The organism is Bradyrhizobium manausense (genome assembly GCF_001440035.1).
GTDB classification, from domain to species: domain Bacteria; phylum Pseudomonadota; class Alphaproteobacteria; order Rhizobiales; family Xanthobacteraceae; genus Bradyrhizobium; species Bradyrhizobium manausense.
Genome location: NZ_LJYG01000099.1, coordinates 74,575 through 130,352, shown reverse-complemented (window position 1 = coordinate 130,352; position 55,778 = coordinate 74,575). Strand labels below are relative to the sequence as shown.

General features: G+C 64.6%; 53 protein-coding genes, 2 tRNA genes and 3 pseudogenes (1 of these 58 running past the window's edge). 30 read left to right on the top strand and 28 right to left on the bottom strand.

The genetic code is table 11. From position 1 onward, the window contains the following. The 4 genes from sppA to aroA form a co-directional block, all read right to left on the bottom strand. Positions 1–181, bottom strand: partial view of a signal peptide peptidase SppA gene (gene sppA, locus AOQ71_RS24625; RefSeq protein ID WP_057752279.1) — the beginning only. Its footprint begins 800 nt before the window's first position; 181 of the gene's 981 nt are visible here — the first part of the coding sequence; its start codon is at positions 179–181; its stop codon lies off the left edge, out of view. A gap of 259 nt (positions 182–440) precedes the next feature. Next, positions 441–2,147 (bottom strand): 30S ribosomal protein S1, encoded by a 1,707-nt coding sequence (rpsA, locus tag AOQ71_RS24620; RefSeq protein ID WP_057752276.1) that lies wholly within the window; start codon positions 2,145–2,147, stop codon positions 441–443. Positions 2,148–2,415: 268 nt separating this feature from the next. Next, on the bottom strand, positions 2,416–3,054 hold the full coding sequence (cmk, locus tag AOQ71_RS24615) for a (d)CMP kinase (RefSeq protein ID WP_057752273.1): 639 nt from the start codon (positions 3,052–3,054) through the stop codon (positions 2,416–2,418). After that, a complete protein-coding gene (gene aroA, locus AOQ71_RS24610) occupies positions 3,051–4,388 on the bottom strand; it encodes a 3-phosphoshikimate 1-carboxyvinyltransferase (RefSeq protein WP_057752375.1) in 1,338 nt (445 codons plus the stop codon). The genes cmk and aroA overlap by 4 nt, the downstream gene beginning before the upstream one ends. Before the next feature lie 159 nt (positions 4,389–4,547). On the opposite strand from aroA, the gene AOQ71_RS24605 reads away from it, so the two are divergent. The 3 genes and pseudogenes from AOQ71_RS24605 (at position 4,548) to AOQ71_RS43830 (ending at position 5,558) form a co-directional block, all read left to right on the top strand. Next, a complete protein-coding gene (locus AOQ71_RS24605; protein WP_057752270.1) occupies positions 4,548–4,958 on the top strand; it encodes a TIGR02300 family protein in 411 nt (136 codons plus the stop codon). 91 nt (positions 4,959–5,049) lie between these two features. After that, positions 5,050–5,125 (top strand) — tRNA-Ala (locus AOQ71_RS24600). A gap of 195 nt (positions 5,126–5,320) precedes the next feature. Further along, a pseudogene (locus tag AOQ71_RS43830) lies at positions 5,321–5,558 on the top strand (GIY-YIG nuclease family protein). An 18-nt stretch (positions 5,559–5,576) separates the two neighbouring features. Here AOQ71_RS43830 and AOQ71_RS24595 read toward each other — a convergent pair. After that, a complete protein-coding gene (locus AOQ71_RS24595; protein WP_057752267.1) occupies positions 5,577–6,035 on the bottom strand; it encodes a MarR family winged helix-turn-helix transcriptional regulator in 459 nt (152 codons plus the stop codon). Between the two features lie 156 nt (positions 6,036–6,191). Here AOQ71_RS24595 and AOQ71_RS24590 point away from each other — a divergent pair, with 156 nt between their 5' ends. The 12 genes and pseudogenes from AOQ71_RS24590 to AOQ71_RS24540 all read left to right on the top strand — a co-directional run bounded on the left by AOQ71_RS24590 (position 6,192) and on the right by AOQ71_RS24540 (position 17,972). After that, a complete protein-coding gene (locus tag AOQ71_RS24590) occupies positions 6,192–6,617 on the top strand; it encodes an organic hydroperoxide resistance protein (RefSeq protein ID WP_057752264.1) in 426 nt (141 codons plus the stop codon). 188 nt (positions 6,618–6,805) lie between these two features. Next, positions 6,806–7,849: pseudogene (locus AOQ71_RS24585) on the top strand (CaiB/BaiF CoA transferase family protein); the annotation flags it as partial. Between the two features lies 1 nt (position 7,850). Further along, a pseudogene (locus AOQ71_RS48385) lies at positions 7,851–7,985 on the top strand (CoA transferase); the annotation flags it as partial. A 216-nt stretch (positions 7,986–8,201) separates the two neighbouring features. After that, positions 8,202–9,518: a sn-glycerol-3-phosphate ABC transporter substrate-binding protein UgpB gene (ugpB, locus tag AOQ71_RS24580; RefSeq protein ID WP_057752261.1), complete on the top strand. Its 1,317-nt coding sequence runs from the start codon at positions 8,202–8,204 to the stop codon at positions 9,516–9,518. A 54-nt stretch (positions 9,519–9,572) separates the two neighbouring features. After that, positions 9,573–10,454: a sn-glycerol-3-phosphate ABC transporter permease UgpA gene (gene ugpA / locus AOQ71_RS24575; protein ID WP_057752260.1), complete on the top strand. Its 882-nt coding sequence runs from the start codon at positions 9,573–9,575 to the stop codon at positions 10,452–10,454. Further along, positions 10,454–11,302, top strand: coding sequence for a sn-glycerol-3-phosphate ABC transporter permease UgpE (gene ugpE, locus AOQ71_RS24570; protein WP_057752257.1), 849 nt, complete (start codon positions 10,454–10,456; stop codon positions 11,300–11,302). Before ugpA ends, ugpE begins: the two co-directional genes overlap by 1 nt. Before the next feature lie 6 nt (positions 11,303–11,308). Continuing rightward, positions 11,309–12,394, top strand: coding sequence for a sn-glycerol-3-phosphate import ATP-binding protein UgpC (locus AOQ71_RS24565; RefSeq protein WP_057752254.1), 1,086 nt, complete (start codon positions 11,309–11,311; stop codon positions 12,392–12,394). 235 nt (positions 12,395–12,629) lie between these two features. Beyond that, positions 12,630–13,055: an Hsp20 family protein gene (locus tag AOQ71_RS24560; RefSeq protein WP_011083554.1), complete on the top strand. Its 426-nt coding sequence runs from the start codon at positions 12,630–12,632 to the stop codon at positions 13,053–13,055. 50 nt (positions 13,056–13,105) lie between these two features. Then, positions 13,106–13,378, top strand: a complete 273-nt coding sequence (locus tag AOQ71_RS24555; RefSeq protein WP_057752251.1) for a BQ00720 family protein — start codon at positions 13,106–13,108, stop codon at positions 13,376–13,378. A gap of 339 nt (positions 13,379–13,717) precedes the next feature. Further along, positions 13,718–14,359 (top strand): TetR/AcrR family transcriptional regulator, encoded by a 642-nt coding sequence (locus tag AOQ71_RS24550; RefSeq protein WP_057752248.1) that lies wholly within the window; start codon positions 13,718–13,720, stop codon positions 14,357–14,359. After that, positions 14,356–17,043, top strand: a complete 2,688-nt coding sequence (locus tag AOQ71_RS24545; RefSeq protein ID WP_057752245.1) for a molybdopterin-dependent oxidoreductase — start codon at positions 14,356–14,358, stop codon at positions 17,041–17,043. The genes AOQ71_RS24550 and AOQ71_RS24545 overlap by 4 nt, the downstream gene beginning before the upstream one ends. Next, the gene (locus tag AOQ71_RS24540; protein ID WP_057752242.1) at positions 17,040–17,972 is read left to right on the top strand and encodes an FAD binding domain-containing protein; all 933 of its coding nucleotides are present in this window, start codon (positions 17,040–17,042) and stop codon (positions 17,970–17,972) included. The genes AOQ71_RS24545 and AOQ71_RS24540 overlap by 4 nt, the downstream gene beginning before the upstream one ends. Positions 17,973–18,054: 82 nt before the next feature. Here the strand turns inward: AOQ71_RS24540 and AOQ71_RS24535 are convergent, their stop codons facing one another. The 3 genes from AOQ71_RS24535 to AOQ71_RS24525 form a co-directional block, all read right to left on the bottom strand. After that, the gene (locus tag AOQ71_RS24535) at positions 18,055–19,593 is read right to left on the bottom strand and encodes an AMP-binding protein (RefSeq protein ID WP_057752238.1); all 1,539 of its coding nucleotides are present in this window, start codon (positions 19,591–19,593) and stop codon (positions 18,055–18,057) included. A 201-nt stretch (positions 19,594–19,794) separates the two neighbouring features. After that, positions 19,795–20,925 (bottom strand): DUF5938 domain-containing protein, encoded by a 1,131-nt coding sequence (locus AOQ71_RS24530; RefSeq protein ID WP_057752236.1) that lies wholly within the window; start codon positions 20,923–20,925, stop codon positions 19,795–19,797. A gap of 36 nt (positions 20,926–20,961) precedes the next feature. Further along, on the bottom strand, positions 20,962–21,765 hold the full coding sequence (locus tag AOQ71_RS24525) for an SDR family NAD(P)-dependent oxidoreductase (protein ID WP_057752233.1): 804 nt from the start codon (positions 21,763–21,765) through the stop codon (positions 20,962–20,964). A gap of 319 nt (positions 21,766–22,084) precedes the next feature. On the opposite strand from AOQ71_RS24525, the gene AOQ71_RS24520 reads away from it, so the two are divergent. Then, positions 22,085–22,720, top strand: a complete 636-nt coding sequence (locus AOQ71_RS24520) for a TetR/AcrR family transcriptional regulator (RefSeq protein WP_057752230.1) — start codon at positions 22,085–22,087, stop codon at positions 22,718–22,720. A 60-nt stretch (positions 22,721–22,780) separates the two neighbouring features. Here the strand turns inward: AOQ71_RS24520 and ptsN are convergent, their stop codons facing one another. The 8 genes from ptsN to AOQ71_RS24480 form a co-directional block, all read right to left on the bottom strand. After that, a complete protein-coding gene (gene ptsN / locus AOQ71_RS24515; RefSeq protein ID WP_027528272.1) occupies positions 22,781–23,242 on the bottom strand; it encodes a PTS IIA-like nitrogen regulatory protein PtsN in 462 nt (153 codons plus the stop codon). Between the two features lie 283 nt (positions 23,243–23,525). Further along, positions 23,526–24,125, bottom strand: coding sequence for a ribosome hibernation-promoting factor, HPF/YfiA family (hpf, locus tag AOQ71_RS24510; RefSeq protein WP_057752227.1), 600 nt, complete (start codon positions 24,123–24,125; stop codon positions 23,526–23,528). Between the two features lie 174 nt (positions 24,126–24,299). Next, entirely contained in the window at positions 24,300–25,943 is a 1,644-nt protein-coding gene (gene rpoN, locus AOQ71_RS24505) for an RNA polymerase factor sigma-54 (RefSeq protein ID WP_057752224.1), read from the bottom strand. A 91-nt stretch (positions 25,944–26,034) separates the two neighbouring features. Further along, positions 26,035–27,033 carry an LPS export ABC transporter ATP-binding protein gene (gene lptB, locus AOQ71_RS24500; RefSeq protein WP_057752221.1) on the bottom strand — a complete coding sequence of 333 codons (999 nt, stop codon included), beginning with the start codon at positions 27,031–27,033 and terminating at the stop codon, positions 26,035–26,037. A gap of 233 nt (positions 27,034–27,266) precedes the next feature. Then, positions 27,267–27,998, bottom strand: coding sequence for an LptA/OstA family protein (locus tag AOQ71_RS24495; protein WP_057752218.1), 732 nt, complete (start codon positions 27,996–27,998; stop codon positions 27,267–27,269). Between the two features lie 5 nt (positions 27,999–28,003). Further along, positions 28,004–28,729 carry an LPS export ABC transporter periplasmic protein LptC gene (lptC, locus tag AOQ71_RS24490; protein ID WP_057752215.1) on the bottom strand — a complete coding sequence of 242 codons (726 nt, stop codon included), beginning with the start codon at positions 28,727–28,729 and terminating at the stop codon, positions 28,004–28,006. Positions 28,730–28,975: 246 nt separating this feature from the next. Beyond that, the gene (locus tag AOQ71_RS24485) at positions 28,976–29,590 is read right to left on the bottom strand and encodes a ribonuclease D (RefSeq protein ID WP_057752212.1); all 615 of its coding nucleotides are present in this window, start codon (positions 29,588–29,590) and stop codon (positions 28,976–28,978) included. Between the two features lie 103 nt (positions 29,591–29,693). Next, the gene (locus AOQ71_RS24480) at positions 29,694–31,019 is read right to left on the bottom strand and encodes a UbiA family prenyltransferase (RefSeq protein ID WP_057752210.1); all 1,326 of its coding nucleotides are present in this window, start codon (positions 31,017–31,019) and stop codon (positions 29,694–29,696) included. 258 nt (positions 31,020–31,277) lie between these two features. Between AOQ71_RS24480 and AOQ71_RS24475 the strand changes: the two genes are divergently transcribed. Next, positions 31,278–32,549, top strand: a complete 1,272-nt coding sequence (locus tag AOQ71_RS24475) for an MFS transporter (protein ID WP_057752207.1) — start codon at positions 31,278–31,280, stop codon at positions 32,547–32,549. 57 nt (positions 32,550–32,606) lie between these two features. On the opposite strand, the gene AOQ71_RS24470 is transcribed toward AOQ71_RS24475, so the two are convergent. Then, positions 32,607–32,933 (bottom strand): NIPSNAP family protein, encoded by a 327-nt coding sequence (locus tag AOQ71_RS24470; protein ID WP_057752204.1) that lies wholly within the window; start codon positions 32,931–32,933, stop codon positions 32,607–32,609. Between the two features lie 85 nt (positions 32,934–33,018). Between AOQ71_RS24470 and AOQ71_RS24465 the strand changes: the two genes are divergently transcribed. Beyond that, complete coding sequence (locus tag AOQ71_RS24465) at positions 33,019–34,008, top strand: GlxA family transcriptional regulator (protein ID WP_057752201.1); 990 nt, start codon at positions 33,019–33,021, stop codon at positions 34,006–34,008. An 87-nt stretch (positions 34,009–34,095) separates the two neighbouring features. Here the strand turns inward: AOQ71_RS24465 and AOQ71_RS24460 are convergent, their stop codons facing one another. Beyond that, complete coding sequence (locus AOQ71_RS24460) at positions 34,096–34,299, bottom strand: hypothetical protein (RefSeq protein WP_057752198.1); 204 nt, start codon at positions 34,297–34,299, stop codon at positions 34,096–34,098. A gap of 431 nt (positions 34,300–34,730) precedes the next feature. Beyond that, positions 34,731–34,817: transfer RNA gene (locus AOQ71_RS24455), tRNA-Leu, on the bottom strand. A gap of 141 nt (positions 34,818–34,958) precedes the next feature. On the opposite strand from AOQ71_RS24455, the gene AOQ71_RS24450 reads away from it, so the two are divergent. After that, positions 34,959–35,924, top strand: a complete 966-nt coding sequence (locus AOQ71_RS24450) for a complex I NDUFA9 subunit family protein (RefSeq protein ID WP_057752195.1) — start codon at positions 34,959–34,961, stop codon at positions 35,922–35,924. Between the two features lie 65 nt (positions 35,925–35,989). On the opposite strand, the gene AOQ71_RS24445 is transcribed toward AOQ71_RS24450, so the two are convergent. From AOQ71_RS24445 to AOQ71_RS24435, 3 genes are all read right to left on the bottom strand, one after another. Then, complete coding sequence (locus AOQ71_RS24445) at positions 35,990–36,730, bottom strand: SDR family oxidoreductase (RefSeq protein WP_057752193.1); 741 nt, start codon at positions 36,728–36,730, stop codon at positions 35,990–35,992. Positions 36,731–36,733: 3 nt separating this feature from the next. Further along, positions 36,734–38,059 (bottom strand): FAD-binding oxidoreductase, encoded by a 1,326-nt coding sequence (locus tag AOQ71_RS24440; protein WP_057752373.1) that lies wholly within the window; start codon positions 38,057–38,059, stop codon positions 36,734–36,736. Positions 38,060–38,312: 253 nt separating this feature from the next. Continuing rightward, the gene (locus AOQ71_RS24435) at positions 38,313–39,119 is read right to left on the bottom strand and encodes an undecaprenyl-diphosphate phosphatase (RefSeq protein WP_057752190.1); all 807 of its coding nucleotides are present in this window, start codon (positions 39,117–39,119) and stop codon (positions 38,313–38,315) included. Positions 39,120–39,286: 167 nt separating this feature from the next. Here AOQ71_RS24435 and AOQ71_RS24430 point away from each other — a divergent pair, with 167 nt between their 5' ends. Both AOQ71_RS24430 and queG read left to right on the top strand, forming a co-directional pair. After that, entirely contained in the window at positions 39,287–39,979 is a 693-nt protein-coding gene (locus tag AOQ71_RS24430; protein WP_057752187.1) for a glutathione S-transferase family protein, read from the top strand. Further along, complete coding sequence (gene queG / locus AOQ71_RS24425) at positions 39,928–41,103, top strand: tRNA epoxyqueuosine(34) reductase QueG (RefSeq protein WP_057752184.1); 1,176 nt, start codon at positions 39,928–39,930, stop codon at positions 41,101–41,103. Before AOQ71_RS24430 ends, queG begins: the two co-directional genes overlap by 52 nt. On the opposite strand, the gene AOQ71_RS45355 is transcribed toward queG, so the two are convergent. Beyond that, positions 41,100–41,279 (bottom strand): hypothetical protein, encoded by a 180-nt coding sequence (locus tag AOQ71_RS45355; RefSeq protein ID WP_057752182.1) that lies wholly within the window; start codon positions 41,277–41,279, stop codon positions 41,100–41,102. The genes queG and AOQ71_RS45355 overlap by 4 nt on opposite strands. On the opposite strand from AOQ71_RS45355, the gene AOQ71_RS24415 reads away from it, so the two are divergent. Next, positions 41,278–42,075 carry an acyl-CoA thioesterase domain-containing protein gene (locus tag AOQ71_RS24415; RefSeq protein ID WP_057752179.1) on the top strand — a complete coding sequence of 266 codons (798 nt, stop codon included), beginning with the start codon at positions 41,278–41,280 and terminating at the stop codon, positions 42,073–42,075. The two genes, AOQ71_RS45355 and AOQ71_RS24415, sit on opposite strands and share 2 nt — an antisense overlap. Before the next feature lie 123 nt (positions 42,076–42,198). On the opposite strand, the gene AOQ71_RS24410 is transcribed toward AOQ71_RS24415, so the two are convergent. Further along, positions 42,199–43,041, bottom strand: a complete 843-nt coding sequence (locus AOQ71_RS24410) for an alpha/beta hydrolase (RefSeq protein WP_057752176.1) — start codon at positions 43,039–43,041, stop codon at positions 42,199–42,201. 252 nt (positions 43,042–43,293) lie between these two features. Between AOQ71_RS24410 and infC the strand changes: the two genes are divergently transcribed. Beyond that, positions 43,294–43,833, top strand: coding sequence for a translation initiation factor IF-3 (infC, locus tag AOQ71_RS24405; protein WP_083514473.1), 540 nt, complete (start codon positions 43,294–43,296; stop codon positions 43,831–43,833). A 157-nt stretch (positions 43,834–43,990) separates the two neighbouring features. Here the strand turns inward: infC and AOQ71_RS48380 are convergent. Then, positions 43,991–44,298: hypothetical protein (locus AOQ71_RS48380; RefSeq protein ID WP_245317096.1), on the bottom strand; the 308-nt coding region annotated here is incomplete at its 3' end. A 274-nt stretch (positions 44,299–44,572) separates the two neighbouring features. Here AOQ71_RS48380 and rpmI point away from each other — a divergent pair. Beyond that, complete coding sequence (gene rpmI / locus AOQ71_RS24395) at positions 44,573–44,773, top strand: 50S ribosomal protein L35 (RefSeq protein WP_008143958.1); 201 nt, start codon at positions 44,573–44,575, stop codon at positions 44,771–44,773. A 90-nt stretch (positions 44,774–44,863) separates the two neighbouring features. Then, positions 44,864–45,223 carry a 50S ribosomal protein L20 gene (rplT, locus tag AOQ71_RS24390; RefSeq protein WP_014490867.1) on the top strand — a complete coding sequence of 120 codons (360 nt, stop codon included), beginning with the start codon at positions 44,864–44,866 and terminating at the stop codon, positions 45,221–45,223. 8 nt (positions 45,224–45,231) lie between these two features. On the opposite strand, the gene AOQ71_RS24385 is transcribed toward rplT, so the two are convergent. Then, positions 45,232–45,765 carry a hypothetical protein gene (locus tag AOQ71_RS24385; protein ID WP_430648647.1) on the bottom strand — a complete coding sequence of 178 codons (534 nt, stop codon included), beginning with the start codon at positions 45,763–45,765 and terminating at the stop codon, positions 45,232–45,234. A gap of 31 nt (positions 45,766–45,796) precedes the next feature. Between AOQ71_RS24385 and pheS the strand changes: the two genes are divergently transcribed. The 3 genes from pheS to AOQ71_RS24370 are packed head-to-tail and all read left to right on the top strand — an operon-like array spanning position 45,797 to position 50,074. Then, complete coding sequence (gene pheS, locus AOQ71_RS24380; RefSeq protein ID WP_057752162.1) at positions 45,797–46,879, top strand: phenylalanine--tRNA ligase subunit alpha; 1,083 nt, start codon at positions 45,797–45,799, stop codon at positions 46,877–46,879. Continuing rightward, the gene (gene pheT / locus AOQ71_RS24375) at positions 46,876–49,284 is read left to right on the top strand and encodes a phenylalanine--tRNA ligase subunit beta (RefSeq protein WP_057752159.1); all 2,409 of its coding nucleotides are present in this window, start codon (positions 46,876–46,878) and stop codon (positions 49,282–49,284) included. Before pheS ends, pheT begins: the two co-directional genes overlap by 4 nt. Before the next feature lie 19 nt (positions 49,285–49,303). Beyond that, positions 49,304–50,074, top strand: a complete 771-nt coding sequence (locus AOQ71_RS24370; RefSeq protein ID WP_057752156.1) for a sulfite exporter TauE/SafE family protein — start codon at positions 49,304–49,306, stop codon at positions 50,072–50,074. A gap of 161 nt (positions 50,075–50,235) precedes the next feature. Here the strand turns inward: AOQ71_RS24370 and AOQ71_RS24365 are convergent, their stop codons facing one another. After that, positions 50,236–51,624, bottom strand: coding sequence for a flavin monoamine oxidase family protein (locus tag AOQ71_RS24365; RefSeq protein ID WP_057752153.1), 1,389 nt, complete (start codon positions 51,622–51,624; stop codon positions 50,236–50,238). A gap of 190 nt (positions 51,625–51,814) precedes the next feature. On the opposite strand from AOQ71_RS24365, the gene AOQ71_RS24360 reads away from it, so the two are divergent. Continuing rightward, the gene (locus tag AOQ71_RS24360; RefSeq protein ID WP_057752150.1) at positions 51,815–52,762 is read left to right on the top strand and encodes a YiiX/YebB-like N1pC/P60 family cysteine hydrolase; all 948 of its coding nucleotides are present in this window, start codon (positions 51,815–51,817) and stop codon (positions 52,760–52,762) included. Between the two features lie 169 nt (positions 52,763–52,931). Here AOQ71_RS24360 and AOQ71_RS24355 read toward each other — a convergent pair whose 3' ends face one another. Next, on the bottom strand, positions 52,932–53,207 hold the full coding sequence (locus AOQ71_RS24355; protein ID WP_007598521.1) for a metal-sensitive transcriptional regulator: 276 nt from the start codon (positions 53,205–53,207) through the stop codon (positions 52,932–52,934). A 50-nt stretch (positions 53,208–53,257) separates the two neighbouring features. On the opposite strand from AOQ71_RS24355, the gene AOQ71_RS24350 reads away from it, so the two are divergent. Continuing rightward, complete coding sequence (locus AOQ71_RS24350; RefSeq protein ID WP_057752146.1) at positions 53,258–55,726, top strand: heavy metal translocating P-type ATPase; 2,469 nt, start codon at positions 53,258–53,260, stop codon at positions 55,724–55,726. Positions 55,727–55,778: the final 52 nt, after the last annotated feature.

The window sequence follows — 55,778 nt, the reverse complement described above, 5'->3', positions numbered from 1 at the left end:
CCTCGATCTGCACACGCGCGATGGAGCCGGCGGAGACGAAGCTGCCGCGCGCACCGGGCGTTGCGATCAGCGCAAAGCCCGCGATCGCGGCGATCGCGATCAGCGCGGCCACCACGCGCCAGAACGTCAGCTTGCGGCGGATCTTGCGGCGATCGACGATGATGTCCGAATCGAGCGACATCGAGATATCTCCAAATGAAAGGCCGCTGGCATTGTACGGTCACATTGTGACCCTCAGCTCGCCTGGATACATCAATTGCGGCGCAATTTGAAGAAAACAAGGCTGTGGCTGCGTAGCCCGGATGCAGCGCAGCGTAATCCGGGTTCTGCCGCACGGAAGACTGTCCCGGATTTCGCTGTGCTCCATCCGGGCTACGGGCACCAACAAAAAAGCCCCGGCCAGAGCCGGGGCTTCGATGTCAGCGAAACCAGCGTTTCGCTTACTTGCTGTCGCGGTTCTTGAGCGCGGTGCCCAGGATGTCGCCGAGCGTCGCACCCGAATCCGACGAGCCGTACTGCGCGATGGCTTCCTTCTCTTCGGCGACCTCGAGCGCCTTGATCGACACCTGGACCTTGCGGGCCTTCTTGTCGAACTGGATCACGCGGGCATCGACCTTCTCGCCGACCGCGAAGCGTTCGGCGCGCTGGTCGTTGCGGTCACGCGCGAGCTCCGAGCGCTTGATGAAGGTCGAGAAGTCGGTCCCGGCGATCTTCACCTCGATACCGCTCTCCTTCACTTCGAGCACTTCGCAGGTCACGACCGCGCCCTTCTTGACATCGCCCGGCTCGGCGAAGGGGTCGCCTTCGAGCTGCTTGATGCCGAGCGAGATGCGCTCCTTCTCGACGTCCACATCGAGCACCACGGCCTTCACCATGTCGCCCTTCTTGTAGTTGTCGATCACCTGCTCGCCCGGAAGCTTCCAGTCGAGGTCGGAGAGGTGGACCATGCCGTCGACGTCGCCCTCGAGGCCCAGGAACAGACCGAACTCGGTCTTGTTCTTGACCTCGCCCTCGACCACCGAACCGGTCGGGTGACCTTCGACGAAGACCTCCCACGGGTTGCGCATGGTCTGCTTGAGGCCGAGCGAGATACGGCGCTTGACGGAATCCACTTCCAGCACCTGCACGTCGACTTCCTGCGAGGTCGACACGATCTTGCCCGGGTGCATGTTCTTCTTGGTCCACGACATCTCGGAGACGTGGATCAGGCCTTCGATGCCCGGCTCGAGCTCGACGAACGCACCGTAGTCGGTGATGTTGGTGACGCGGCCGGTGAAGCGGGCACCCAGCGGGTACTTGGCTTCGATGCCCTGCCACGGATCGTCCAGCAGCTGCTTCATGCCCAGCGAGATGCGGTGCGTCTCGTGGTTGATCTTGATGATCTTGACCTTCACGGTCTGGCCGATCGAGAGCACCTCGGTCGGGTGGTTGACGCGGCGCCACGCGATGTCGGTGACGTGCAGCAGGCCGTCGATGCCGCCGAGATCAACGAACGCACCGTAATCGGTGATGTTCTTGACTACGCCGTCGATGACCTGACCCTCTTCGAGGTTCTGCACCAGCTCCTGACGCTGCTCGGCGCGGGTCTCTTCGAGCACCGTGCGGCGGGAGACGACGATGTTGCCGCGGCGGCGGTCCATCTTGAGGATCTGGAACGGCTGCGCGTTGTTCATCAGCGGCGCAACGTCGCGGATCGGACGGATGTCGACCTGCGAACGCGGCAGGAAGGCAACGGCACCGTCGAGGTCGACGGTGAAGCCGCCCTTGACCTGGTTGAAGATGACGCCCGTGACCTTCTCGTTGTTCTGGAACGCCTTCTCCAGCTTGCCCCAGCTCTCTTCGCGGCGCGCCTTGTCGCGCGACAGCACGGCCTCGCCGAGGGCGTTCTCGATGCGATCGAGGAACACTTCCACCTCGTCGCCAACCTTGATTTCGCTGTCACGGCCGGGGCCGGAAAATTCGCGCAGCGCAACGCGGCCTTCGGTCTTCAGGCCGACGTCGATGACGGCCATGTCCTTTTCAATTGCAACCACCTTGCCCTTGACGACCGAGCTCTCCTGCAGGTTGCCACCCGCGAAGGACTCGTCGAGCATCGCGGCGAAATCGTCACGCGACGGGCTATAGGTATCAGCGGAAGTCGAAGCCATTTGTTCTCCAGTTGCGGATGTCTTGCCGGCCGTTGGGTTCATGGGCGTATCGCGCGCGCAGTGTCGGAAGGCCCGCAAGACCTTCGAGCGACCGCTCGCTGCTCCGGCCTGAAACCGAAACAGCGGAAGCGGGCCGGCAGAGGCCCGCGCGTTCGATACGTGGAAATCGTTGTGTCCGGAGCCTGGATCGCGTCGATCCCCAAACAGGGACCGAGAGTATCGACCTCAAAGAGCGGGAGCGGGCACTTCCTCCAATGACGGCTGCGGCTTAACCCCGCGACCGGCCCGCTCGGACAGCCTCGATAATGTCGATGGCGGCCCGGACGCCGCCTTCTATATCCAGTTGGGAGTTATCTAGCAAGTAAGCATCCGGGGCCGGTTTTAAAGGCGCAATCGGCCGGTTCTTGTCCCGTTCGTCGCGCCGGATGATGTCGGCGAGCACGGCCGCCTCGTCCGCGTCCTCGCCCCGCGCCCTGGCCTCCATGGTGCGCCGGCGAGCGCGGACCCTGGGGTCGGCCACGACGAAGATTTTCACGTCGGCATGGGGGCAGATCACGGTTCCAATGTCCCTTCCGTCCAGCACCGCCCCGGGCGGGTCGGCGGCGAATTGCCGCTGGAAATTGACCAGGACCTCACGGACTTTGGGGATCGCCGAGACGATCGAGGCGCCCTCACCGGCCTCCTGGGTCTTCAGGGCGGGATTGCCGAACTTTTCGGGATCGAGTTCCAAAGCGGCCTGCACCGCCGCGGCCTCGTCGTGGAGATCGGTGCCGGACTGCATCAGGGCATAGGCCACCGCGCGGTAGATCACGCCGGTATCGAGGTGACGATAGCCATAATGATGGGCGAGGCGCTTGCCGAGCGTGCCTTTGCCCGAGGCCGCGGGACCATCGATGGCGATAATCATGAAAACTCGGCCCCAAGGGAACGCATCATCGGAATGAAGTCAGGGAAACTCGTGGCGATGAAGGCGGTGTCGTCGACGATCACCGGCTGGTCGGAGGCGCAGCCCATCACCAGCGCAGACATCGCGATGCGGTGATCCATATGGGTGGCGACAGTCCCGCCGCCGGGCACATGGCCGCGCCCCTCGACGATCAGGTCGTCGCCGGAGACCTCGACCTTGACGCCGTTGACGCGGAGCATCGCGGCGGTGGCCTCGAGCCGGTCGGATTCCTTGACGCGCAGCTCCTGCAGGCCCCGCATGATGGTGGTGCCTTCGGCAAACGACGCCGCCACGGCCAGCACCAGATACTCGTCGATCATCGAGGGCGCGCGCCCCGGCGGCACCTCGACGCCGCGCAGCTTTGAGGCGCGCACGCGCAGGCGTGCCATCGGCTCGCCGGCATCACCGCGCATTTCGCTTTCCTCGATCGACGCGCCCATTTCACGCAGCGTCGTGAACAGGCCGGTGCGCAGCGGATTGGTCATCACGTCGGACAGAACGATGTCGGAGCCTTCGACGATCAGTGCCGCGACGACAGGAAAAGCTGCAGACGAGGGATCGGCGGGCACGATGACGGTCGCGCCATGCAGCTCGGGCTGGCCGACCAGCGTGATGCGGCGGCCGTGAGCTCCCTCGGCGACCGAGGTGATGTCGGCGCCGAAATGCTTCAGCATCAGCTCGGTGTGGTCGCGGCTGGCCTCGCTCTCGATCACGGTGGTGGTGCCCGGCGCGGCGAGTCCGGCCAGCAGCACCGCCGACTTGATCTGAGCGGAGGCGACCGGGGTCTTGTAGGTGATCGGCAGCGGATCGCGCGCGCCCTGGATGGTCAAGGGCAGGCGGCCGCCCTCGCCGCCAGAGACGACCTTGGCGCCCATCTTTTCGAGCGGATCGAGGATCCGGCGCATCGGGCGGCTGCGCAGCGAGGCATCGCCGTCGAAGTCAGCCGAGATCGGGCAGCCGGCAACGGCGCCCATGACCAGCCGGCAACCGGTGCCGGAGTTGCCGAAATCCAGCGCCGCCTTGGGCTGGGCAAAGCCGCCGACACCCACGCCATTCACTTTCCAGGCGAAGTCGCCGGTGCGCTCGACCTTCGCGCCGAGGGCCTGCATGGACTTGGCGGTGTTGAGGACGTCCTCGCCCTCGAGCAGGCCCGTAATGCGGGTCTCTCCAACTGCCAGCGCGCCCAGGATGAGGGCACGGTGGGAGATCGACTTGTCTCCGGGTACCCGTACTTTTCCGGTCAGGGGACCGCTTGGGCTCGACTTCAGGGGTGTCGGCTTGTCGGAATGGGTCAAGATTGTGTCCTTGGCTGCGCCTCGGAGGCTGGCGGGCACCTACCACATGGCCCCCCCGCCGTCACGAGCATGTCTTTCTCCCGTAATGCGCTATTGACAGCGGGCCGCCAACTAGCCAAGTGAAACACCGCTTTTCAGACATCCCAGGATTCCTCTGCCGTGGCCAAGTCCGAACTCGGAACCAAACGTATTTGCCCGACCACGGGCAAGAAGTTCTATGACCTCAACAAGAATCCGGTGATCTCGCCCTATACCGGCGAGGTTGTGCCGATCGCGCCTGTGGCGCCCGCCCGCGGCACCCGCGGGGCCGAGGCCCGCCACGCTGCAGCTGCGGACACCGCGCCGGAGCCGGCCGAGAACGAAGAGTTGGTCTCGCTCGAGGAGGCCGATGCCGAGGAGAACACCGGCAAGGTCAAGGCCGTCGTGCCCGAATCCGAGGACGATATCGAGGTCGACGAGACCCTCGACGACGACGATGACGATGATTCGACCTTCATTGCCGACGAAGAAGAGGGCGATGAGGACGTGACCGACATCATTGGTGATGTCGGGGGCGATGAAGAGACTTGAGATCAGTCCTGATCTGTGAAAAAGGGTGCACCGCGCGAGTCGGAAGGCTCGCCGGTCGGGAGTGATCCCCCAGGATCATCCCAAGGGTTAAGGGGCCATAGCTCAGCTGGGAGAGCGCTTGCATGGCATGCAAGAGGTCGGCGGTTCGATCCCGCCTGGCTCCACCAGCCTTCGCTCGCTTCGCGAGCTTCGGCTGGGCAAGCCTGAGGAAGTCCCTCGTAGCGAAGCGAGCGAAGGCTGTCCCGCCATAGCCCGAAGGGCGACGGCGGACTGGGGCTGATATCCACGCTGTCTGCCCTATCGCCAACAACATCCTAAACGTGTCTCAGATCTGCTATCCTACCCTGTGGGGAGGAAGCAGATTGAAATACGTCTATATCCTCGAAAAGTCTCGATTCCGAGCACTTCTATGTCGGCATCACGGATGATCTGCGGGCGCGCCTGGCAAAACACAATGCCGGCGAGGTGCCGCACACGTCAAAATACGGCCCTTGGCGAATTCGCACGTATTTCGCTTTCGACGACGCTGCACGAGCTGCCGCATTCGAGCGATATCTGAAATCTGGCTCTGGTCGCGCGTTCGCCAAGAAGCATTTCTGACCGTGCGCGTTCGCGGGCCTACTCCCCAATCACCGCATTCAACCGATCCCTCAGCGCGACAATCTCGTCTTTCATCGCGACCAGCTCCGACACCGTGCAATCCGACGCCGCGAGGATCGATTGCGGCACGCTGCGCGCTTTCTCCTTCAGCGCATGGCCCTGCGGGGTCAGGGCGATCAGGACCTGGCGCTCGTCCTCGCTCGAGCGCGTGCGCTTGACGAGGTGCGCGGCCTCGAGCCGCTTCAGGAGCGGCGTCAGCGTGCCTGAATCCAGAAACAGCTTTTCGCCGATATCCTTCACCGGCACGTCATCGCGCTCCCACAGCACCAGCATGACAAGATATTGCGGATAGGTCAGGCCGAGCCGGTCCAGCAGCGGCTTGTAGACGCGGTTGAAGGCGTGCGCGGCCGAATAGACCGCGAAGCAGATCTGGTTGTCGAGGCGTTGCGGATCGAGGGTCGCTGATTTCCGGGCCATAGAGAATCTCTTGAGACTGGCCCGCATTGTGGGACCGGGCGGGCCTACATTCAATTGCGAACAATTAAATGTGAGGCATGCGGATTTCAATTGCGCACAATCTAATTGTTTGCAATACAGACCGCACCCCAACCGAAGCCCCTTAGGGAGACGAAAATGTCCGTGAACGTCCTTTACAAGACCAGCGCGAAAGCCACCGGCGGCCGTGACGGCCATGCTGCGACCCTCGACGGCGCGCTCGACGTCAAGCTGACCACGCCGAAGGAACTCGGCGGCGGCGGCGGCGCCGGCAACAATCCCGAGCAGCTGTTTGCGGCCGGCTATGCCGCCTGCTTTATCGGCGCCATGAAGTTCGTGGCCTCGCAGGGCGGCCCGAAGGTTCCCGCCGACGCCTCCGTGACCTCGACGGTCGGCATCGGCCCGCGCTCGGCCGGCGGCTTCGGCCTCGACATTGATCTCGCCGTCTCGCTGCCGGGCCTGTCCCGTGCGGACGCCGAAGCGCTGGTCGAGAAGGCGCACCAGGTGTGCCCTTACTCCAACGCGACGCGCGGTAATGTCGACGTTCGCTTGGCCGTCGTCTGATCCCGACGGTGAATGGCTGGCCCGGGATCCCTCTCGGGCCGGCCGCTTCCGCGAGATTTCCCACGCTGCGGGATTGCGCGGCGACGCATACGCCCCCACGCGACAGGCCATTGCTGGCGCGTTCGAACCTCGCTAGGCCTGTGATCAATATCGACACAGGGAAGCAAGGCATGACTGACACAGGCGCAATGAGCGGACTGCGCGTCATCGATCTCACGCGCGTGCTTGGTGGCCCCTATTGCACCCAGATCCTCGCCGACCACGGCGCCGACGTGATCAAGGTCGAGCCGCCCGCGGGCGACGAGGTGCGCGACTGGGGTCCTCCCTTCCACGACGACGACGCGGCCTATTTCATCGGCATCAACAGAAACAAGCGCTCGATCGGTCTCGACCTCGCCTCCGAAGGCGGCCGCCTCGTGCTGCTCAAGATGCTGGAGACGGCCGACGTCCTGATCGAGAATTTCAAGCCGGGCACGCTGGAGAAATGGGGCATCGGCAACGATGTGCTCGCCCAGAAATTTCCGCGCCTCGTGCATTGCCGGATCTGCGGCTTCGGCGCCGACGGCCCGCGCGGTGGCAATCCCGGCTATGACGCCATCATCCAGGCCATGACCGGAATGATCGCGGCGACCGGATCGCCCGAGAGCGGCCCGATGCGGATCGGCGTGCCCCTGGTCGACATCACCACAGGCCTCTACGCGGCGATCGGCATCCTGATGGCGCTGTCCGAGCGGCAACGCTCCGGCAAGGGCCAGTTCCTGGAGACGACGCTGTACGAGACCGGCCTTGCCATCATGCATCCCCACACCGCGAATTATTTCATGCATGGCAAGCCGCCTGGCCTCACCGGCAACGAGCACCCGAACCTCGTGCCGTACGCGATCTTCCCGACCAAGACCGACAACATCTTCATCGGCGTCGGCAATGACGGCACCTTCCGCAAGCTCGCCAAGGAGATCGGCAAGCCCGAGCTCGGCACCGACCCGCGCTTTGCCCGCAACAAGGACCGCATCGCCAATCGCGAGGCGCTGCGCGCCGAGCTCGCCGCGGTGTTCAGCCAGCACGAGGCCGAGCCGCTATGCAATCGCCTGCTCGCCGCGGGCCTGCCCGCAGGTCCCGTGCAGAAGATCGACCAGGCGCTGACCAATCCGCACACCGTCGCCCGCGGCGATGTCATCGAGAAGGACTGGTACAAGGGAGTGGCTTCGCCGATCCGGCTCGATCGCAGCAAGNCCGAGCCTGCGCCGGCTGCCGCCGAAGTTCAGCCAGCACTCCCAGGAGGTGCTGGGCGAGTTCGGCTACTCAAGGTCGGAGATCGACGCGATGGTCGAGAGCGGCGTGGTCTGCGGGCCCGAGCGCAAGCGCTAGGCCCAACTGCCGCATCCGACGCGTGATGCCGCAGTGCGGCGCGGGCATTGGTGTGCACCGCGAACGCCCGCCGTTGCGCGGCGCGTTCGCCTATTTGACGACTTCCCTTTTCCGGCGCTTGCCGCTTTCGTTTCGGCCGCTTACACAGTCATGTGAACGTCATCTGGCGCTGCTAGCGCAAGCGCTTCTTTATTGACGGCTGAGGGAGGTTTCTTGATGGCTCTTCGATTTTTTGGGGCGGCTGCCGCTGTCGCAATCGCGGTCGGCATGACGGCTTCGCCGGCGCTGGCCGTGACTGAAATCCAGTGGTGGCACGCGATGACCGGTGCGAACAACGACGTCATCGTCAAGCTCGCCAACGACTTCAACGCGGCGCAGAGCGACTACAAGGTCATCCCGACCTACAAGGGCAGCTATCCCGACACCATGAACGCCGGCATCGCCGCGTTCCGCGCCGGCAATGCGCCGCATATCATGCAGGTGTTCGAGGTCGGCACCGCGACCATGATGGCCGCGACCGGCGCCGTGAAGCCGGTCTACAAGCTGATGGCCGACGCCGGCGAGAAGTTCGATCCGAAGGCCTATCTGTCCGCGATCACCGGCTACTACTCGACCTCGAAGGGCGAGATGCTGTCCTTCCCGTTCAACTCGTCGTCGACAGTCATGTGGGTCAATCTCGACGAGCTGAAGAAGGTCAATGCCGAGATCCCGAAGACCTGGCCCGAAGTGTTCGAGGTCGCCAAGAAGCTGCACGACAACGGCCATCCGACCTGCGGCTTCTCCAACTCCTGGGTCACCTGGGTCAATCTCGAGCAGCTCTCCGCCTGGCACAACGTGCCGCTCGCCAGCAAGGCGAACGGCCTTGACGGCTTCGACACCAAGCTCGAGTTCAACGCACCGCTGCAGGAGAAGCATCTCGAGAAACTGGTCGAGCTGCAGAAGGACAAGACCTACGACTACGCCGGCCGCACCAACCAGGGCGAAGGCCGCTTCACCTCGGGCGAGTGCGCGATCTACCTGACCTCGTCGGCCTTCTTCGGCAACGTCAAGGCGCAGGCCAAGTTCAACTTCACCGCCGTTCCGATGCCTTACTATCCCGACGTCAAGGGCGCGCCGCAGAACTCGATCATCGGCGGTGCCTCGCTCTGGGTGATGGGCGGCAAGTCGGCCGACGAGTACAAGGGCGTCGCGAAATTCCTGACCTTCCTGTCGGACACCGATCGCCAAGTCTACATCCACAAGGCCTCGGGCTATCTGCCGATCACCAAGGCCGCCTACGAGAAGGCCAAGGCCGAGGGCTTCTACAAGGATCAGCCCTATCTCGAGACCCCGCTGCTCGAGCTGACCAACAAGGAGCCGACCGAGAATTCGCGCGGCTTGCGCCTCGGCAACATGGTCCAGCTGCGCGACGTCTGGGCGGAAGAGATCGAGCAGGCGCTCGCCGGCAAGAAGACCGCCAAGCAGGCGCTCGACGCCTCGGTCGAGCGCGGCAACACCATGCTGCGCCAGTTCGAGAAGACCGCCGTAAAATAAGGCGAAGGCGCCGGCGGGCCGCATCGACCAGCGGCCCGCCCGCGCTACCCCATCATGCAAAAGCAAGCGATTTTCCAATCAAAGCTGCTGCCTTACGCGCTGGTTGCCCCGCAACTCGCGATCGTCCTGATTTTCTTCTACTGGCCGGCCTTGCAGGCCGTGATCCAGTCGTTCCTGCTCCAGGACGCGTTCGGGCTCTCGACGAGCTTCGTCTGGTTCGAGAATTATCTCGAGCTGTTCAGCGAGCCCGCCTATTTCGAGACCGTCGTCCGCACCTTCTTCTTCTCGTTCGCGATCGCGACGTCCTCGCTCTCGGTCGCGCTGCTGCTCGCGGTGATGGCGGACAAGCCCTTGCGCGGCGGCGCGGTGTATCGCACGCTGCTGATCTGGCCCTATGCGGTGGCGCCGCCGGTGGTCGGCGTGCTCTGGGTGTTCATGCTGCATCCCTCGCTCGGCGTGCTCTCGCGCTATTTGCGCGCCGCCGGCATCGAATGGAATCCGCTGCTCGACGGCAACCAGGCCGCGACACTCGTCATCCTCGCCGCCGCCTGGAAGCAGATCTCCTATAATTTCCTGTTCTTCCTCGCAGGGCTCGCGGCCATTCCGAAAAGCGTGCTCGAGGCCGCCGCGATCGACGGCGCGCGCCCGATGCGGCGGTTCTGGACCGTGACCTTCCCGCTGCTGTCGCCCACCATCTTCTTCCTGCTGGTCGTCAACATCGTCTACGCCTTCTTCGACACCTTCGGCATCATTGACACCATGACCCGCGGTGGCCCCGGCACCTCGACCGTCACGCTGGTCTACAAGGTCTATAATGACGGTCTGATCGGCGGAAATCTCGGCAGCTCGGCGGCGCAATCGGTGATCCTGATGATCATGGTGATCGTGCTCACCGGAATCCAGTTCCGCTTCGTCGAACGCAAGGTGACCTACTGATGGTCGAGCAAGAGGGCTTCAGGCGTTACGTCGCCCACATCATCCTCTGGATCGGGATCGCGATCGTCGCCTTTCCGGTCTACGTGGCCTTTGTCGCGTCGACCCAGGACAACGCGTTGATCGCCAACGGCCAGATGTCGCTGCTCCCGGGCGGCCATTTCTTCGAGGTCTATTACCAGACGATTTTCGTCGGCACGAGCGGCTCGACCCGCGAGCCCGTCGGCAACATGATGTTCAATTCGCTGGTGATGGCGCTGGCGATCGCGATCGGCAAGATCGCGATCTCGATCATCTCGGCCTATGCGATCGTGTATTTCCGCTTTCCGTTCCGGATGGCGATCTTCTGGATCATCTTCATCACCCTGATGCTGCCGGTCGAGGTGCGCATCTATCCGACCTACAAGATCGTCGCCGATTTGCACATGCTCGACAGCTATGCGGGCCTGGCGCTGCCGCTGATCGCGTCGGCGACGGCGACGCTGCTGTTCCGCCAATTCTTCATGACCGTGCCGGATGAATTGCTGGAGGCCTCGCGCATCGACGGCGCCGGTCCCTTGCGCTTCTTCTGGGATACGCTGCTGCCGCTGTCGCGCACCAACATGGCGGCGCTGTTCGTGATCCTCTTCATTCTCGGCTGGAATCAATATCTCTGGCCGCTGCTCATCACCACGCGCGACGACATGCAGACCATCCAGATCGGCATCCGCAAGATGATGACCACCAACGATGCACTGACCGAATGGCCGATCGTGATGGCGACCGCCGTGCTGGCCATGCTGCCGCCGGTGTTCGTCGTCGTCGCCATGCAGAAATTGTTCGTGCGCGGCCTGGTCGAGACGGAGAAGTAAAGAGAGATGGCCAACGTCACCCTGCGCAACGTCCGCAAGACCTACAGCGGCGGCTTCGAGGCCATCAAGGGCGTCAACGTCGATGTCGGCGACGGCCAGTTCTGCGTGCTGGTCGGACCAAGCGGTTGCGGCAAGTCCACGCTGCTCCGCATGGTCGCCGGCCTCGAGACCGTCACCGGCGGCGAGATCGACATCGGCGGCAAGGTCGTCAACGGCATCGAGCCCGCCGATCGCGACATCGCGATGGTGTTCCAGAACTACGCGCTCTATCCGCATATGAGCGTGTTCAACAACATGGCCTACGGCCTGCGCAATCGCGGCATGCCGGAAGCCGAGATCAAGACCCGCGTCGAGGAAGCCGCGCGGGTGCTCGAGCTCTCCGCCATGCTGGAGCGCAAGCCGCGCCAGCTCTCCGGCGGCCAGCGCCAGCGCGTCGCGATGGGCCGCGCCATCGTGCGCCAGCCCAAGGTGTTCCTGTTCGACGAGCCGCTGTCGAACCTCGATGCCAAGCTGCGCATCTCGATGCGCGTCGAGATCCGCAAATTGCAGCGCCGGCTCAACGTCACTTCGATCTACGTCACCCACGACCAGCTCGAGGCGATGACGCTCGCCGACATTCTGGTGGTGATGAACGGCGGCCAGGTCGAGCAGGTCGGCAATCCCTTGGCGATCTACGAGAAGCCGGCGACGACCTTCGTCGCCTCCTTCATCGGCGCGCCGCCGATGAACCTGATGTCGACACGCCAGGACGAGATCAAGTCGCAGCTCGGCGGCGCCGCAGGCGAGGCCGGCATCCTCGGCATCCGCCCCGAGGATCTCGTCATCACCGACCAGACGCCGTCAGGCGGCGTTGCGCTGTCGCTGACCGTCGACGCGATCGAGCGCGTCGGCGCCGAGACTTTCGTCTACGGCTCGCGCGCCCAGGACGAGCAGCGTGTCGCCGCCACGCCGGGCGAGTTGCCGCCGGGCGAGGTCATCGTCCGCATTCCCGGAACCGAGGCGCCCGCGATCGGCGCGAGGATCCGTGTCGCCGCAGTCCGCAACAAGCTCCATCTCTTCAGTGGCGATGGACGGACGCGGATCGAGGTCTGATCGGTTCCGGCCTAACCTGTCGAAAACAACCCCATGCACAGTAGAAGGGGCTCTGTTTTCATTGGGAGAATCGTCCGGAAAACCGGCACCGCCGCGCGGCAGCGCAAGCAGTGAATCCACACCCCCCTGCTACGTGCTTGAACCCGCACGGGGATATGCCCATATTGCTGACCAAGGGGTGCCTTGATGGGGCCCCGAAACACCAAAGTCGCTTTCCGCGAGGACTTTGTAAACTATGTCTCGTGTTCCCACGCTTTCCAGTCCGTTCCTTCTGGGCTTCGACGAAATCGAGCGCGTGCTCGATCGCGTCGTCAAAGGCGCCGACGGCTATCCTCCCTACAATATCGAGAGGTGCGACCGATCGGACGGCCAGCCCGAGCGTTTGCGCATCACGCTGGCGGTCGCCGGCTTCACCCGCGACCAACTCGATGTAACCATTGAGGAAAACCAGCTCGTCATTCGCGGGCGGCAGCAGGACGACAAGACCCGGCAATACATCCATCGCGGCATCGCCGCGCGCCACTTCCAGCGCACCTTCGTGCTGGCAGAGGGGATGCTGGTGCTGGGTGCGGATCTGAAGAACGGGTTGTTGTCGATCGACCTGGCCCGGCCAGAACCGGAGAGGATCGTTAAGACAATCGCTATCAATGAGCACGAATAATGGAACGAGTAGCGGACTCGACCGCTTAGTTCTGTGAAGGAGTCGAGACCATGAGTGAAGGTCACGTTGCGTTCGAATACGAAGCCAGGAACGTCTCACCCGAGACGCTGGCAAACCTCGGCGAAGGTCACATCGCCTATGTGAAGCAGATCCGCTCCGAGGATGTGCCCGGCCTGTTCCCCGAAGCCCCGAAGATTGCGCCCGGCCTCAAGCTGTTCGCGCTCCACGCCGCCGACGGCACGCCGATCATGCTGACCGACAGCCGCGAAGCCGCAATCGCCAACGCCTGGAGCAACGAGCTGCAAGCGATGAGCGTGCACTGAGCGCGACAAGCGTCGCACGAATAGATTTTTGACGGGCATGCCTTCGCAGGAAGGCGTGCCCGTTTTCATTTTGGGTGATGAAGCTTCCGCGTCGTCATTGCGAAGAGCACTTGCGACGAAGCAATCCAGAATCTCTGCGTGGAAAGATCCTGGATTGCTTCGCTACGCTGGCAATGACAGAGTTTGAGGCGGCGACGCGCCGAAATCTCCTGTCCCGGACGCGCTGCAGCGCGAAGCGGTGCGGCGCAGAACCGGGACCCAGGCCTCGGCTCTCGCGCGCATGCAACCGTCATCAATCCGTGATTTGACAGTTCCTTCACATTTGTCAAATCTGACAAAATGCAGGCCAAGGCCCCTCCCCAGGATCGCATCCTCGACGCCGCCATGCGCGTGTTCCGTCGCCACGGCTTCCGCCGCTCCTCGATCGAGCAGGCGGCGGAGGAAGCCGGGCTGACGCGGCAGGCGCTCTATCATCACTTCGCCTCCAAGGAATCGCTGTTTCGCGCCGTGCTCGAGCGGCTCTACGAGCAGGGGCTCGCTGCCGAAATCGCGGCCGCGAAGGCGGCGGAAGAAGCGGGCCTCGGGCTCGCCGACATCCTGGTCGCCCAGATCGGCGCGCGGATGCAGTCGCTGCTCGCTTCGCTCAAGGACTCGCCCCACACCGAGGAGCTGTTTTCCGAGCATCTCGCGCAGGCGCGCGACCTCTACCAGAGCTATTCCAGCCGTTTCGCCGACGAGATCGCGACCACGATCGCGCGGGTCTGCCGCAAGCGAAAGCTCACCCTCGCAAGCGGCGTCAGCGTGCGCGAGCTGGCGCGCTGCGTCGAGATGGCGATCCACGGCACCAAATCCGCTTTCCCTGCCATGCAGCCGCTCGAGGCGTTCCTGAAACAGCTCGAGACCATGCTGCGCATGCTGATCGCTGGCGCGATGGCGCCGTCAGCGAAGAAGTCCCTGCGCAAAACGGGAGTTCGAAGATGACCGCCACGACCATCAATGGAAGGCCTCTGGTGCTGCCAGACGATCCGGATGCGCTCTTGATCGACGTGATCCGCGATGGCGGCCTCACCGGCACCAAGCTCGTCTGCGGCTCCGGCGTCTGCGGCGCCTGCACCGTGCTGCTCGACGGCGTGCCCGTCGTGAGCTGCCTGTTGCCGGCGCAGGCGGCCGCCGGCAAAGCGCTGACCACCATCGAGGGCATAGGCAGCACCGGATTGCATCCGGTGCAGAAGGCGTTCATGGCGCACGACGCCCTGCAATGCGGCTTCTGCACGCCGGGCTTTGTCGTCGAAGCCACCGCCTTCCATGACAGCTGGCGCGCCACCAAGGGCACGGCGACGCCCTCGCGCGAGGAGATCGCCGCCGCGCTGTCAGGACATCTCTGCCGCTGCGGCGCCTATGAAGGCATTTTTCGCGCGGTGGCGGAGGCTTGTTCAGGCCGCTTCGACGGCAACGATCCCGTCGCGCCGCGGCTGGAAGCCCGCGACAAGGTGACGGGACTGGCCCGCTACACCGTCGACATCCACCATGACGGCCAGCTCGAAGGCGTCATCCTGCGGGTGCACGTCGCGCATGCGAGGATCACCTCCCTTGACCTGGCGCCGGCACGCACTATTCCCGGTGTTGCCGCGGTCGTTCCGCTGCTCGACGATGACAACATGGTCCGCTTCGTCGGCGCGCCGATTGCGGCCGTCGCGGCCAGGGATCGCCGCACCGCATTGCAGGCCATCGCCGCGATCAGCTTCAAGCCCGAGCCTTTCCCCGCGGTGATCGGGCTCGATGCAGCGCGACGCGACGATGCGCCAATCGTGTTCGACAAGAAGGACCGCAAGCGTGCCGGCAACGTGTCCGAGGGCGCCGGCGGCGCTCCGGTGTCGTGGAAGGGCAATGTGCGCGGACCTTCGGCGCCATTCTCGCAGAAAGCCAAGCAGGCCAAAAGCTGGCTTGACGAAGCGCGGGCGCAACGCAATCCGCTGCTGGTCGAGGAAACCTTCCGCGTCTCGACGCAACAGCACGCAAGCCTCGAACCACATGCCGCCGTGGCCAGGTTCGACGGCGATCAGCTCACCGTGCACATCTCGACCCAGGCCATTCACGAGAGCATGGAGAAGATCGCCAAGCGCTATGGCCTTCCGCACGACAAGGTGCGTGTGATCGCCGATCATGTCGGCGGCGGCTTCGGCTCCAAGGGCAGCCTTGGCCTCGAGACCATCGCCGCGATCGAGCTCGCGCGCGCCGCGAAGGCGCCGGTACGTGTCGCCTTCGATCGCGAAGAGGAGCTTTCCGTCGCCGGCTATCGTCCTGCCGCCGAGCTGAAACTGTCCTTGCTGCCTTCGACGGAAGGCCGCCTCAAGGCGCTGTCGCTCACCGCGCATGCCGATACCGGCGCCGCCGTGAACTCGCTGATCGCGGGCTTGGCGCGGCTGATCTATCCGGCCGACGCGAAAGAGCTCGTCGACTACGACGTGCTGAGCAATTTGCCGCCCGGCGCGCCGTTCCGCGGCCCCGGCGGTCCGCCGATGTCGTTTGCGCTGGAGCAGGCGGTTGATGAAGCCGCGCTGCGCATGAAGATCGACCCGATCCGCTTGCGCAAGCTTTGGGACCCCGATCCCAATCGCCAGCGATTGTACGACTGGGCCGCCGGCCTCGACGTCTGGAAGAACCGCAAGCCGGCCGCCGCGCAAGAAGGGCGCTACCGGCGCGGCGTCGGCGTCGCCACCGGCTACTGGCTTTATCTCTGGCAGACCGGCTCCTCGGTCGAGCTCGCGGTCAAGGGCGGCCGCATCGTCGCAAGCTGCGCGGTCCAGGATATCGGCACGGGCACGCGCAGCGTGATCGCGAACACTGTCGCGAAAGCGTTCGATCTCGAGCCACAGGACGTGGAGGTTCGCATCGGCCGCTCCAACCTGCCGCGAGGGCCGGGCTCCGGCGGCAGCCGCGTCACCGCCTCGGTGGTGCCGCCGACCCTGCTCGCCATCGACAAGCTGAAGGCGGAAATCAAGCGCACCGCGTCGCGCACACCCGCTCCGGGCTCGAACGCGCCGTGGCGCGAGATGATCGCGGCTTCCCCTGATATCGCCGTGTCGGCAAGACGCCAGGAGGACGGCACGCCGCCGCCCGGCATCCGGCCCGCGCTGCACGAGGCGGGCATCATGGGCCGGGTGTTCGGTTGGGTGCTGCGCCTGATGAACCACATGGTGGTCGGCGCCGGCGTGCCGAGCTCGGTGCAGGTGATGGAAGTCGAGGTCGACACCTGGCTCGGCCATGTGCGCGTGCTCAACGCCTATACCGGCCTTTCGATCGGCAAGCTCGCCGCGCCGATGCTGGCGCGAAGCCAGGCCGCCGGCGCGGTGATCCAGGGCATCGGCTACGCACTCTATGAGGCGCGGGAGACTGATCCATTGAGCGGCCACATCCTGAGCGGCAGCATGGAGGATTACCGCATTCCGGGGATTGCCGACATGCCGAAACTGGAGGTGCATTTCGACGAGGCCGGTTTCGAGCATGTGCCCGGTGGCAGCGTCGGCATCGGCGAAGTCGCCACCGTGCCGACCTCGCCCGCGATCGCCAACGCCATCCGCGATGCGCTCGGCGTGAGACTGACCGAAATTCCGTTCCGGCCCGATCGCCTGGTGGCCGCGCTGAAGGGGAGGGATGCAGCATGAGTGTCGCCGTCATGACCGCCAGGCCGACTGCCAGGCCCACGCCTGAATTCCGCGCCGGAGGCACCGATTTCAGCGAACGCCGCCGCAGCGGCGTGTCGCAGGGATTGGTGGTCGATATCTCGGCCAGCGGCGACAAGGCGATCACCTGGGACGCCAACGGAGCAGCCCGGATCGGCGCGCTGACCACCATCGCCACGATCGCAACGGACGCGCGCATCGCCGCTGCCTATCCCGGCATCGCGGCGAGCGCGCAAGGTCTCGCCACGCCCCAGGTGCGCCAGGTCGCAACGCTTGGCGGCAATCTCGCGCAGCGGTCGCGCTGCTGGTACTTCCGCCGGGCCGACATCGATTGCCTGAAGAAAGGCGGCACCACCTGCCCTGCCCGGTCGGGCAATCATCTCTATGGCGTTGCCTTCGATCTCGGCCCGTGCGTCGCGCCGCATCCCTCCACCATGGCCGCGGCCCTGCTCGCCTTTGATGCGACCATCGCCACGGACCGGCGCAGCGGACTCTCGATCGCGGATCTGCTCGGCGATGGCTCGGTCGCGCACGCCGATCACACGCTCGCAGCAGGCGAGATGATCAGGAGCATTGCGCTTCCGGCTCCGCTCGAGGGTGAGCGCGCGTCCTACAAGCGCGCGATCAGCCGGACCTATGCGGAATGGCCGCTGGTGGAGCTCTGCGCCCGCGTCGTGATAACAGGCGGCAAGTTCCAGCTGGTGCGTCTCGCTGCCGGCGGAGTCGCGCCCGTGCCGCTTCGCCTCACCGCCGCAGAAGTCGCGCTTCATGGCCAGATTGCCGATGCGGCATCGATCGCAGCGGCGGCGAAAGCGGCGACCTCGGGAGCCAAATCATTGCCGATGACGGCCTACAAGCTCGATCTGCTGCAAGGGCTGATACGCGACGTGCTGGAGCGGCTTTCGGATTAGCCGGCTGCGGCACGCTGCCTCGCGTGCGGAGAGGCAGCCGCATCGTGCGGCCGAACTCGCTTGAACTTGCACCCATCGGGCTTTAGCCGCCTGAACGACCTGCAAGCCGTGCGCGAATATCCGGCTTCAGCACCTTGCCGACCTTGGAACGCGGCAGATCGTCCCAGACCTCGATCTGCTTCGGTGTCTTGACGCTGCCGATCCGTTGCTTGACGAAGGCTGCCAGCGCCGTCGCATCGATGCTCTGGCCGGCGCGGGGCTGCACCACGGCGACGATCCGCTCACCCCATTTCTCGTCGGCCAGCCCGATCACGGCGCAATCCTGCACCGCCTCATGCGCCCGCAGCGCGTTCTCGACCTCGATCGAGTAGACATTGAACCCGCCTGTTATGATCATGTCCTTGGCGCGGTCGACGATATAGAGGTAACCGTCCTCGTCGATGTAGCCGATGTCGCCGGTGTGGTGCCAGCCATGCGCCGACGCCTCCGCCGTGGCTTCAGGATTTTTGTAATAGCCTTGCATCACCAGCGAACCGCGAACCACGATCTCGCCGCGTGCGCCTGATGGCAGCAGATTGCCGTCACCATCCATGATGCCGGCCTGCACCAGCGGACTGATCCGCCCGGCCGAAGCGAGCCGCTCCATCGCGATGGTGCCGTCGGCATTGTAATGCTCGTCCGGTGCCATCATCGAGATCATCATCGGCGCTTCGGTCTGACCGAACAGCTGCGCCATCGGCCCGATGCGCCGGAGCGCCTCCGCAAGCCGCGTGGCCGAGATCGGCGCCGCGCCGTACCAGAAACATTGCAACGATTCGAGCTTGGCGGAGTCGAGCCTGGGATGATCGAGCAGCATGTAGATCACGGTCGGCGGCAGGAAGGTGTGCGTGACATGGTAGCGCTCGATCGAATCGAGGAATTCGGCGATGTCGGGGTGATGCATGATCACGATGCGGCCACCGAGCGCCATGATCGGAAAGCACAGCACGCCTGCCGCGTGGGTCAGCGGGGCGAGCGCGAGATAGACCGGACGGCCCTTGAACGGATAACCCATCAGCGTCAGCGCCGTCATGGTCTCGATGTTGCGGCCCGACAGCATGACGCCCTTCGGCTTGCCGGTGGTGCCGCCGGTGCCGGGAATCATCGCGAGATCGTCGACGGTCTCGCGCTGGTAGGGATCGTTGGGGAGGCCGGCGAGCCAGCTGTCGAACGAGGGCGCGAAGGGCAATTCGGCATCGAGACAGACGAGCTTGCGCAGCTTCGGCAGCTCTGCACGCATGGCCGCCACCATCGGCGCAAAGCTTGAATGAAACAGCAGCAGGCTGCAGTCGAATTGGTCGAGGATGCCACGGTTTTCGGCCGCCTCGTTGCGCGGATTGATCGGACACCAGACCGCGCCCGCGCGGGAAATGCCGAACACGCAGGCAAACGCGACCGGATCGTTGCCGGAGAGGATCGCAACCTTCTCGCCGGGCGCGATACCCGACCGGTCGAGCCCGCGCGCGACGCGATAGCTGAGCTGCTGCACCTCGCGATAGCTGAGATCTCGCCCGTCCATGGTCAGGCACGGCGCATTGGCGCCGAGCGATGCGCCTTTGTCGAGATAGTCGATGAAGCGCATGGTCGCCCCCGAAGCATCGTGAGGTTGGTTAGCTACGAGCTGCGGCGAAGGTCACCTCTCCCTTGGGCGAGGTCGGCGCGGAGCGGCGGGTGAGGGGTTACGGTCTCTCGTTGAGCCGCGCCCCCTCACCCGATTTGCTGCGCAAATCGACCTCTCCCCGATGGGGAGAGGTAAAGAAACATCGCCGTCGCCGCCGCGCTCCTAATCGTGCACCGTCAGAACAGGCTTGCTGACCAGACCAAAACTGCGCAATTGCCCGAGCAGCTCGTGATGGCCGAAGGCCTGGCAGCCGGAGGCGAAGCCCACGCGCTTGGGCGGCTGCTGCAGCAGGTGCGCCGCCGCATAGGCCTGCAGCATGCCGGTCTGCTTGTAGTTGCTGTTGCCGTTGATGACGCAGTGCGCGCGGCCCAGCGGGCCGGAGGCATGCACCGAATCCAGCGACTTGTTGACGCGCGGGTTCTCACGCGGCGGCATTTTGTTCATCACGCCGGCGGCGGTCTGCGCCAACGCGGCGTAGCGGTCGTCGGGGTTCATGTCTTTGGTCGCATCCAGCGCGGCGGCGACGATCTGCGGCACGCCCAGCATCAGTGCGCGGTTGAACACGCCGCCCAGCACCTTCACATTGGCCACGCGCGGATCGCGCTTGAACCACACGGGGTGCGAGGTGCCGCCCCAGGGCAGCGCCAGCGCCAACTCATGCTGGCCGGGGATGGCGAGGTTATAGAGGCCGGCGTCGGGCTGGTGCTCGACATATTTGTTCTGCTCCAGGTAGTACGCCTTGGCCATCGCGGCGTTGACCAGGATGGTCTGGGTCGAGGCGATGGTCGGGCTGCCGCCCCAGAACACGGCAATATCAAGCGTGTCGAGGCCGGGCGTCTCCAGGCACAGCTGGGCTGCGATCTCGCCGGTGGTGTACATCTGTGCGATGCCGGGCGCGAGCAGCAGGCCGGCATTGGCGAACTTGGTGCCCCACTCCTGCTCGAGCGTGATCAGCCAGTCCTGCTCGCCCGTGGTGTCGGTGTAGTGGCATCGGGAAGCCCAACACGCCTGCACCACCTCGTTGCCGAATTTGGCGAAGGGACCCACGGTGTTGAGCACCACGGAGGCGCCGTTGAACAACTCCGTCAGTGCGCTCACGGTGTGCGGCACTTCGACCACCTCATAGTCGGCGGTCTCGATGCCGGCCACGTTCGCCTTCATCGCGGCGTTGAGCTTCTCGGCGCTGCGCCCCGCAGCGACGAAGGGGATGTTGTATTCGCGTAAGTATTCGCAGACCAGCCGGCCGGTGTAGCCGGACGCGCCATAGACGATGACGGGCTTCTTCGCGCTCATAGCGTTCCTCCGAAATGCTTGATGTCAGGTTCTTTGCTACATGCCCATGCCGCCATCGACCGGCAGTCCGATGCCGGTGATGAAACGGGCCTCGTTCGAGCACAGGAACACCGCGGCATTGGCGATGTCGCCGACCTCCGCGAGCTTGCCGAGAGGCGTCTGCTCCACCACCGAGCCGACCGCGGCATTGACGTCGGGCGCAAGGCCGATCTTCACGATGTCGCCCGCCAGCTGCATGCCCATGTCGGTGGGGATCAAGCCGGGATAGATGCAGTTGACGCGCACGCCGAAACCGAGCTTGCCGGCCTCCATCGCGCCAACCCGTGTCATGCGATCGACCGCGGACTTCGTGCCGGAATAGACCGCGATGCTCGGGAAGGCGATCGTCGCCGCGACGGAGGCGATGTTGACGACCGCGCCGCCCTTGCCGGCCGGTCCGCCCGGCCGCATGGCGCGGAAGGCGTGCTTCATGCCGAGCACGGTGCCGACGATGTTGACGTCACACATCCGCCGCGCGTCCTCGGCCCTGACCTCCGAGATCAGGGACGTGATCTCGATGCCGGCATTGTTGATGAGAATGTCGTAGCCGCCGAGGGTGGCGATCGTCGCAGCAGTCGCTTTCTCCCACTGCGCATCGTCGCTGACATCGAGATGCACGAAGCCGGTCTTCACGCCGAGCCTTGCGATCTGGCCGGCGCTGTCCCTGCCGACGTCATCGAGGATGTCGCCGATCATGACCGCCGCACCGGATCGCGCCAGTGCCTGTGCAATGGCGGCTCCTATCCCGCGGGCTCCGCCGGTGACCAGGGCTTTGCGGCCATCAAGGCTCTTCTCACTCATCGCACGTCCTCCCTTTGCTTGAACTGATCTTTGGACTGATCTGCTGGACTGATCTGTTCGCTGCCGATCGGTGCGTGCTGCAATCGGCAGCACGGTGCCGGCGCGGTGGCGCAGCGGCATGCGAGTCCGTTCCGGCGGCGCGGCGCCGGTGGATGCGTTTCCTCCATGTGCTGGCGTCTTGACGACTGTCCAAATTCTTGGCGCGCACCCTCCTCCCGGAACTTGACACTTGTCAAGGTAAAAATTTGACAGTTGTCAAAGAGGATGGTCTGTAGGGATGACGGATCGTGGTGACGAAGGGACCGGAGACAGCGCGACAATGGCGCGGCAAGCGACAGGAGCGGCGAAGCGTGAGGCCGTTGCGGAGGTCGTGCGGGACGACAAGTTCAACGCGCGGCGGATCGAGCTGGCGGAGGCCGCACTCGAAACCCTGGGCGAGCTCGGCTTCGCCCGCACCAGCCTGCGCGAGATCGCGCAGAACTCGGCCTTCACGCACGGCGTGTTCCACTATTATTTCAGCGACAAGCTCGACCTGATCTGCTGCTGCGTGCGCCACTACAAGGCGAAGTGCGTGACGCGCTATGACGAGGTCGTCGCGACGGCGACGAGCCGCGATGAATTGACGGAGGGGTTCCTCGCCAAGCTCGCAGCAACGCTGCAGAACGAAGCCCGGATGCACCGGCTCTGGTACGATTTGCGCTCGCAGGCGATGTTCGAGGCGGCGTTTCGCAAGGACGTGCTCGAGATCGACAAGAGTCTGGAGGCGATGATCTGGCGAATCGCCTCGCGCTATGCCGAGCTCGGCAACAAGCGGCCGGCATCTTCACCAGCCGCGCTCTATGCGCTGTTCGACGGCCTCTTCCAGGGTGCGCTGCTCAAGCACCTCGCGGGTGACAAGGCGGCGATTGCCGAACTGCTCGACGAAGTCCGGCGCCTGCTGCCGACGGTGTGCTGAGGCGTTTGCGCCTGGTGGCGAGAGAGCCGACACACTCTCTCAGTCGGCAATGGTGAAAGATTACGCCGCGCTCGCCGGCGGCAGGGCCAGCACCGAATAGATCGCCTGGGCGTCGCGCGAGGCGCGGAGCTTCTTGGCGATATCCTGGTCGCGGAGCAGGCGGGCAATGCGGGCGAGCGCCTTGAGGTGATCGGCGCCGGCGCCTTCGGGCGCGAGCAGCAGGAAGACGAGATCGACCGGCTGGCCGTCCATCGCCTCGAAATCGATCGGACGATCGAGCCGGGCGAACAGGCCAAAGATCTTCTCGAGCTTGGGCAGCTTGCCGTGCGGAATGGCGACGCCATAGCCGACCGCGGTGGTGCCGAGCTTCTCGCGCTGGAGCAGCACCTCGAACACCGAACGTTCGTTTTGTCCGGTCAGCTCGGCAGCCTTGGCCGCGAGCTCCTGGAGCGCCTGCTTCTTGCTGTTGACCTTCAATGCCGGGAGAATCGCCTCGGGTGCGACCAGATCGGTAATCGGCATGGAAGTGTTCCGAGGTGAATTAAACCGTCAGGTTCCGAATTGGCCGTCTCGCTAGAAGCGAGCCCGACCGGCGTCAAGAAGGTCAAGCAGAAGGGGGACTTAGCCCCGGTCTTGATGTGGGGCGCTTCTACTCCAACGCAATCCCGGTGCCAACTGCTGCGTGCGGCTTTGTCCCGGTCATTGTTAAGACCTGTGGTTGATACGGGGGTGCCCTTTCGGGAGCGGATGCTTGTTTTGACGCGTTTTCTTACCGCGAACCGGCTTCCATTCGCTCGAAAACGCTTTAGCCGCCGGATTTGGCCCCCGGCGGGTCGATCCAGCCGACATTGCCGTCGGCCCGGCGGTAGATGATGTTCACCCGGCCCGAGGAGCCATGCTGGAATACCAGGCAGGGCGCCCCGCTGAGGTCGAGTTCCATGACGGCTTCGCTGACCGACATCTGCTTCAGCGAGGTCGTGGCCTCGGCGATGATCACCGGGCTGTAGCCGGTGACTTCCTCATCATCGTCCCCCTCGCCGGGGGCCTCGAGCACATAGGCGGTGGCGTCGAGCGCGGCCAGCGCCGCGGAGGCGACATGGGCCTTGCGGGCCGAACGGTCCTTGAGGCGGCTCTTGTAGCGCTTGAGGCGCTTCTCGATCATGATCAGGGCCTGGTCGGCACTGGCATAGGCGTCCGGGGCGTTCGAATCCGCTTCCAGCGTAATTCCCGAATCCAGATGCAGCGCGCAGTCGGTGCGGAAGCCGAAGCCATCCTTGCTGAGCGTGATGTGGCCGGAATAATTGCCGTCGAAATATTTACGCAGCACCTCTTCAGTCCGGTCAGTGACGCGGCCGCGAAGGGCCTCACCGACACTGACGCTCTTGCCCGAAATCCGAAGAGTCATGTGATGCCTCGCTTGGTTCAATTGGCCAAGATGCGATGACGCGTCATCGCATCCTAGGTCATTTCCCTGCGCATGGTCTTGTCGGAAAACCGCCGGACACTTTTCCGGATCATGCGCCTGCTTGGATCGGTCGCGGTTGGGGGAGAAGAGTAGCGCGATTTCGCGCCAGCGCAATCAGGCCGGTTCGGTGTTGCGGGAGCGATCGGACATTGCGGTGGAAAGGACGTTACCAAGAGCGCTCTGCTTGTCGCGGCGGCGTTGCACCGAGGACGGAATGCGCATGGCTTCGCGGTACTTCGCGACCGTGCGGCGGGCAATATCAATGCCCGAGGCGCGCAAGCGTTCCACGATGGTATCATCCGACAGGATCGCCGTCGGCGCTTCCGAATCGATCAGCTGCTTGATGTGGTGACGCACCGCTTCGGCCGAATGCGCCTCACCGCCGTCGGCCGAGGCGATCGAGGCCGTGAAGAAATATTTCAACTCGAATGTGCCGCGATTTGTCGCCATGTATTTGTTGGCGGTGACGCGCGACACCGTGGATTCGTGCATCTGGATGGCGTCGGCCACGGCCTTCAGATTCAGCGGCCTTAAATGCGCGACGCCATGGGTGAAGAAGCCGTCCTGCTGGCGCACGATCTCGGTGGCGACTTTCAGGATGGTGCGGGCGCGCTGGTCGAGCGCGCGCACCAGCCAGGTCGCATTCTGCAGCGCGTCCGTGAAATACGACTTGTCGCCGTCCTTGCCGATCTTCTTCGACAGCTCGGAATAATAGGTCTGGTTGACCAGCACGCGCGGCAGAGTGTCGCTGTTGAGCTCGACATGCCAGCCGCCATCAGGACCCGGCCGGACATAGACATCTGGCACCATGGTCTGGAGCCGCGCCGAGCCGAACTTCATGCCGGGCTTGGGATTGAGCCGCCTGATTTCGCCGATCATGTCGGCGATGTCCTCGTCGTCGACGCCGCAGAGCTTGCGTAAGGATGCGATGTCGCGCTTGGCGAGGAGATCGAGATGCTCGACGAGGGCCTGCATCGCCGGATCGTAGCGGTCGAGCTCGCGGAGCTGGATCGCGAGGCACTCGCTCAAGGACCGTGCACAGACGCCGGGTGGATCGAATTTTTGCAGCACGGCAAGAACGTCCTCGACGTCCTCTTGCGTTGCGCCGAGCCGCTCGGCCGCACCGCCAAGATCGGGCGGCAGATAACCGGCTTCGTCGACGAGGTCGATCAGGTATTGGCCGATCATGCGCTGCGCCGCGCCGGTGAAGGCGACCGAGAGCTGCTCGGCGAGATGGTCCGACAGCGTTGTCTCGGCCGCGACAAAAGCTTCGAGATTGTAGTCTTCGTCACCCGAGGCACCGCCGCCCCATTCGGTGTAGGTGGTCGGCGCGGCGTCCTGGGCGTTGCGCGCGGCCGCCTCGGCCGGTTCCTCGGAGAAGACGTTGTCCAGGCCCGTGTCGAGGGTCTGCTCGATCTCGGCGCGGGAGCCGAGATCCTTGCTCATCCATTCTTCCTGGCCCGGCTCGAAGGCCTCGCCGCTGCCGCCAAAGCCATCGTCGGCGCCAGGACCCTCGCCAGGACCGTCCCCGTGGCTGCCCGAATCGTCACTGTCGCTGAACTGGGCGGTCTCGGCCGGCGCTTCGCCGCCACCCTCGTCATTGGCCCGTTCCAGCAGAGGGTTACGCTCGAGTTCCTCCTCCACGAAGGTGGTGAGATCGAGATTGGACAATTGCAGCAGCTTGATCGCCTGCATCAGCTGCGGCGTCATGACCAGCGACTGCGATTGCCGGAACTCTAATCTCTGCGTAAGCGCCATGAAGCAAGAACCGTTCCCAAAAAATTGGTCCGATTTTTGCTTATCCTAGTCCGAGCCCGATGTACACGTCTTGACGAAACGCAAAAACGGGCTAGAGGCGGAATTCCTCGCCAAGGTAAAGGCGGCGGACATCGGGATCCGCGACGATCTCGTCCGGGCTCCCCTCTGTCAAGATCTCACCGGCATAGACGATATAGGCGCGATCGGTGAGGCCGAGCGTCTCGCGCACATTGTGGTCGGTAATCAAGACGCCGATGCCGCGATTGGTGAGGTGGCGGACGAGGTCCTGAATGTCGCCGACCGCAATCGGATCGATGCCCGCGAACGGCTCGTCAAGCAGCATGTAGTTGGGACGCGTCGCCAGGGCACGGGCGATCTCGACGCGGCGGCGCTCACCGCCCGACAGCGCGATCGAGGGCGATTTCCGCAGGCGCGTGATGTTGAATTCGTCGAGCAGCGAGTCGAGCTGCTGCTCGCGCTTCTTGCGCGAAGGCTCGACCACTTCGAGCACGGCGCGGATGTTCTGCTCGACGGTGAGGCCGCGGAAGATCGAGGCTTCCTGCGGCAGATAGCCGATGCCGAGCCGCGCGCGCTGATACATCGGCAGCTGGGTGACATCGTGGCCGTCGAGCTCGATCGCACCGCGATCGGCCTTGATCAGGCCTGTTATCATGTAGAACACGGTGGTCTTGCCGGCGCCGTTCGGACCGAGCAAACCGACCGCTTCGCCGCGGCGCACATAGATGCTGACGCCGCGCACGACCTGGCGGCTGCCGAAACTCTTTTCCACGCTATGCACAGCCAGGAAGCCCGGCCGCCGCAACAGCTGCGGCGCGCCTGCGCCATTCGCCCTGGAACTGGATCTGGCCTGGGGAGGCGGCGCCGCCGGTCGTGGCCGCGGCGGAGCCTCGACGCCATAGGGATCCGCGGCCTGCATCGGCTGGTCACGGGCGATGGGCGGCGCATCCCTGACAGGGCTCGGTACGAGCCCGCCGACACTGTCACCGAGCGCGGTGATGTCCTGACGGGCAAATCCTGGCCGGCCGCGCTTGGCGGGGCGGCGTCGGAACATGCTGAAAAGATCGACCATCCCCGCCTTCTAGCCTTTCACGACAATCTTGCACGACGATCGTGCGTGATCTCGCGATCTGCTGCGCCGGCCCCAGCGATTCGCCAGCGCAGCATGAGTGAAGGGATGTCTCATGCCCAGTGAAACACGCCCGAAAAGCGGCGAACCCCGCTTCGAAAGCCCTGCGCGCTAGATACAATCTTGTCGGGCCGGCTTCAACCTGGCGACCCCGAATTATTATATAACCTATTGATTTACTTTGGCTTACCCGGAATGAGCGACGGTATCGCCGGGCCGGAGCCAGGCGTTGCGGGCGTCCCGCATTTGCCATTGCCGCCGCCCTGGGACTGGATGAACAGGCCCTGCACCTTGCCGCTGTCGGATTCCACCCGGGAGACGCCGGTGGTCATGTCGACCATCAGACGGTCGCCGCGCAGCACGTTCTGGCACTGGGTCAGCACCACCTGGCCCGCAGACCCGCCCAGCATGGTGATGAGGTTGGTCTTGGTGTCGAACACGGCGGTCTCGCCTGTCACCACCTGATCCTTCTGGGTGACGACGACATTGCCGCGCGCTTCCAGCCGCTTGATCGAGGAGGCGCCACCCGGCCCCGGTGTCGACGCCTGCATCGGCGGCGCCGCCTTGGCGCCCTTGGCAGGCGCTGCCTGCGGGGCGGGCTGCTTGTCACTGTTCGATTCGTAGAACACCACCAGCGTCTTCGAGGTCATGGTGGTGTCGCCCTGCACGACCTTCACATTGCTCTTCGCGTCGCCGGAGAAGGTTGCCTCCTTCTTCTTGTCGCGCATCTCGAGCGAGGCAGCCTCGATCTGGATCGGCTGATCGCGGTTCTGCGAAAAGCCCTGCATCGCGTTCGGCACGCCTTGCATCGCGCTCTGCGCGACCGCAGCGCCAGTCGCGATGATCAGCGCAGCCGCTGCGATGATGGCGCGGCGCTTGACGTCATTGCGCGGGAAAACATGAGCCATGAAAATCACTTTGAATTCGAATTCGCAGACTTGTTCTTCTTCGCCGGCGGCGGCACGGGCTGCGCAACCGGCGCGGGAGCTGCATCATCCGTGCTGATCTTGTCCAGATGCATCACCACATTGCCTTCGAAACGGATGACATCGCCGCCCTCGGTGATGCGCAGCTTGTCGGCGGTCAGCGTGCCGTTGGTCAATTTGACGTCGACATGTTCGTCCGAGGAGACCGTGCCCTTGTTCATGTCGACGAAGGCCGAATTCAGCCGCGCCTCGTAGCCGGTCGAGGTGCGCACGAAGACGTCCTTGTGCAAATCGAGCTGCTGCTGCTTGTTGTCGAAGCGGCCGGTGCGGGCATCGAGGAACACGGTCGACTGGTCCTCCATCAATACTTTCGCGCGCAGATCGTTGAGGTCGACATGATCGGGGTCGGTGATGTCCTGCGTCGCCGTCTTGGCCCACAGCTCGTAGGGCCGCTGGTCCGGCGTGAAGCCTGAGAGGTGCGGCGATTCCATCGTGATCTTGGTGCCCGTGACCACGAGGTTTCCGGAATCGAGCTTGATGGGGATCTGGAACGGATTGAGCAAGGTCGAGACCAGGACAATTGCAGCCAGGGACGCAGCCACCGTCACCGGGACTGCGATGCGCAGAATCCGCACCAGACGGCTGTGGCGCGCCGCACTGGCAAACTTCGCCGCAAGCGCAGCATCGTAGGTGGGAAACTGGGCCGAATTCACCGCTGCTCCGGGTGTCGCTCGCCTTGTCCGGTTCAAGGCCGCGCCATTGTACCCGCGACCGCTGGAATATGCAGCCCGCGACAAACCGGTACGAAAGTGTCCGAAACGAGGCGGCAGCCCTGGTCCGCTTGCTGTCATTCCGGGGCGATGCGAAACATCGAACTACGGTGCGCAATTGCGCACCTGAGAATCTCGAGATTCCGGGTTCGGCTCTTCGAGCCGCCCCGGAATGACGTCGAAACGATCTCAGGAATGCGCAAAAATGTCCTCTTCCTCCCAGCCCTGGAGGTCGAGCAAAGCGCGGGTCGGCAGGAAGTCGAAACAGGCTTTTGCCAGCGCCGTGCGGCCCTCCCGGACCAGCATGGCGTCCAGCCGCTCGCGTAAGGCATGCAGATGCAGCACGTCGGAGGCGGCATAGGCCAGCTGCGGCTCGCTCAGGCTGTCGGAACCCCAATCGCTGGACTGCTGCTGCTTGGAGAGGTCAACATTGAGCACCTCGCGGACGAGGTCCTTGAGGCCGTGGCGGTCGGTATAGGTGCGGGTCAGGCGGGAGGCGATCTTGGTGCAGTAGATCGGCCCGGTCATCACACCGAAGGTCTGGTACAGCACCGCGACGTCGAACCGGGCGAAATGAAAGATCTTGGTGATGGCGGGATTGGCCAGCAGCGCCTTCAAATTCGGCGCATCGGTGTGGCCCTTGGGGATCTGCACCACGTCGGCGCTGCCGTCGCCCGGCGAGAGCTGGACCACGCAGAGCCTGTCGCGGTGCGGGTTGAGCCCCATGGTCTCGGTGTCGATCGCCACCGCGCCGGTGTAGCGGGAGAGGTCAGGCAGGTCACCGCGGTGCAGGCGTACGGTCATGACGTTTCAAACCCTCAAATCGAATCGGTCGCTCGGCAGCATAGGCTAATCGGATGGTCCGCGATTTAGCCATTAGGGACAGGGGGCGCAAGCCGCGGCTGGCTCAGATCGCCGCCAGCATGATGCAGACCATCGCCGCCACGGTGGTGCGGCTGGCGCCGTCGCGGAAGGCGTAGATGATGGGGTCATCAGGCATCTCGCGGCGATGCGCGATCATCAGGGCCCGCCCGAACCAGTAGAGCAGCAGCGGCGCGAGCAGCCACAGCATCCAGGGCCGGCTGTAGAGCGGTGTCACCGCCGAGGACGAGACGTAGAGCGCAAACACCGTCACCGCGTTCATCGCGCTCGCCGCCGCCATCGCGGCGATGATGTGGAGGTCGCTGACGCGGTAGTCGCGGTTGGACGGATCGGCGAGGCCCTCGCCCTGGCGCATGCAGAGCTCGCTGAAACGCTTGATCAGCGCCAGCGAGGTGAACACGAACAGCGAGAACACCATCAGCCATTCCGACAGCATGACGCCGGCGGCGACGGCGCCGGCGACGATGCGCAGGCAATAGAGGCCGGCGAGCGTGACGACATCGACCAGCATCTTGCGCTTGAGCACCAGCGAATAGGCGATGGTGGTGACGAGATAGGCGACGAGCACGCCGAGGAAGGTCGGGGAGATGCAGAGGCTGGCAGCGAAGGCGAACAGCCACAGCGCGGGGATCGCCGACAGCGCCGACGAGATCGGCAAGTCCCCCGCGGCCAGCGCGCGGTGGCGCTTGGTCGGATGCTGGCGATCGGCGGCGAGGTCGAGCAGATCGTTCATCAGATAGGCGCCCGAGGCGCAGGCCGAGAACGCCAGGAACGCCAGCAGCGTGGTGCCGAGCGTTGCGACATTGACCTGATGCGCGGTGAGAACGGGCACGAACACCAGCGTGTTCTTGGCGTATTGATAGAGCCGCAGCGCCTTCGCCCAGGTGCGAAGACTGGCGCGATCACGATTGACATGGTCGATGCGTTCGATCGAGGCGCGGTCGAACGGCAGATTGTCGCCGGCCGCAAGGTCGGCCGGGGTCACGACGCCGTCGAAGCCGAGATGCGCCGAGATGCCGGTCGCCTGGTCGGCAAAGCGCTCCGCCACCAGAAAGATCTTCGCGCCCCGCGCCCGCGCTGCCAGCGCCCGGTTCAGCACCCCGGCATCATAGGGCAGGTGGGCATAGTCGATCCTGGCGCGTGCCAGAACCTCCGTGAGCACAGCCATGCCCGGACGTCCGCGGGCGCCGAAACGCGCCAGCATGCGGGCAGGGGCAGAGAACAGCGCCTCCATCAGCAATTCCGAACGCAGCAGGGCGCCTTCGAGATCGATGACGAGAGTACGGGCCGGCGCCGGCCTCGCCTGCGGCGCGGCCTCGCTCGGATCGTACTGCGAGGCGGGTTGCTCCATCCGAAAACGCTCTGACTTGCCGCGACACGGCCGGCCCCAAGGGCTGGCAGGAAGCGGGAAAAGGACGGCCGCGAGCCTAGGCGGCATTGGCTAAGGGCGGCTTAACCCTTCCGGCAAAGGGGACCCCGAGGCCAGCTGTTGCAGGGATCCCACAATCCGGCGCGGGCTGGATATACCAGCCGAAGCCCAGGTCCGAGCCGGTGGTAATCGGCGGCGCCCACCCTATCTGAGCCCGGTTTCTCACACGCATCAGGTGCCATGACAGACCAGACGCTCGCCGCGCCGATCGACGATCAGCAGGAACGCCAGCGCGGCTTTACGCGCTACCAATCGCTTCTCGTGGCGCTGCTCGCCTTCGCGCAGTTCACGATCATTCTCGACTTCATCATCATGTCGCCGCTCGGCGCCATCATGATGCCCTCGCTCAACATCACGGCCGGGCAATTCGGCGTCGCGGTGTCGGCCTACGCGTTCAGCGCCGGCCTTTCAGGCATTTTGGCCGCCGGCTTTGCCGATCGCTTCGACCGCAAGCGGCTGCTGCTGTTCTTCTACACCGGGTTCACGCTCGGAACCCTGTTGTGCGCGCTGGCGCAGAATTATCATGTGCTGCTGCTCGGCCGCATCGTCACCGGCCTGTTCGGCGGCGTGATCGGCTCGATCGTGCTCGCCATCGTCACCGATTTGTTCGCGCTGCATCTGCGCGGCCGCGTGATGGGGTTCGTGCAGACCGCGTTCGCCGCGAGCCAGGTGCTCGGCGTTCCCGCCGGCCTGTTCCTGGCCAATCACTGGAGCTGGCATGTCTGCTTCTTTGCGATCGTCGGCCTGTCGATCCTGTCGATCGCCGTCATCGCCTTCGCCATGGAGCCGGTCGCTGCGCATCTGAAGCTGAAGCAGGACCGGAACCCGTTCCACCATCTGGTCGCGACGGTCGGCGAGCCGCGCTACACGCTGGCCTTCGCGGTCACGACCTTGCTGGCGACGGGCGGCTACATGCTGATGCCGTATTCCAGCGCCTTCACCGTGAACAATATCGGCATCGACATCGTGCATCTGCCGACGATCTATCTGGTCTCCGGCCTGTTCAGCATCGTCACCGGACCGCTGGTCGGCCGCGCGGCCGACAGCTTCGGCAAATATCCGACCTTCGTGTTCGGCTGCGCGATGACCATCGCCATGGTGCTGATCTACACCCATCTCGGCCACGTCTCGCTGGTCACCGCGATCGCCGTCAACGTGCTGCTGTTCGTCGGCATCTTCTCGCGCATGATCCCGTCGCAGGCGCTGATCTCGGCGATCCCCGATCAAAGCCAGCGCGGCGCGTTCAGCGCGATCAGCGCCTCGCTGCAGCAGCTTTCCGGCGGCCTCGGCTCGGTGCTCGCGGCCGCGATCATCTCGCAGCAAGCCGACGGCTCGCTGCTGCATTTCGAGCGGATCGGCTACGTCGTCGTCACCACGACGATCATCACGCTGGTGGCGATGTATTTCGTGCAGAAGGGGGTGGCGGAGAAGGCGGGGAAGCGGATGGTGTGAGGGCTCCTGGCAGCGATGGAGACGCTACGAGCGGCGCCTCCATCTCTTGAGCCTTTCTTATTGCAGGGCTGAGAAGCTTGTCGGGCTCATGAAGAAGTTCGTGATATTCGCGAGAATTGGCCCGTCGACCTCGGAGGCAGCGGCGACCTCCTGCCATTCGCGGTCCGCTACGAAGGCACCCCAAAGACGCTCCCGCTCCGCGAGCGAGTCCCAGACCAGGATGTAGACCAGCTCAAGGTGTGACGGTCCGACCGTGGTCCGCCAAAAGCCAAGCTGGCGAATGCCGAGCCGCTCCCAAATCTTCAGTGTGCGCGTTTCAAAACGCGTCAGCAGCGCCGGCATCCGGCCCGGCAGGGCGTGGTAGGTGCGCAATTCGTAGATCATCTCTCATCCTCGCTTGGGTTCGGCCTCGTCCGCCTTACGCCGGTTGCGACTGGCATATTTGCCAAACTTGTCGTATTTCCTGCCAATGCTCACACCGGCCCCGACACGCCCTCGGCATATTGTCTTTCTGGTCTTTGAGCGCTTCCAGGTGCTCGATCTCGCCGGCCCGATGCAGGTGTTCCTGTCGGCGAGCGAGCATGCGCGGGATGCCGCAACAGGGCGGCCGATCGATTACCGGGTCTCCGTCGTGTCATCAGGTCCCAACAGGGTACGGGGCTCCCTGTCGCTGGCGATCGATGCGGAGCCGTTGCCGTCCGCGCTGGTGCCGGGAACGACGGTGATGGTGGTCGGAGGAAGGGGTGTCGAAGCGGCGTCGCAGGATCTAGTTCTGATCGACTGGCTGCGGCGCCACGCAGACGAGGCGGAACGGATCTGCTCCGTTTGCAACGGTGCAATCGTGCTCGCCCGGGCCGGGTTGCTTGCGGGCAAGCGAGCGACAACGCATTGGGTCGATTGTGACAAGCTCCAACGGAACTTCCGCGATGTCACGGTCGACCGCGATGCCATCTATGTGCGCGACGGCAAAATCTGGAGTTCCGCAGGCGTCAGCGCCGGCATTGACCTCGCCCTCGCGCTCCTCGCCGATGACCACGGCGAAGCAGCGGCCACAGTCACGGCCAAGTGGATGGTGCTTTACGTCAAGCGACCAGGCAGCCAGTCGCAATTCAGCGAATTCATCGAAACCATCGACCATGAGAAGGCGGGCGCTTTTGCGGAGCTTCACCACTGGATCTTGCGCAATATCCGCCGCGACCTCAGCGTTCCCAGGCTTGCGGCTCAGGCGGGCATGAGCGAGCGAACATTCGCGCGCAAATATCGTAGGTTGATCGGTGTGCCGCCCGCCGAGACGGTCAAACGGCTTCGTGCCGATACGGCGCGTCACCATCTTCGGACCTCGACTTTGCCGCTCAAGACGGTTGCGGACAGGTGCGGCTTCGGGTCAGTCGAGCAGATGAATCGGGTCCATCTGAAATTCTACGGTCTGACCTCGCGTACATTGCGTGACATCGGATAGCCGACCCTTAAAGCGCGATGAGATTGGGTCGAATCGTCATCGCGCTTAGAACGACGGCCATGCGCGTAGATCGCTGGCGCTCGCATTTCAGGTCCGGTGACAGCCGGGGCTATCTGACGTCAGCGTTCCGTCCGGCCGCATCAGGGCCGTGTCCGGATTGCACAGGAGCGAAGGTTGCATGGCCTTGTCCATGATCTGCCGCCCGGCTTGCTGAAAAATTTCCGTTAGCACGCCTCCCGACACGACGGTCAGATCGGCGTCGGTCAGCTCCTGACAGGATCGTTGGGTCATTTTCCTTCTCCCTCGACTTCACTGGGGCTTGCCGTGCCACTGCACACCGCCGTCCGAGGAAACCGGCCAAACCCCGTTCACACCGCCAAGGCTGCCCGGCCACGTAACAGCCATACCGCCGTTGCTTTTCGTTCCCCAGGCGATAGATCCGGTATGTCCCGATGTGCCGAAATTACCTGATCCTCCCGCAACGTCATCGAGACGGTCGAGGGACAGTTCATCGATGTTTGACATTGCGCACATGGTCTTCTCTCCATCCGAAAGTCATCCCGCCCATCGGGTTGATGCCGCACCTTGCCTCAGAGCCGGTCGTTCCGACCGTGAGTAGGATCACGCAGCAGATGGAGCAGGAGCTTGTTGCTGGAGCAGTGCGACAAGAAAGCCCTCAGTTCTCAAGGGCTTCGAGCGCGGTCATTGTCTCGATAAGACGATGGTGCCCAGGAAAGGACTCGAACCTTCACGGCCGTTAAGCCACTGGCACCTGAAGCCAGCGCGTCTACCAATTCCACCACCTGGGCATGCCGTTTCGGGGCACGGAGGCGGTTACTACGGTTCGGTGACGCCGTTGTCAATTCATGGTTCTGGATGCCGATTGCGCATCGCACACCGCCCCGGTAGAAGCCTGATATCGCGCACTCTTCCTGCAGGAATGGACCTCCATGGCATCGAATCTGGAAACTCTCGTCACGGTTTTCGGCGGATCGGGGTTTTTGGGCCGGAATGTGGTTCGGGCGCTGTGCCGGCGGGATTACCGGATCCGGGTCGCGGTGCGGCGGCCGGAACTGGCCGGATACCTGCAGCCCTCGGGCAAGGTCGGCCAGGTCCACACCATCCAGGCGAACCTGCGCTACCCTGGATCGGTCGAGGCGGCGGTGCGTGATTCGCATGTCGTGATCAACCTGGTCGGCATCCTCACCGAGGGCGGCGCCCAGACCTTCGACGCCGTCCAGGCCAAGGGCGCCGAGACCGTCGCCAAGGCGGCGGCCGCGGCGGGTGCCGACCTGATCCATGTCTCCGCGATCGGCGCCGATGCTGATTCGCCCTCGGGCTATGCCAAGGCCAAGGCCGCCGGCGAGGCCGCGGTGAGCGCGGCGGTGCCGTCGGCCACGATCTTCCGCCCCTCAGTGATGTTCGGCCCCGAGGACCAGTTCACCAACCGCTTCGCGGCCCTGGCGCGGCTGTCGCCGGTGCTGCCGCTGATCGGCGGGAGCACGCGGATGCAGCCGGTCTATGTCGGCGATGTCGCCACCGCGATCGCGGATGCCGTCGACGGCAAGGCCAAGGCGGGCGCGACATACGAGCTGGGCGGGCCTGAGGTGCTGACCATGCGCGAGATCATCGAGACCATCCTCGCGATCACCGACCGCGAACGCACCCTGGTGCCGCTGTCGTTCGGCCTCGCCCGCCTCAAGGCCGCCCTCCTGCAATTCGCCCCGGGTACCTTCAAGCTGACGCCGGACCAGGTCACGCTGCTCGAGCGCGACAATGTCGTGTCGGACGCGGCGAAGGCCGCCGGCCTGACGCTGGAAGGGCTCGGCATCACCCCCGATTCGCTGGAAGCGATCGCCCCGCAATATCTCTGGCGCTTCCGCCCGCAGGGCCAGTTCCAGCGCATGGGTGTGTGAGGTGCTCACCTCGCCCGCTTGCTTGCGGGAGAGGGAGCGCACCGATGGTGCGGCGAAAGACGGCTCTAAAACTTCAGCTTCTTGAACACCACTTCCGGCAGCGCCTTGATGATCAGCATCACGACGCGCCAGATGCCGCTGACATAGACGACGTCGGTCTTCTTCTCGACGGCGCGGAGGATTGCATCGCCGACGACAGGCGCTTCGACCGTGAGCGGACCGATCAGCTTCATGCCCTCGGTCATTTTGGTGCGGACGAAGCCCGGCTTGACGGTGACGACATGCACGCCGCCGCGGCTGGCGCGGGCGCGCAGGCCTGAGAGGAAGGCGGAGAAGCCTGCTTTCGCCGAGCCGTAGACATAGTTCGAGGCGCGGCCGCGATCACCGGCCACGGACGACACGCCGACAATGGTGCCGTTGCCGCGGCCTAAAAACTTCTCCGCGAACAGGCCGAGGATCAGCGACGGTCCCTCATAATTGGAGCGCATGATGGTGGCGGCGTGGGCGAGGTCGCTCTCGGCCTTTTGCTGCACACCCAGCAATCCGACGATCGAGATCACGACGTCGGGCAAGACGGGAAGGCCGGCGACAAAGCCGTCAAAAGATGCGGTGTCGAGCACATCGAAGGTTCGCGTGCTCGCTTCGATATCGTAGCGCGCGCGCAGATCGGCGGCGTCAGGCTCGAGCGCTGCGGCATCGCGACCTGCGAGCGCGACATCGTAGCCGGCCTTGGCGAAGGCGCGCGCGGCGGCGCGGCCGATATCGGAGGAGCCACCGAGCACCAGAACTGACTTGCGTGACGTCACCGCTTAAACCTCATCGAACAGGCGTTGTGACAATTTTGAGCGGATCGCCCCGTCGGGATCGAGCGACTTGCGGATCGCCTTGAAGCGCTGCAACGCCGGATAGCCGGCCTCGAACGTCGCGCGCGACTGGCGTGAGTCTTTTGCGAGGTAGAGCCGGCCGCCGGCGGCGACGACCAGGCGGTCGATCTCGTCGAGGAAAGTCAGGATGTCGCCGTTCACCGGGAAATCCAGCGCCAGCGTGTAGCCGGGCAGCGGAAACGACAGCAGCCCGTCGCCATGACCGAGCTTCTTGAGCACCGCGAGGAACGACGCATCGCCGCGCCTCGCGACGCGATCGAGGATGTCGCCGAGTACCTCGCGCGCGGCAGCCTCCGGGATCACGCATTGATGCTGCAGGAAGCCGCGCCGTCCATAAATGCGATTCCAGCCGCCGAGACTGTCGAGCGGGAAGAAATACGGATAGAGCGAGACCACATGATCGCCACCGGCGCGGCGCGCGCCCACGCGGTAATAGAGCTCGTTGAAGGCACGGACGCTGGTGGGATTGAGCGTGACCGACGGCAGGTCGAGCGGCACCGCGAGCGCCGGTGGTTTGCCGACGGGAAACACCACTGCGCCTTCGGCCAGCTCGTCCCGGCCGGCATGCTCCCCCAGATAGATCAAGGAGCGGCCAAGGTTACGCCCGCGCGCCACGCAATCGATCCACGCCACCGAATAAGTCGCGGAATCGCCGGCCTCCAGCGCGCGCATGGCCGCATCGAGATCGGACGCGGAGATCACCCGCTCCCGAATCCAGCCTGTCTCGACCGGGCGAAGCCGCATCGTCGCTTCGAGGATCACGCCGGTGAGGCCCATGCCGCCGACGGTTGCGAAGAAGGCATCGGAATTCTGCTCGCGCGAGGCTTCGATGGTCTCGCCGGAACCGGTGCGCAGCAGGATGCTATCGACGTAGCGGCCGAAACCGCCCTCGCAATGATGGTTCTTGCCATGCACGTCGGCGGCGATCGCGCCGCCGACCGAGACGAAGCGCGTGCCCGGCACCACTGATGGCAGGAAGCCGCGTGGGCCAAAGGTGTCGATCAGGTCGGACAGCAGCACGCCGGCTTCAACGCGAATGCGGCCGGTCACGGGATCGAACGACCTCACCCGGTCGAACGCCGTCATGGTGATGGTTCTGGCGGTGCCGATCGCGGCATCGCCATAGGCGCGGCCATTGCCCCTCGCTACCGAGCCGGCAACGACAGCCTCCCCCACAGCCTCGAACGACCGCGGCCTCAGCATTTCGCTATCGACGACCGGGAAGCGCCCCCAGCCGCTGACTGTCGTCATCGCACAGCTCCGCCTGCGGGCCATCCCGCCCCAGGAACTGCCTAGCGGTCAAAAGCTGATATTGGGTTGAGGCTTGTCGGCGAGTTTTCAAAGGTTAACGGCGTAGCGCCGTTGGCGTAGCCCGGACGGAGCCGACGGGTCGGCGCGACGCGCCGCCCGATGACAGGCTCCGCGCAATCCGGGGCAGCAGCGCTTGTGGCACGATCCCGGATTACGCTTGCGCTCCATCCGGGCTACAGGAGGACCACAAAACTTAACGCCCCAGCGCCAGCGCGATCAGGCCGAGCGTGCCGACGATGACGCGCCACCAGGCGAACACCACGAAGCCGTGGCGGGTGACGTATTCCAGGAAACTCTTCACCACGATGATCGCGGTGATGAACGACACCACGAAACCGATCGCGACGATGCCCATATGGTCCATCGTCATCTCGGAGCGGTTCTTGTAGAAATCGTAGGCGAAGGCGCCGATCATGGTGGGGATGGCGAGGAAGAACGAGAACTCCGCCGCCGCCCGCTTGTCGGCGCCAAGCAGCATCGCCGCGACGATGCTGGCGCCGGAGCGCGACACGCCCGGGATCATCGCGACGCACTGCGCGATGCCGATATAGAGATACATCAGCAGCGGAAATTTGGTGGCGTCATGCTCGCGCGGCTTGAGATCGAGCCGGTCGACCCAGAGCAGGATGGCGCCGCCGACGATCAGCGTGAAACACACGACCCAGGGATTGAACAGCACGCTCTTGATATATTTGCCGGCAACGAGGCCGACGACGACGGCGGGGAGGAACGCCACCAGCACGCCGATCACGAACCGTCGCGCATAGGCATCGCCCGTGAACATGCCGATCGCGACGTCCCACAGCTTCTTGAAATAGAGCCCGACGATCGCGAGGATCGCGCCCAGCTGGATCAGAACCGTAAACGAATCCCAGAACGCGCCCTCGCCGAGGCCGAAGAAGCGTTCGGCCAACAGCAGATGGCCGGTCGAGGACACGGGAAGGAACTCGGTTACACCCTCGATGATGCCGAGGATCACTGCCCGTATTGCATCTGACATATTTACGGTCCATTTCCGCTGGAAAAGCGGGGCTCTTCTCGCCTATTCGCCCCTCGCTCGCAATCGCAAAATGCGCTATCGCGCCTTGCCTCACTGATTTGAAGGACTAGTGTGGCACCGCACAACATTGATGGATTCTTAAGCACCATCAAATAGTCAAAGGCTGCATGTTTACGCTGTTCCATCATCCGTTTTGCCCGCATTCGCGCTTCATCCGCCTGATCGCGGGCGAATACGGGCTCGAATTGAGGCTCACGGAAGAACGCAGCTGGGAACGGCGCGAGGCATTTCTGCTGCTCAACGCGGCCGGCACGACGCCTGTGATGGTGGACGACGAGCAACCGCCGATCCCGGGCGCCGCGATCATCGCGGAGTATCTCGACGAGGCCTACGGCGCCGAGATGGGACCCAAGCGCCTGATGCCGGAGACGATCGCCGAGCGCGTCGAGGTGCGCCGGCTGATGGCCTGGTTCAACGAAAAGTTCTTCGAGGAAGTGTCGCACCCGCTCGTCACCGAGCGCATCTACAAGCGCTTCATGAGCGAAGAGCACGGCGGTGGGCCGCCCTCAGCCGATATCATGCGCGCTGCCAAAGCAAACGTGCGCTATCATCTCGCCTATATCGGCTGGCTGGCGCAGACGCGTAACTTCCTTGCCGGCGACCGGCTCACTTACGCGGATCTCGCCGCCGCGGCGCATCTCTCGGCGATCGACTATCTGGGCGACGTGCCATGGAGCGAGGACGACGCAGCAAAGGCGTGGTACGCGCGGGTGAAATCCCGCCCGTCGTTCCGCCCGCTGCTGAGCGAGTGGCTGGCGGGCGTGCCGGCGTCGCGAACCTACGTGGACCTGGATTTCTGAGCCTTGATCCGACTGAACTGAAGGCTCAGCTGGCACGCGAAGCGCGCGCGCTCGGCTTCGACTGCATCGGCATCACCGAGCCTGGCACGATCGAGAAGGCCGGCGCGCATTTTCTCGAATTCATCGCCACGGGCGGACACGGCGACATGGACTGGCTTGCGAGTCAGCCGGAGCGGCGCGTCGATCCGCGCGGGCTGTGGAGCGACGTGCGCAGCGTGATCATGCTGGGCGTCAATTACGGCCCCGACCAGGATCCGCTCGCGATCCTGAAGCAGCGCACGCGCGCGGCGATCTCGGTCTATGCGCAGGGCGACGATTATCACGACCTCATCAAGAAACGGCTGAAAGCGCTGGCGCGCTGGCTGGTCGCGACTGCCCCGAGCGAAGTGAAAGTATTCGTCGACACCGCGGCGGTGATGGAGAAGCCCTTGGCGCAGGCCGCGCATCTCGGCTGGCAGGGCAAGCACACCAATCTGGTTTCGCGCGAATTCGGCTCATGGCTGTTTCTCGGCGCGATCTACACCACGCTCGAACTGCCGCGCGACTCCGCCGAGATCGACCATTGCGGCTCGTGCCGGGCTTGCCTGGACATCTGCCCAACCGCGGCGTTTCCGGCGCCCTACAAGCTCGATGCGCGGCGCTGCATCTCGTATCTGACCATCGAGAACAAGGGACCTATCCCGCAGGAGTTTCGCAAGGCCATCGGCAACCGCATCTATGGCTGCGACGATTGCCTGGCGGCGTGTCCCTGGAACAAGTTTGCGCAACAGGGCCGCGAAGCAAAACTCGGCGCGCGGCATGAGTTGCGTGCACCGGAGCTGGCCGAACTGGCGCGACTCGACGACGCCGCGTTTCGCGCGCTGTTCACGAAGTCGCCGGTGAAGCGGATTGGCCGCGACCGGTTCCTGCGCAATGTGCTGATCGCGATTGGCAATTCCGGCGACGTTACGTTGGCGGACGAGGCGCGGCGATTGCTTGACGATGCGAACCCTCTGGTGCGTGGCGCTGCGGTGTGGGCGTTGCGGCAGTTGCTGGAGAGGGATGAGTTCGAGGCGATGCAAGCCGATGCGCTGAACAAGGAGCCGGACCAGAGTGTGCGTGAGGAGTGGCAAGCCGCCTCCTAACCCACCGCTGTTATTCCCCGCGAAGGCGGGGAATCCAGTACGCCGCGGCTTTTCGGCTCAATCACTGCTGCCTCGGCGTACTGGATCGCCCGGTCGAGCCGGGCGATGACAGCGGGAGTGTGGGGACGTGCATCACCCTTGATTTCCCCGTTCATTCCCGCAATCTCGCGCGCCATGACAAACATCCCTTTCTTCACCCGCGACGGCGAGACATTCCATCCGACGGAAGTGGCGAGCGGCCCCTGGGATCCGAAATCGCTGCACGGACGCGTCATCGTCGGCCTGCTCGGCTTCGCCATCGAGGAGCGCCATTCCGGTCCTGACTTCGTGCCGGCGCGATTGACCGTCGACATGTTTCGGCTGCCGACCATCGACAAGCCGATCAACGTGACAACAAAGCTGGTGCGTGACGGAATGCGCATCCGTGTGGTGGAGGCGGAATTCTTCTCCGGCGGCGTCAGCATGGCGCGCGCCTCGTGCCAGATGTTGCGGCGGACGCAGAACCCTGACGGCAATGTCTGGTCGCCGCCGAACTGGGACGTGCCGAAGCCATCAGACATTCCAAAACCCACCGATCCCAGGCTCGGCATGAACGGCAAATGGACGACGCGGCCGATCGTCGGACACATGGGTTCGCTCGGACCGCGCCGGCTCTGGATGAGCGAGGTGCGTGAGCTCGTGGCCGGCATGCCGATGACGCCGTTCGTGCATGTCGCTGTTGGCGCCGATTTCGCCAGTCCGTTTGCCAACGCCGGCGACAAGGGGCTCGGCTACATCAACAGCGACGTGACGATCTATCTGCATCGCCTGCCGGTGACGAACTGGATCGGCTTCGAAGTGGTAAACCATCACGCCACCGATGGCGTCGCGATCGGCGAATGCTGGCTCTACGACGAGCAGGGCCCGATCGGCACCGCGACGGTGGCAGCGCTGGCGCAGCGCAAGCCGATGGCGAATCCGTCGAAGCGGTAGCTACACTGCCCGTCATTCCGGGGCGCGCGTAGCGCGAACCCGGAATCCATTCCACCACCATTTCTGCGGCCCGATGGATTCGGGCTCGCGACTTCGTCGCGCCCCGGAATGACGGTTATCCCCTCACCCGATCTCCGCCACCGCGGCAAGAATGCGCGCGATGTCTTGCGGGCGGGACAGGCGGTGGTCGCCGTCCTGGATCAGGGTGAGCACGACGTCGTCGGCCGGCAGGCGGTGGGTCAGCGCAAACGCGTGCTGCCACGGCACGTCAGGGTCCTGGGCGCCTTGCAGGATGCGCACCGGACAGCCGAGATCGATGGCGCCGCCGAGCACCAGATGGTTGCGCCCCTCCTCGATCAGCTTGCGTGTGATCGGATAGGGCGTGCCGTCGCCATATTCGGATGGCCTGAGCCAAAAGCCCTTGGTCTCGATCTCCTGCTTCACCTCGGGCGAAAAATTCTTCCAGATCAGCTCTTCGGTGAAGTCGGGCGCGGGTGCGATCAGCACCAGGCCCGCGAGCGAGGCTTTGGCTTGCTGGTTCTCTTGCTGGTTCTCTTGCAGGCTCTCTTGGCGCCTCTTGATCTCGCGCGCGAGCAGCAGGGCCATCCAGCCGCCCATGGAGGAGCCGATCAGGATTTGCGGGCCGGTGCAGAAGCGCTCGAACACGGCGATGCTGTCCTCGAGCCAGCTGCCGATGGTTCCATCGGCGAAATCGCCGCTGGATTCGCCGTGGCCGGAGTAGTCGAACCTGACGGCGGCGCGGCCATGCTCGCCGGCCCAGCCATCCAGCGCTACCGCCTTGCCGCCCTGCATGTCCGATTTGAAACCGCCGAGCCAGACGAGACCAGGTCCTTGGCCGGGCCCAGATCCTCGCCCGGCGCGGTGGCGAACCGCGATCCGGCGCGCCGACGAACCCTCGCCAACATCGATGAAGTCGAGCACGGCATCGGGAATTGCTGAGGTCATGGAACGTTTACTCTTGTTGTGGGGTTTGAGGTCCCAAGGCGTATTCCGCGAGGCAAGCCTATCTCGGCATTGTCCCTTTGGGACGCTTGCGGAACAGAGGCAAGGTGTCTATGTCGAGCACCGTGCCGATAGGCGTGACCAAAATGCCTCGCATTTGAGGGTTTCTCGCTTCCGGCACGGGCGACTTGCTTGCCGGCATCAGCATCTTCCTTCAAAATAGCCGCTTCCTTTCACAACTTTGGAGAACCACCCATTCGCCGTCCCAATAGAGCCCCGGCCCCAGCCAGCAAAGACGGGCCGCGCATCAATGATGATATTCGCAACGCGCAGATCCAGCTGATCGACCAGAACGGTGACAACAAGGGCACCGTCGAGACGATGATGGCCGTCAAGATGGCCCAGGAAGCTGGCATGGATCTCGTCGAGATTTCGCCGAATACCAGCCCTCCCGTCTGCAAGATCATGGACTACGGGAAGTACAAGTATTCCGCCCAGAAGAAAGCCGCCGAAGCCCGCAAGCGGCAGAAGACCGTCGAGATCAAGGAGATCAAGCTCCGCCCGATGATCGACGACCACGATTACGACGTGAAGATGCGCGCGATGCTGCGGTTCTTCGAAGAGGGCGACAAGGTCAAGATCACCCTGCGCTATCGTGGCCGCGAAATGGCGCACCAGGAGATCGGCACCAAGCTTTTGGACAAGATCAAGACCGACGTCGCCGAGCTCGCCAAGGTCGAGCAGGACGCCCGGTTCGAGGGCCGTCAGGTCGTCATGGTGCTGGCGCCGCGCTGAGATCGGCGTGCTAGAGCCGAAGTTTCAACGGCCCGTCCGGATCTCCGGCGGGCCGTTTTGTTTTCAGGTCCTTGTCGCCTGCCAGGTGCCGCTGCACTGGTCGCCGGAGATGACGCCCCTCCAGGAGCCGGCCCCTGCCGTACCGCCGAGCCGGCCNCCACCGCCGCTGGCGTGGGAGGCGCCGACGGACACCTGGACCGCGACGGCGCCGCCGCGGTTGACGGTGCCGGACACCCGGCCGCCGCCAGCGGACGACACCCGGTTGCCTGTGACGGTGAAGGGGACGCTGTAGCCCGAGCTGCAGACGCCGCGGGTGGTGGCGAAGGTGACGTTCCAGACGCCGTCATAACCACCGATGCGGGCATCGGCGCTCGATGGAACGGCAGCCGCAGCGAGCACGGCGAACAGTGCAAGGTGGCGCGGGCGGGCGACAACAGACAAAATCGATAGAGAGAAATAGGCCATTTTGGTCCTGCTCCGAACGGGACGGCATGAACGATGGGGTAGTGACCCCCAATAGTCGGCGAGCAGCTTTGGCCGGTTCATCGTTGCCTTCTGGCCCGTTCTCTGTCATAAGCCCGGCCTTCATCGCCCGGCTGATTTAGGGCTGCCGTGGCGGTGTTTCGTGTGGGTTTCGCGCTTTGTCGCAAAAACCTGAGCACAATCAACGCTCTAACGAGCATTTTTGACGGCCAGACCGCCTTCGCGGGCGGAGTTCTTTGGCCATTAGGAGAGCCAAATGCCCAAGCTGAAGACCAAATCGGGCGCTAAAAAGCGCTTCAAGGTGACTGCCACCGGCAAAGTGATGTTCGCCCATCGCGGCAAGCGTCACGGCATGATCAAGCGGACGAAGAAGCAGATCCGTCAGCTCCGCGGCACCGCTGTGCTGTTCAAGACCGACGGCGACAACGTCAAGAAGTACTTCTTGCCGAACGCCTGATCGCGTCCAAGGACGTCGAAGATCGATGCCATCTCTGCCGCGTCCTTCGCGGCACTCCGAAAACAAAGTCATCTCTGAAGGATAATTGTCATGTCTCGCGTCAAACGCGGTGTGACCGCCCACGCCAAGCACAAGAAAGTCTACAAGGCCGCCAAGGGCTTCTACGGCCGCCGCAAGAACACCATCCGCGCCGCCAAGCCGGCCGTGGAGAAGGCCCAGCAATACGCCTTCCGTGACCGCAAGCGCAAGAAGCGCACCTTCCGCGCACTGTGGATCCAGCGTCTCAACGCGGCGGTCCGTCCGTTCGGCCTGACCTACAGCCGATTTATCGACGGTCTCGCCAAGTCGGGCATCACCGTGGACCGCAAGGTGCTGTCGGATCTCGCGATCCACGAGCCCGCCTCGTTCCAGGCGATCGCCGAGAAGGCCAAAGCTGCGCTCGCGGCCTGAGGCTTGGGCTAGCGGGGCTTCGTGCCCGCAGCCTTCAGCGCACGCTCAGAGTAACGCTGGGCGACCTCCGCCCGGCAGAAAGCCGTGAACGAGATGTACATGGTACCGGACTTGTTCCGGTACTTGATGTCGCACGCGTGCATCTCGCTCTTGTACGCCTGCGCTTGTGCGGCACTGAGGCCCGGCTTGAAGTCCGCCTCGCACTTCTTTTCGACGGCGGCGCCGAGCTGGACATCGCCGCTCGCGGTCAGCGCGCAGTCCTGAGCCAGCTTCATTGCACTTTGGCAGCCCTTCTGGGCGCCGATGGCGTCCACGACCTCGTCCAACGTCATGGATGTGTCCATGCAGACGATGGCGCGCGCAGGCGTTGCGGCGACCGACAGGACGATGGCGGCAGCCGCCAGACAGCATTTCGAAAGCATCACAAAGTCTCCTCGCATCCAGTCTTGGTGCCCGGCCCCCGCGCGAGGTTCAACCCAGCCGCTCGAGAAGCCGAAATGACCGGCTTTTTGCTTGACGTTACGCCCTTCGGGCGGCGACAACCCAGCCGAATTTGGAGCCAAGGATTTGACTGTGTCCGACCTCGCAACGCTTGAAGCATCCATCCTCGACCAGATCGCGGCCGCCGGCGATGAAGCCGCGCTCGAAGCGGTGCGCGTCGCCGCCCTCGGCAAGAAGGGCTCGATCTCGGCGCTGCTGGCCACGCTCGGCAAGATGTCGCCCGACGAGCGCAAGACGCAAGGAGCGGCGATCAACCAGGCCAAGGACAAGGTCACCGAGGCGCTCGCCGCACGGCGCGACGTGCTGAAGTCCGCGGCACTCGATGCGCGGCTGGCGTCCGAGACCGTCGACGTCACGCTGCCGCTACGCGATGCGCAGGCTGAAACGGGCCGCATCCATCCGCTGAGCCAGGTCTGGGACGAGCTGACCACGATCTTCGCCGACATGGGATTTTCGGTCGCCGAAGGGCCCGATATCGAGACCGACGACTACAATTTCACCAAGCTGAATTTCCCGGAAGGCCATCCGGCGCGCGAGATGCACGACACGTTCTTCTTCCATCCGAAGGAGGACGGCTCGCGCATGCTGCTTAGAACCCACACCTCGCCGGTGCAGGTGCGCACCATGCTGAGCCAGAAGCCGCCGATCCGCGTGATCTGCCCGGGCCGCACCTACCGCATCGATTCGGATGCGACCCACACGCCGCAATTCCACCAGGTCGAAGGCCTCGTCATCGACAAGCATTCGCATCTCGGTCACCTCAAATGGATCCTGCACGAGTTCTGCAAGGCGTTCTTCGAGGTCGACCACATCAACATGCGCTTCCGCCCCTCGTTCTTCCCGTTCACCGAACCGTCGCTGGAAGTCGACATCCAGTGCCGCCGCGACAAGGGCGAGATCCGCTTCGGCGAAGGCGAGGACTGGCTCGAGATTCTCGGCTGCGGCATGGTGCATCCGAACGTGCTGCGCGCCTGCGGCATCGATCCCGACGAGTACCAGGGCTTTGCCTGGGGCATGGGCATCGACCGCATCGCCATGCTGAAATACGGCATCGCCGATTTGCGCCAGCTGTTCGACAGCGACGTCCGTTGGCTGAACCATTACGGCTTCAGGCCGCTCGAAGTGCCGACACTCGCGGGAGGGCTGAGCTCGTGAAATTCACCCTCTCCTGGCTGAAGGATCATCTCGACACCGACGAGCCCTTGGACAAGCTCGCCGACAAGCTCACCATGATCGGGCTCGAGGTCGAGAATATCGAGGACAAGGCGAAGGCGCTGAAGGCCTTTACCATCGCGAAGGTGATCTCGGCCGAGCAGCATCCCAATGCCGACCGGCTGCGCGTCTGCATGGTCGACACCGGCGACGGTGGCGCGCCGGTGCAGGTGGTGTGCGGGGCGCCGAATGCGCGCGCCGGGCTCGTCAGCGTGTTCTCACCGCCCGGCACCTATATCCCCGGCAAGGACATCACGCTCGGCGTCGGCACCATCAGAGGCGTCGAGAGCCGCGGCATGCTGTGCTCGGCGGCGGAGCTGCAGCTCTCCAACGATCATGACGGCATCATGGAATTGCCGGCGGATGCGCCTGTTGGCGCTGCTTACGCCGAATGGGCCGCGCTCGGCGATCCCGTGATCGAGATCAATCTGACGCCGAACCGGCAGGACTGCACCGGCGTGCACGGCATCGCGCGCGACCTTGCCGCCGCCGACATGGGCAAGTTCAAGGACCCGACCATCAAGCCGATCAAAGGCGAATTCCCTTGTCCCGTGAAAGTCACGGTCGAGGACGCCAAGCTGTGCCCGGGTTTTGCGCTCCGCCTCGTCCGCGGCGTCAAGAACGGGCCGTCGCCGGAATGGCTGCAGAAGCGGCTGACGGCGATCGGGCTGCGCCCGATCAACGCGCTGGTCGACATCACCAACTTCATGACCTATGACCGCGCGCGCCCGCTGCACGTGTTCGACGCCAAGAAGGTGAAGGGCAATCTGGTCGTGCGCCATGCCCGCGAGGGCGAGACACTGCTCGCGCTCGACGGCCGCACCTACGATCTCGATCCCTCGATCTGCGTGATCGCCGACGAGCACGGCGTCGAATCGCTCGCCGGCATCATGGGCGGCGAAGCGTCGGGCTGCGACGAGACCACCACCGACGTGCTGATCGAATCGGCGCTGTGGAACGAGATCAACATCGCCCAGACCGGCCGCAAGCTCGGCATCAATTCGGACGCACGCTACCGCTTCGAGCGCGGCGTCGATCCGGCCTTCATGGTGCCCGGGCTGGAGCTCGCCACCAAGCTGGTGATGGAGCTCTGCGGCGGCACGCCGTCGGAGAACGTCGTGGTCGGCAAGGCCTTCGGCGATGATCGCATCATCGATTTTCCCGTCACCGAGGTGAAGCGGCTCTCCGGCATCGAGGTGCCGGTGCCGGAGATGAAGCGCATCCTCACCCATCTCGGCTTCATGATGGCGGGCCCGGGTCCGGTCGTGAAGGTCGCGGTGCCCTCATGGCGCTCCGACGTGCATGGCAAGGCCGATATCGTTGAAGAAGTCGTCCGCATCTACGGCGTCGACAAGGTGCCGATGACGCCGTTCGAGCGCGGCGAGGACGCGCGCAAATCGGTGCTGACTCCGCTGCAGCTGCGCACCCGCCGTGCCCGGCGCGCGCTGGCAAGCCGCGGCATGACCGAGGCGGTGACATGGTCGTTCATCACGAAGGCCGCGGCACAATTGTTCGGCGGCGGCCAGCGCGAGCTGGAGGTGGCCAATCCGATCGCCGCTGATCTCTCCGACATGCGGCCGAGCCTGTTGCCGGGACTGGTCGCTGCCGCGCAGGCCAATGCCGATCGCGGCTATGGCGATGTCGCGCTGTTCGAGGTCGGCCAGGTCTTCAGGGGCGATCGCCCGCAAGACCAGTTCATGGCGGCGAGCGGCGTGCGGCGCGGCCTGGCTTCGTCCGAAGGTCTCGGACGGCACTGGACCGGCTCGGCACAGGCCGATGTGTTTGACGCCAAGGCCGATGCGCTCGCGGTGCTGGCAGCAAGCGGCGCACCGATGCAGGCGCTGCAGATCGTCGCCGGTGGTCCGGCCTGGCTGCATCCGGGTCGCTCCGGCACGATCCAGATCGGCCCGCAGAACGTGCTCGGCACTTTCGGCGAGATGCATCCGCGCGCGCTGGAAGCGCTCGGCGCCGACGGTCCGCTTGTGGTGTTCGAGGTGATTCTCGACCGCGTTCCGGAAGCCAAGAAGAAGCCGACCCGCGCCAAGCCGCCGATCGAGCTCTCGGCATTCCAGCCTGTTACGCGCGACTTCGCCTTCATCGTCGACCGCACGGTGAAGGCCGGCGACATCGTCCGCGCCGCGCAAGGCGTCGACAAGAAGCTGATCACCGGCGTGAACGTCTTCGACGTCTACGAGGGCAAGGGCATCGACGACGGCAAGAAGTCGGTCGGCATCGCGGTGACGATCCAGCCGCGCGAGAAGACGCTGACCGATCAGGAGATCGAGGCCGTCGCCGCCAGGATCGTGGCTGATGTCACGAAGAAGACCGGCGGCACGTTGAGGGCGTGATGCCCCGGAATGACAGGGCATGAGCATCACCGACTTCCTCCCCAAGGACGTCAGTCTCACCATCGCGATGGCGCTCTGCGCCATCGCTTTCGTTTCGGGCACCGCGCGCGGCTTCTCCGGTTTCGGCTCGGCGCTGATCTTCATGCCGCTCGCGAGCAGCGTCGCGGCGCCGCGGCTGGTCGCGGCACTCCTCCTCGTCATCGACTTCGTTGCCGCCGCGCCGCTGCTGCCTGATGCCTGGCGGAAGGCGGATCGCAAGGCAACCGCGGTGATCGTGCTGGGCGCGCTGGTCGGCGTCCCCCTCGGCACCTATTTCCTCAGCGTGCTCGAGCCCGTCACCACGCGCTGGATCATCTCCGGCTTCGTCGCAGCGCTTCTTCTGCTGCTGCTGTCGGGCTGGCGCTATCGCGGCAAGGACCACGTCTGGCTCTCTGTCGGCATCGGCGGTCTCTCCGGCTTCTGCAGCGGGCTTGCACAAACCGGCGGTCCGCCGATCGTCGGCTACTGGCTCGGCCGGCCCATCGCTCCGCTGGTCGCGCGCGCCAATATCCTGCTGTTCTTCGGCGCCTCGGATTGCTTCTCGATGGTCAGCTATGCCACGACAGGCCTGATCTCGCGCGAGTCGCTGGTGCTGTCGCTGATCGTCGGCCCGGTCTATGCGCTCGGCGTCGCCTTCGGCGCCTCGCTGTTCGGCCGCGCCAGCGAGACGGTGTTTCGCAGGATCTGCTACATGCTGATCGCGATCGCGGTGGTCACCGGACTGCCGGTGCTGGATCGCGCGTTGCGGTAGTGTCGTCCCGGCGAGGGCCGGGACCCATACCGCGTGATCTATCGATGTGACGGGTCAAAGTACCGAACTCCAAATCTTCGCCCAACCAAGATTTGTGGTTATGGGTCCCGGCCTTCGCCGGGACGACGGCGGAGTTTGATGCGGCTTGATTGCCTCTGCCCCTACTGCCGCGGCGCCCGCCGGCGCTTCGTCGACTGCGTCGGTACATCCGCCGGCTCGTCCCTGATCGCGCCGATCTTGCGGAGCGCTGCGTCCGCGGCGCGCTCGCCGCTGTCCCAGGCGCCGTCGACGGTGCCCCACAGCGTCTCGTGCGTGGCTTCGCCGGCGAGGAACAGATTGCCGATCGGCTCGGTCAAAATCTTTCGCGAGAGCTGGCCGCCCGGCGAGGACGCCGACATCGCGCCCATCACATAGGGCGAGGCGTTCCAGCGCGTCGCGGCGGTCTTCTTCACGGCGGCCGCAGCTTCGCTGCCGAACAATTTTGTGATCCATTCCTTCGCGAAGGCCGTCATTGCGCTTTCGCCCTGCGCCGAGAGATCGCGGCCGAACGAGCCGCCGACGTCGATCGAGCACAGCGACGATCCGCCGATATTGGCATACATCAGCGCGGTGCGCGTCGAGTTGCTCTGCTCGATCAGGATGTCGTCGCGCGACAGCCCGAGCGGATTGCCCGGCAATTGCACCACGATGTGATCGTAGCTGCCGAGCGCGAGCTTTGACGCCGCATCCAGCGTGCGCTTGGGGATATCAGGCGCGAACTTGATCGCACCTGACATCAGCACATTGGTCGACACCGTGACGATGGCGGCGCGCGCGGCGATCTTGCCGGATTGCGTCTCCACGCTGACATCGCGATTGCTCCAGACGATCCGGCTCGCCGGCGTCGAAAGCACTGCCGGCACCTGCTCGCCGAGCCTGGCGATCAGGGTGCCGAGACCCTGGCGACAGGCGATCGGGGCATTGCGGTCCTGCGCGCGCGCCTTGTCGATCGCCGACAGCTCCTTCAGATCCTTGCCGGCAAAGCCCGCGCCGAGCAGGAACTCCGCCGCGCCCGCCCAGTCGCCGAGATCCTTCGGCAGCACCGACGCGCATGAGGTATCGAGCTTGCCGCGCGCGGCCTCGTCGATCGCCCTGTTGGCGCGCACCAGCGCCGCCAGAAACTCCTCGGTCTCGCCCGCACGCGCATTGCGGCGGCCGATGCGCATTTTCTGGCCCGACGGTGCCGGAGAGACATCGAGGCCGGCGCTGCGCGCGAGCCGGATCATTGGGTTGGTGTCGGGATTATGCAGCCAGCGTGCGCCGCGATCGAACGGCACGTCGAAGGTGGAGCTGTCCGTGATGCAGCGCCCGCCGATCTGCGAGGCCGCCTCGACGACGATCACCTTGCGGTTGGCCGCCATGACGCGCCGCGCCGCAGCGATGCCGGCCGCACCCGCGCCGATCACGACAATGTCAGCCTCGCGCGGCAATGGCGCCGCCGCGGCGCTCAGGACCGGCGCGGACATAAAGGCCGCCGACGCCGATAGGAAGCTGCGGCGCGTGATTGTCATGTCATGGTTTCCGGAGACTTGCGGCGAACGGGAACAGCCGGCGAACCTTGCCGCATCTGATGTTGCGCAGCAACCATCATGGTGAATCAATCGTGCTTGAACTCACAGAGGTCATGAACTGAATTGCAACGGGTTTCGACCATGATACAGATGGAAAAAAAGACGGCCAGAAAGGCCCCCGGGGGAGTTCATGGGGACGGTCCTAGATTCAGTCGGAAAGTTGATAGCCGCATACCTCTCGAAAGAGGTGCCGGGCTATGAGCCGTTCACACCCAGCGACCCCGAGCATCTGCGCGGCGTGATCCAGCCCGGCGACGTCATGCTGGTCGAGGGCAACAACCGCATCTCCGGCATCATCAAATATCTGACGCAGTCGACCTGGTCGCATGCCGCGCTCTATGTCGGCCCGGTCGAAGGCGCGGTCGAGCCCGACGGCGAGCCGCATGTGCTGATCGAGGCCAATATCGGCGAGGGCGTCACCTCCGCGCCGCTGTCGAAATATTTCCCCTACCACACCCGCCTCTGCCGGCCGGTCGGGCTGTCCTACGAGGACCGCAACACGGTCTGCCGCTATGCGATCAACCGCATCGGCTTCGGCTACGACACCAAGAACATCCTGGACCTGATGCGTTTCCTGTTCCCGCTGCCGGTGCCGCAGCGCTGGCGGCGGCGCATGATCGCGCTCGGCTCGGGCGATCCGACCAAGATCATCTGCTCGGCGCTGATCGCGCAGGCCTTCGACGCCGTGCGCTATCCGATCCTGCCGAAGATCACCAAGGCCGGCAGCCGCGCCGCCCGCCGCGAGATCCTGCACATCCGCGATTCCTCGCTCTACATGCCCCGCGACTTCGACATCTCGCCCTATTTCGAAGTGGTCAAACCCACCATCGTGCACGGCTTCGACTACACAGCCCTGCACTGGGCCGACAAGCAAAAGCCGCTCGAGGAGGTAGCGGGCTCGTTCGGTGTGTTTCCAGAAACGCTCCGTGCGCCGCCGCTCGTTCCTGAAGCGATTGACGAAGAAGCGCAGGCTGAAGTTTCGAATGAGCAAGTAGATGCGCAGCATGTTCCGCTGCTGAAGAAGCTGGCGATGTATCGTCCACGGCAGCGCAGGCCGGCTCGCGAAAGGGCGGCGTAAACAACTGTCGTCCCGGCGAAGGCCGGGACGGCACCTGAGAGTGTGGCGCGATATCGCCTCAACCGCCGTCATTGCGAGGGGCTCTTGCGACGAAGCAATCCAGACCGCTTCCGCGGAGACAGTCTGGATTGCTTCGCTTCGCTCGCAATGACGGCGGAGGGAGCACGCCCTACCGCTCTGCCCGTCCGATCACCGCCATCAACTCCGCGATCTTCTCGCGCTGGTCCGCCTTGTCGCCGCTGGCAATCGCGTGCTCGACGCAGTGGGCGACGTGATCCTTCAAGACCTCTTCCTCGACCCGGCGCAGAGCGGCGCGCACCGCCGAAATCTGCGTGACGATGTCGATGCAGTAGCGGTCTTCCTCGACCATTTTCGACAGGCCGCGAACCTGACCTTCGATTCGGCCGAGGCGTTTTCCGACAGATGCCTTGATGTCCTTGCGCATGGGGCCTATATACCCCTACCGGGTATAGGTTGCAAGGCGGGAGTGCAGGAATGAGCGGCGCGGATCACGGGCATCATCACGACGGAGAAACTCAGTCCGGCTGCGGCTGTTCCAGCAAGGCTGCTGCGCCGGCCACCAAGCCTGCGGCCTCGTCATGCTGCGGCGGCCAAGGCGATCAAGGCGATCATGCCGGTCACGCCCAGCATCATCACGACCACAGCGGAACGGCTGCGAAAGTGCTCGATCCCGTCTGCGGCATGAGGGTCGATCCCGCGACGTCAAAACACCGGTTTGAGCATCGGGGCGAGATCTTCCATTTCTGCTCGGCCGGCTGCCGTGCCAAATTCGCTGCCGATCCCGCAAAATATCTTGCCAAGGACAAAGCGCCCGAGCCCGAGATGCTCGCGGGCACCATCTACACCTGTCCGATGCATCCCCAGATCCGCCAGGTCGGGCCGGGCAATTGCCCGATCTGCGGCATGGCGCTGGAGCCTGAGGTCGCGAGCCTAGAGACCGGGCCCAACCCCGAGCTCGCCGACATGACGCGCCGGTTCTGGATCGGCGGCGTGCTGTCGCTGCCGCCGGTGGTGCTGGAGATGGGCGGCCATCTCGCCGGTCCGCACAACTGGATCGATCCGACACTGTCGAACTGGATCCAGCTGGTGTTCGCAACGCCCGTGGTGCTCTGGGCCGGCTGGCCATTCTTCGTCCGCGGCTGGCAGTCGCTGCTGACGCGCAATCTCAACATGTTCACGCTGATCGCGATGGGCACGGGCGTCGCCTATGTTTACAGCCTGCTCGGAACCCTCACGCCGCAGATCTTCCCCGCCACCTTCCGCGGCCATGAAGGCGCGGTTGCCGTCTATTTCGAGGCGGCCGCCGTGATCACGGTGCTGGTGCTGCTCGGCCAGGTGCTGGAGCTGCGCGCCCGCGATGCGACGTCGGGTGCGATCAAGGCGCTGCTCCAGCTTGCACCCAAGACCGCGCGGCGCGTCGATGCCGATGGCAGCGAGCACGAGGTCGAAATCGACACGCTCCATGCCGGTGATCGCCTGCGCGTTCGTCCCGGCGAGAAAGTGCCTGTCGACGGCATCATCCTGGAAGGACGCTCCTCGCTCGATGAGTCGCTCGTGACAGGCGAGTCCATGCCGGTCACCAAGGAGACTGGCGCCAAGGTCATTGCCGGCACGCTCAATCAATCCGGCAGCTTCATCATGCGCGCCGACAAGGTCGGCCGCGAGACGCTGCTGTCGCAGATCGTGCAGATGGTCGCGGACGCGCAGCGCTCGCGCGCGCCAATCCAGCGGCTGGCCGATCAGGTCGCGGGCTGGTTCGTGCCGGCCGTCATCGTCGTCGCCATCGCCGCCTTCGCCGCCTGGGCCTGGTTCGGGCCGGAGCCGCGGCTCGCTTTCGGCCTCGTCGCCGCCGTCAGTGTGCTGATCATCGCCTGCCCCTGTGCGCTCGGCCTTGCGACCCCGATGTCGATCATGGTCGGTGTCGGCCGCGGCGCGCAGGCGGGCGTGCTGATCAAGAACGCCGAGGCGCTGGAGCGGATGGAGAAGATCGACACGCTGGTGGTCGACAAGACAGGCACGCTGACCGAGGGCAAGCCCAAGGTGGTGTCGGTCGTGCCGGCATCAGGCTTTGCGGAGGATGACATCCTGCGGCTTGCAGCCAGCGTCGAGCGCGCCAGCGAGCATCCGCTGGCCGATGCGATCATGCGTGCGGCGAAGGAGAAGCAGATGGCGCTGAGCCAGGTCGAGGAGTTCTATTCGCCGACCGGAAAGGGCGCGGCGGGAAAGGTCGACGGCAAGGGCATCGTGCTCGGCAACGCAAAATATCTGACATCGATCGGTATCGACACCAAGGCACTCGACAGCGAGGCCGAGCGGCTGCGCGGCGACGGCGCCACGGTGATCAACATGGCCATCGACGGCAAGCTCGCCGGCCTGTTTGCGATTGCCGATCCGGTCAAGGCTTCGACCCCGGAAGCGCTCAAGGCGCTCGCGGCCGAAGGCATCAAGGTGATCATGCTGACCGGCGACAACCGCACCACGGCCGAAGCGGTGGCACGCCGGCTCGGCATCGCCGATGTGGAAGCCGAGGTGCTGCCCGACCAGAAGAGCGCGGTCGTAACAAAACTGCAAAAGGCCGGGCGCAGCGTCGCGATGGCCGGTGACGGCGTCAACGACGCCCCGGCGCTGGCCGCGGCCGAAGTCGGCATCGCCATGGGCACCGGCACTGACGTGGCGATGGAAAGCGCTGGCGTCACGCTGCTGAAGGGCGACCTCACCGGCATCGTCCGCGCACGAAAGCTGTCGCAGGCGACGATGAGCAATATCAGGCAAAACCTGTTCTTCGCCTTCATCTACAACGCCGCCGGCATCCCGATCGCCGCCGGCATCCTCTATCCCGCCTTCGGCGTGCTGCTGTCGCCGATCATCGCGGCCGCCGCGATGGCGCTGTCCTCGGTCAGCGTGGTCGGCAACGCGCTGCGGCTGCGTGTGACGCGGCTGTGAGATGAAGGTGCTCTCCCTCGCTCCGCTTGCGGGGAGAGGGTTGGGGTGAGGG

Coding starts and splice junctions, on each gene's coding strand:
- AOQ71_RS24355 (WP_007598521.1), bottom strand. CDS start 53,207: ATGCGCAAGGACATCAAGGCATCTGTCGGAAAACGCCTCGGCCGAATC.
- hpf (WP_057752227.1), bottom strand. CDS start 24,125: ATGACTCTTCGGATTTCGGGCAAGAGCGTCAGTGTCGGTGAGGCCCTT.
- AOQ71_RS24565 (WP_057752254.1), top strand. CDS start 11,309: ATGGCCAACGTCACCCTGCGCAACGTCCGCAAGACCTACAGCGGCGGC.
- AOQ71_RS45355 (WP_057752182.1), bottom strand. CDS start 41,279: ATGGCGCGCGAGATTGCGGGAATGAACGGGGAAATCAAGGGTGATGCA.
- AOQ71_RS24430 (WP_057752187.1), top strand. CDS start 39,287: ATGTTTACGCTGTTCCATCATCCGTTTTGCCCGCATTCGCGCTTCATC.
- AOQ71_RS24560 (WP_011083554.1), top strand. CDS start 12,630: ATGTCTCGTGTTCCCACGCTTTCCAGTCCGTTCCTTCTGGGCTTCGAC.
- AOQ71_RS24550 (WP_057752248.1), top strand. CDS start 13,718: ATGCAGGCCAAGGCCCCTCCCCAGGATCGCATCCTCGACGCCGCCATG.
- rpoN (WP_057752224.1), bottom strand. CDS start 25,943: ATGGCGCTTACGCAGAGATTAGAGTTCCGGCAATCGCAGTCGCTGGTC.
- cmk (WP_057752273.1), bottom strand. CDS start 3,054: ATGATTATCGCCATCGATGGTCCCGCGGCCTCGGGCAAAGGCACGCTC.
- AOQ71_RS24475 (WP_057752207.1), top strand. CDS start 31,278: ATGACAGACCAGACGCTCGCCGCGCCGATCGACGATCAGCAGGAACGC.
- ugpB (WP_057752261.1), top strand. CDS start 8,202: ATGGCTCTTCGATTTTTTGGGGCGGCTGCCGCTGTCGCAATCGCGGTC.
- AOQ71_RS24520 (WP_057752230.1), top strand. CDS start 22,085: ATGGCGCGGCAAGCGACAGGAGCGGCGAAGCGTGAGGCCGTTGCGGAG.
- AOQ71_RS24415 (WP_057752179.1), top strand. CDS start 41,278: ATGACAAACATCCCTTTCTTCACCCGCGACGGCGAGACATTCCATCCG.
- AOQ71_RS24545 (WP_057752245.1), top strand. CDS start 14,356: ATGACCGCCACGACCATCAATGGAAGGCCTCTGGTGCTGCCAGACGAT.
- AOQ71_RS24595 (WP_057752267.1), bottom strand. CDS start 6,035: ATGGCCCGGAAATCAGCGACCCTCGATCCGCAACGCCTCGACAACCAG.
- rpsA (WP_057752276.1), bottom strand. CDS start 2,147: ATGGCTTCGACTTCCGCTGATACCTATAGCCCGTCGCGTGACGATTTC.
- lptB (WP_057752221.1), bottom strand. CDS start 27,033: ATGGTCGATCTTTTCAGCATGTTCCGACGCCGCCCCGCCAAGCGCGGC.
- AOQ71_RS24530 (WP_057752236.1), bottom strand. CDS start 20,925: ATGAGCGCGAAGAAGCCCGTCATCGTCTATGGCGCGTCCGGCTACACC.
- AOQ71_RS24370 (WP_057752156.1), top strand. CDS start 49,304: ATGAGCATCACCGACTTCCTCCCCAAGGACGTCAGTCTCACCATCGCG.
- ptsN (WP_027528272.1), bottom strand. CDS start 23,242: ATGCCGATTACCGATCTGGTCGCACCCGAGGCGATTCTCCCGGCATTG.
- ugpE (WP_057752257.1), top strand. CDS start 10,454: ATGGTCGAGCAAGAGGGCTTCAGGCGTTACGTCGCCCACATCATCCTC.
- AOQ71_RS24485 (WP_057752212.1), bottom strand. CDS start 29,590: ATGACCGTACGCCTGCACCGCGGTGACCTGCCTGACCTCTCCCGCTAC.
- AOQ71_RS24495 (WP_057752218.1), bottom strand. CDS start 27,998: ATGGCTCATGTTTTCCCGCGCAATGACGTCAAGCGCCGCGCCATCATC.
- AOQ71_RS24365 (WP_057752153.1), bottom strand. CDS start 51,624: ATGACAATCACGCGCCGCAGCTTCCTATCGGCGTCGGCGGCCTTTATG.
- AOQ71_RS24450 (WP_057752195.1), top strand. CDS start 34,959: ATGGCATCGAATCTGGAAACTCTCGTCACGGTTTTCGGCGGATCGGGG.
- AOQ71_RS24480 (WP_057752210.1), bottom strand. CDS start 31,019: ATGGAGCAACCCGCCTCGCAGTACGATCCGAGCGAGGCCGCGCCGCAG.
- ugpA (WP_057752260.1), top strand. CDS start 9,573: ATGCAAAAGCAAGCGATTTTCCAATCAAAGCTGCTGCCTTACGCGCTG.
- AOQ71_RS24440 (WP_057752373.1), bottom strand. CDS start 38,059: ATGACGACAGTCAGCGGCTGGGGGCGCTTCCCGGTCGTCGATAGCGAA.
- AOQ71_RS24525 (WP_057752233.1), bottom strand. CDS start 21,765: ATGAGTGAGAAGAGCCTTGATGGCCGCAAAGCCCTGGTCACCGGCGGA.
- AOQ71_RS24465 (WP_057752201.1), top strand. CDS start 33,019: ATGCTCACACCGGCCCCGACACGCCCTCGGCATATTGTCTTTCTGGTC.
- rpmI (WP_008143958.1), top strand. CDS start 44,573: ATGCCCAAGCTGAAGACCAAATCGGGCGCTAAAAAGCGCTTCAAGGTG.
- AOQ71_RS24435 (WP_057752190.1), bottom strand. CDS start 39,119: ATGTCAGATGCAATACGGGCAGTGATCCTCGGCATCATCGAGGGTGTA.
- AOQ71_RS24555 (WP_057752251.1), top strand. CDS start 13,106: ATGAGTGAAGGTCACGTTGCGTTCGAATACGAAGCCAGGAACGTCTCA.
- AOQ71_RS24470 (WP_057752204.1), bottom strand. CDS start 32,933: ATGATCTACGAATTGCGCACCTACCACGCCCTGCCGGGCCGGATGCCG.
- AOQ71_RS24350 (WP_057752146.1), top strand. CDS start 53,258: ATGAGCGGCGCGGATCACGGGCATCATCACGACGGAGAAACTCAGTCC.
- AOQ71_RS24410 (WP_057752176.1), bottom strand. CDS start 43,041: ATGACCTCAGCAATTCCCGATGCCGTGCTCGACTTCATCGATGTTGGC.
- AOQ71_RS24540 (WP_057752242.1), top strand. CDS start 17,040: ATGAGTGTCGCCGTCATGACCGCCAGGCCGACTGCCAGGCCCACGCCT.
- AOQ71_RS24535 (WP_057752238.1), bottom strand. CDS start 19,593: ATGCGCTTCATCGACTATCTCGACAAAGGCGCATCGCTCGGCGCCAAT.
- AOQ71_RS24590 (WP_057752264.1), top strand. CDS start 6,192: ATGTCCGTGAACGTCCTTTACAAGACCAGCGCGAAAGCCACCGGCGGC.
- rplT (WP_014490867.1), top strand. CDS start 44,864: ATGTCTCGCGTCAAACGCGGTGTGACCGCCCACGCCAAGCACAAGAAA.
- AOQ71_RS24460 (WP_057752198.1), bottom strand. CDS start 34,299: ATGACCCAACGATCCTGTCAGGAGCTGACCGACGCCGATCTGACCGTC.
- AOQ71_RS24360 (WP_057752150.1), top strand. CDS start 51,815: ATGGGGACGGTCCTAGATTCAGTCGGAAAGTTGATAGCCGCATACCTC.